41 protein-coding genes (1 of these 41 running past the window's edge) are annotated in these 44,486 nt (G+C 65.3%); 27 read left to right on the top strand and 14 right to left on the bottom strand.

What is annotated here, in order from left to right; genetic code table 11:
- The 3 genes from ACIBI6_RS38750 to ACIBI6_RS38760 form a co-directional block, all read left to right on the top strand.
- Window positions 1–525: the 3' portion of an acetylornithine transaminase gene (locus ACIBI6_RS38750; RefSeq protein WP_396960014.1), read on the top strand. 690 nt of this gene lie to the left of the window's left edge; only the last 525 of its 1,215 coding nucleotides appear in the window; its start codon lies beyond the left edge, outside the window; the stop codon is at window positions 523–525.
- Window positions 522–1,514, top strand: a complete 993-nt coding sequence (gene argF / locus ACIBI6_RS38755; protein ID WP_396960016.1) for an ornithine carbamoyltransferase — start codon at window positions 522–524, stop codon at window positions 1,512–1,514. The genes ACIBI6_RS38750 and argF overlap by 4 nt, the downstream gene beginning before the upstream one ends.
- A gap of 130 nt (window positions 1,515–1,644) precedes the next feature.
- Window positions 1,645–2,157 carry an arginine repressor gene (locus ACIBI6_RS38760; RefSeq protein WP_040689265.1) on the top strand — a complete coding sequence of 171 codons (513 nt, stop codon included), beginning with the start codon at window positions 1,645–1,647 and terminating at the stop codon, window positions 2,155–2,157.
- 155 nt (window positions 2,158–2,312) lie between these two features.
- Here ACIBI6_RS38760 and ACIBI6_RS38765 read toward each other — a convergent pair whose 3' ends face one another.
- Window positions 2,313–2,462: a hypothetical protein gene (locus tag ACIBI6_RS38765; RefSeq protein ID WP_364352182.1), complete on the bottom strand. Its 150-nt coding sequence runs from the start codon at window positions 2,460–2,462 to the stop codon at window positions 2,313–2,315.
- Between the two features lie 253 nt (window positions 2,463–2,715).
- Here ACIBI6_RS38765 and ACIBI6_RS38770 point away from each other — a divergent pair, with 253 nt between their 5' ends.
- The 8 genes from ACIBI6_RS38770 (at window position 2,716) to ACIBI6_RS38805 (ending at window position 10,442) form a co-directional block, all read left to right on the top strand.
- Window positions 2,716–3,918 carry an argininosuccinate synthase gene (locus tag ACIBI6_RS38770; protein WP_364352179.1) on the top strand — a complete coding sequence of 401 codons (1,203 nt, stop codon included), beginning with the start codon at window positions 2,716–2,718 and terminating at the stop codon, window positions 3,916–3,918.
- A gap of 110 nt (window positions 3,919–4,028) precedes the next feature.
- The gene (locus ACIBI6_RS38775; RefSeq protein ID WP_396960019.1) at window positions 4,029–4,916 is read left to right on the top strand and encodes an SAM-dependent methyltransferase; all 888 of its coding nucleotides are present in this window, start codon (window positions 4,029–4,031) and stop codon (window positions 4,914–4,916) included.
- Window positions 4,917–4,930: 14 nt separating this feature from the next.
- Complete coding sequence (gene argH, locus ACIBI6_RS38780; protein WP_396960021.1) at window positions 4,931–6,343, top strand: argininosuccinate lyase; 1,413 nt, start codon at window positions 4,931–4,933, stop codon at window positions 6,341–6,343.
- Window positions 6,344–6,759: 416 nt separating this feature from the next.
- Window positions 6,760–7,155, top strand: a complete 396-nt coding sequence (locus ACIBI6_RS38785; protein WP_396960023.1) for a DMT family transporter — start codon at window positions 6,760–6,762, stop codon at window positions 7,153–7,155.
- Window positions 7,156–7,202: 47 nt separating this feature from the next.
- Entirely contained in the window at window positions 7,203–7,490 is a 288-nt protein-coding gene (locus ACIBI6_RS38790; RefSeq protein ID WP_364352167.1) for a DUF4253 domain-containing protein, read from the top strand.
- Between the two features lie 116 nt (window positions 7,491–7,606).
- Entirely contained in the window at window positions 7,607–8,383 is a 777-nt protein-coding gene (locus ACIBI6_RS38795) for an ATP-binding cassette domain-containing protein (RefSeq protein WP_364352164.1), read from the top strand.
- On the top strand, window positions 8,380–9,414 hold the full coding sequence (locus tag ACIBI6_RS38800; RefSeq protein ID WP_396960026.1) for an ABC transporter permease: 1,035 nt from the start codon (window positions 8,380–8,382) through the stop codon (window positions 9,412–9,414). The genes ACIBI6_RS38795 and ACIBI6_RS38800 overlap by 4 nt, the downstream gene beginning before the upstream one ends.
- A 53-nt stretch (window positions 9,415–9,467) precedes the next feature.
- On the top strand, window positions 9,468–10,442 hold the full coding sequence (locus ACIBI6_RS38805) for an ABC transporter substrate-binding protein (protein WP_364352158.1): 975 nt from the start codon (window positions 9,468–9,470) through the stop codon (window positions 10,440–10,442).
- Between the two features lie 37 nt (window positions 10,443–10,479).
- Here the strand turns inward: ACIBI6_RS38805 and ilvA are convergent, their stop codons facing one another.
- Window positions 10,480–11,700, bottom strand: coding sequence for a threonine ammonia-lyase (ilvA, locus tag ACIBI6_RS38810; RefSeq protein WP_364352155.1), 1,221 nt, complete (start codon window positions 11,698–11,700; stop codon window positions 10,480–10,482).
- Window positions 11,701–11,769: 69 nt separating this feature from the next.
- Window positions 11,770–12,939 (bottom strand): serine hydrolase domain-containing protein, encoded by a 1,170-nt coding sequence (locus ACIBI6_RS38815; protein WP_364352152.1) that lies wholly within the window; start codon window positions 12,937–12,939, stop codon window positions 11,770–11,772.
- 162 nt (window positions 12,940–13,101) lie between these two features.
- Here ACIBI6_RS38815 and ACIBI6_RS38820 point away from each other — a divergent pair, with 162 nt between their 5' ends.
- From ACIBI6_RS38820 to ACIBI6_RS38830, 3 genes are all read left to right on the top strand, one after another.
- Complete coding sequence (locus ACIBI6_RS38820; protein ID WP_364352149.1) at window positions 13,102–13,824, top strand: GntR family transcriptional regulator; 723 nt, start codon at window positions 13,102–13,104, stop codon at window positions 13,822–13,824.
- Window positions 13,825–13,945: 121 nt separating this feature from the next.
- The gene (locus ACIBI6_RS38825) at window positions 13,946–15,430 is read left to right on the top strand and encodes an NCS1 family nucleobase:cation symporter-1 (protein ID WP_364352146.1); all 1,485 of its coding nucleotides are present in this window, start codon (window positions 13,946–13,948) and stop codon (window positions 15,428–15,430) included.
- Entirely contained in the window at window positions 15,430–16,161 is a 732-nt protein-coding gene (locus tag ACIBI6_RS38830) for an aspartate/glutamate racemase family protein (protein ID WP_364352143.1), read from the top strand. Before ACIBI6_RS38825 ends, ACIBI6_RS38830 begins: the two co-directional genes overlap by 1 nt.
- 18 nt (window positions 16,162–16,179) lie before the next feature.
- Here the strand turns inward: ACIBI6_RS38830 and ACIBI6_RS38835 are convergent, their stop codons facing one another.
- The 5 genes from ACIBI6_RS38835 to ACIBI6_RS38855 all read right to left on the bottom strand — a co-directional run bounded on the left by ACIBI6_RS38835 (window position 16,180) and on the right by ACIBI6_RS38855 (window position 21,513).
- Complete coding sequence (locus tag ACIBI6_RS38835) at window positions 16,180–16,524, bottom strand: hypothetical protein (RefSeq protein ID WP_364352140.1); 345 nt, start codon at window positions 16,522–16,524, stop codon at window positions 16,180–16,182.
- A gap of 378 nt (window positions 16,525–16,902) precedes the next feature.
- The gene (idi, locus tag ACIBI6_RS38840) at window positions 16,903–17,481 is read right to left on the bottom strand and encodes an isopentenyl-diphosphate Delta-isomerase (RefSeq protein WP_364352137.1); all 579 of its coding nucleotides are present in this window, start codon (window positions 17,479–17,481) and stop codon (window positions 16,903–16,905) included.
- A gap of 132 nt (window positions 17,482–17,613) precedes the next feature.
- On the bottom strand, window positions 17,614–18,486 hold the full coding sequence (locus tag ACIBI6_RS38845) for a geranyl diphosphate 2-C-methyltransferase (RefSeq protein WP_364352134.1): 873 nt from the start codon (window positions 18,484–18,486) through the stop codon (window positions 17,614–17,616).
- Window positions 18,487–18,537: 51 nt separating this feature from the next.
- A complete protein-coding gene (locus ACIBI6_RS38850) occupies window positions 18,538–20,091 on the bottom strand; it encodes a family 2 encapsulin nanocompartment cargo protein terpene cyclase (protein WP_396960031.1) in 1,554 nt (517 codons plus the stop codon).
- A gap of 15 nt (window positions 20,092–20,106) precedes the next feature.
- Entirely contained in the window at window positions 20,107–21,513 is a 1,407-nt protein-coding gene (locus tag ACIBI6_RS38855; protein ID WP_364352128.1) for a family 2B encapsulin nanocompartment shell protein, read from the bottom strand.
- A 594-nt stretch (window positions 21,514–22,107) separates the two neighbouring features.
- Here ACIBI6_RS38855 and ACIBI6_RS38860 point away from each other — a divergent pair.
- The 3 genes from ACIBI6_RS38860 (at window position 22,108) to ACIBI6_RS38870 (ending at window position 26,245) form a co-directional block, all read left to right on the top strand.
- Window positions 22,108–25,131, top strand: a complete 3,024-nt coding sequence (locus ACIBI6_RS38860; protein ID WP_396960057.1) for an AMP-binding protein — start codon at window positions 22,108–22,110, stop codon at window positions 25,129–25,131.
- A gap of 84 nt (window positions 25,132–25,215) precedes the next feature.
- Entirely contained in the window at window positions 25,216–25,515 is a 300-nt protein-coding gene (locus ACIBI6_RS38865; RefSeq protein ID WP_396960033.1) for a hypothetical protein, read from the top strand.
- 130 nt (window positions 25,516–25,645) lie between these two features.
- Entirely contained in the window at window positions 25,646–26,245 is a 600-nt protein-coding gene (locus ACIBI6_RS38870) for a methionine biosynthesis protein MetW (RefSeq protein ID WP_364352119.1), read from the top strand.
- Between the two features lie 18 nt (window positions 26,246–26,263).
- On the opposite strand, the gene rffA is transcribed toward ACIBI6_RS38870, so the two are convergent.
- Together rffA and ACIBI6_RS38880 are read right to left on the bottom strand one after the other, a co-directional pair.
- Entirely contained in the window at window positions 26,264–27,403 is a 1,140-nt protein-coding gene (gene rffA / locus ACIBI6_RS38875) for a dTDP-4-amino-4,6-dideoxygalactose transaminase (RefSeq protein ID WP_364352116.1), read from the bottom strand.
- Complete coding sequence (locus ACIBI6_RS38880) at window positions 27,393–28,493, bottom strand: glycosyltransferase family 2 protein (RefSeq protein WP_396960036.1); 1,101 nt, start codon at window positions 28,491–28,493, stop codon at window positions 27,393–27,395. Before ACIBI6_RS38880 ends, rffA begins: the two co-directional genes overlap by 11 nt.
- Window positions 28,494–28,751: 258 nt before the next feature.
- On the opposite strand from ACIBI6_RS38880, the gene ACIBI6_RS38885 reads away from it, so the two are divergent.
- The 4 genes from ACIBI6_RS38885 to ACIBI6_RS38900 all read left to right on the top strand — a co-directional run bounded on the left by ACIBI6_RS38885 (window position 28,752) and on the right by ACIBI6_RS38900 (window position 34,033).
- Window positions 28,752–30,959, top strand: a complete 2,208-nt coding sequence (locus ACIBI6_RS38885; RefSeq protein ID WP_396960059.1) for a hypothetical protein — start codon at window positions 28,752–28,754, stop codon at window positions 30,957–30,959.
- Between the two features lie 69 nt (window positions 30,960–31,028).
- Window positions 31,029–33,272 (top strand): hypothetical protein, encoded by a 2,244-nt coding sequence (locus ACIBI6_RS38890; RefSeq protein WP_396960061.1) that lies wholly within the window; start codon window positions 31,029–31,031, stop codon window positions 33,270–33,272.
- On the top strand, window positions 33,269–33,778 hold the full coding sequence (locus ACIBI6_RS38895) for a GtrA family protein (RefSeq protein ID WP_364352110.1): 510 nt from the start codon (window positions 33,269–33,271) through the stop codon (window positions 33,776–33,778). The genes ACIBI6_RS38890 and ACIBI6_RS38895 overlap by 4 nt, the downstream gene beginning before the upstream one ends.
- Before the next feature lie 21 nt (window positions 33,779–33,799).
- The gene (locus ACIBI6_RS38900; RefSeq protein ID WP_040689305.1) at window positions 33,800–34,033 is read left to right on the top strand and encodes a Trm112 family protein; all 234 of its coding nucleotides are present in this window, start codon (window positions 33,800–33,802) and stop codon (window positions 34,031–34,033) included.
- 45 nt (window positions 34,034–34,078) lie between these two features.
- Here the strand turns inward: ACIBI6_RS38900 and ACIBI6_RS38905 are convergent, their stop codons facing one another.
- From ACIBI6_RS38905 to ACIBI6_RS38920, 4 genes are all read right to left on the bottom strand, one after another.
- A complete protein-coding gene (locus ACIBI6_RS38905) occupies window positions 34,079–34,726 on the bottom strand; it encodes a TetR family transcriptional regulator (protein ID WP_396960039.1) in 648 nt (215 codons plus the stop codon).
- Window positions 34,723–35,514, bottom strand: a complete 792-nt coding sequence (locus ACIBI6_RS38910) for an ABC transporter permease (RefSeq protein ID WP_364352106.1) — start codon at window positions 35,512–35,514, stop codon at window positions 34,723–34,725. Before ACIBI6_RS38910 ends, ACIBI6_RS38905 begins: the two co-directional genes overlap by 4 nt.
- A complete protein-coding gene (locus tag ACIBI6_RS38915; RefSeq protein ID WP_364352103.1) occupies window positions 35,511–36,242 on the bottom strand; it encodes an ABC transporter ATP-binding protein in 732 nt (243 codons plus the stop codon). The genes ACIBI6_RS38910 and ACIBI6_RS38915 overlap by 4 nt, the downstream gene beginning before the upstream one ends.
- A 77-nt stretch (window positions 36,243–36,319) precedes the next feature.
- Complete coding sequence (locus ACIBI6_RS38920) at window positions 36,320–37,837, bottom strand: multicopper oxidase domain-containing protein (protein ID WP_364352100.1); 1,518 nt, start codon at window positions 37,835–37,837, stop codon at window positions 36,320–36,322.
- A gap of 180 nt (window positions 37,838–38,017) precedes the next feature.
- Here ACIBI6_RS38920 and ACIBI6_RS38925 point away from each other — a divergent pair, with 180 nt between their 5' ends.
- From ACIBI6_RS38925 to tyrS, 6 genes are all read left to right on the top strand, one after another.
- Complete coding sequence (locus tag ACIBI6_RS38925; RefSeq protein ID WP_364352097.1) at window positions 38,018–39,196, top strand: FAD-dependent oxidoreductase; 1,179 nt, start codon at window positions 38,018–38,020, stop codon at window positions 39,194–39,196.
- Window positions 39,197–39,284: 88 nt separating this feature from the next.
- Window positions 39,285–40,184 (top strand): RNA polymerase sigma-70 factor, encoded by a 900-nt coding sequence (locus tag ACIBI6_RS38930; protein WP_364352094.1) that lies wholly within the window; start codon window positions 39,285–39,287, stop codon window positions 40,182–40,184.
- 31 nt (window positions 40,185–40,215) lie between these two features.
- Window positions 40,216–41,364, top strand: coding sequence for a low temperature requirement protein A (locus ACIBI6_RS38935; RefSeq protein WP_396960043.1), 1,149 nt, complete (start codon window positions 40,216–40,218; stop codon window positions 41,362–41,364).
- Between the two features lie 22 nt (window positions 41,365–41,386).
- Window positions 41,387–41,998, top strand: coding sequence for a DNA-3-methyladenine glycosylase (locus ACIBI6_RS38940; RefSeq protein WP_364352088.1), 612 nt, complete (start codon window positions 41,387–41,389; stop codon window positions 41,996–41,998).
- A gap of 107 nt (window positions 41,999–42,105) precedes the next feature.
- Window positions 42,106–42,543 (top strand): DoxX family protein, encoded by a 438-nt coding sequence (locus ACIBI6_RS38945; RefSeq protein WP_396960045.1) that lies wholly within the window; start codon window positions 42,106–42,108, stop codon window positions 42,541–42,543.
- 223 nt (window positions 42,544–42,766) lie between these two features.
- Window positions 42,767–44,056: a tyrosine--tRNA ligase gene (gene tyrS / locus ACIBI6_RS38950; protein ID WP_396960047.1), complete on the top strand. Its 1,290-nt coding sequence runs from the start codon at window positions 42,767–42,769 to the stop codon at window positions 44,054–44,056.
- The last annotated feature ends 430 nt before the right edge of the window (window positions 44,057–44,486 follow it).

The raw sequence follows: 44,486 nt of genomic DNA on the forward strand, positions 1-44,486 counted from the left end.
GGCCGGTGCGGAAAGTTCTACGCGCATCAGGCATTCGGCATTGTGCCGGATGTGATCACACTGGCCAAGGGGCTCGGCGGTGGGCTGCCGATCGGTGCGGTGCTGGCCACCGGACCGGCCGCCGATCTGCTGACGCCGGGTCTGCACGGCACCACGTTCGGCGGCAACGCGGTCTGTGCCGCAGCGGCTTTGGCGGTTCTGCGGACCATCGATGAGACCGATCTGCTCGCTCATGTCGAATCCGTCGGCAAGCGGCTCAGTGATGGCATCGAACTGCTCGAGCACCCGCTGATCGATCACGTGCGGGGCGCGGGTCTGCTGCTCGGTATCGTGCTGACCGACGATATCTCGGCCGAGGTCGAGAACCGGGCGCGCGAGGCGGGCTATCTGGTGAATGCGCCCAAGCCCAATATCATTCGGCTCGCGCCGCCGCTGGTGCTCACCGAGACCCAGGCCGACAATTTCGTCGGCGATCTGCCCGAGATTCTCGACGGTGCGATCGCGGACGCCAAGGGGGACAAATGAGTACAGCAGCGCGGAGCGATTCCCTGAGTGGCGGCGGCCGGGATACGGGTGGACCGATTCGGCACTTTCTGCGCGACGATGATGTCACGCCTGCCGAGCAGGCCGAAATCCTCGCGCTGGCAGCGGAATTGAAGAAGGACCCGTTCGCGCACCGGCCGCTGGAGGGGCCGCGCGGAGTCGGGGTGATCTTCGAGAAGAACTCCACCCGCACGCGGTTCTCGTTCGAGATGGGTATTGCGCAGCTCGGGGGGCATGCGGTGGTGGTCGACGGTCGCGACACCCAGCTCGGGCGCGAGGAGACGCTCGGCGATACCGGCAGGGTGCTCTCACGCTATGTCGATGCGATCGTGTGGCGCACCTTCGAACAGCTGCGTTTGGACGAAATGGCGGTTACCGCAACGGTTCCGGTCGTCAATGCCTTGTCCAATGAGTTCCACCCTTGTCAGGTGCTCGCCGATCTCCAGACCCTCGTCGAGCGCAAGGGCAGTCTGGTCGGACGCAACCTCACCTACTTCGGCGACGGCGCGAACAATATGGCGCACTCGCTGCTGCTCGGTGGTGTGACTGCGGGCATGAACGTAACCATCGCCGCGCCAACGGGTTTCGAACCATTGCCATGGATCCTGGAAGCCGCGCGCAAGCGGGCGGCCGAGACCGGCGCGACCATCACCCTCACCGGCGACCCGGTTGCCGCCGCGGCGGGTGCCGATGCTCTGGTGACCGATACCTGGACTTCCATGGGTCAGGAGAACGACGGTCTCGATCGCGTCGGCCCATTCCGTCCGTTCCAGCTCAACGACGATCTGCTTGCCAAGGCGCAGCCGGATGCCGTTGTGCTGCACTGCCTTCCGGCGCATCGCGGCGAGGAGATCACCGACGAGGTGCTCGACGGACCGCATAGCGCGGTGTGGGACGAGGCGGAAAATCGGCTGCATGCACAGAAGGCACTGCTGGTGTGGTTGTTGGCCAAGCGAGGTGAGGCGCGGTGAGTGCTTGCGAGCGATCCGGTGCCGCGGCAGCGACAGACTCGAGGGCTCGGGGTGACCACGCGGGGCCCCGCGGCCGATCCAACACGGCCTTCTTCGGGCCCGGTGCGAGACGTTTCGGTGAGGCATGGTCATGACCGTCCAGCCCGACGCGGGTAAGTCCGCTCCCGCTATCGCTCGAACCCGCGCCGGCCGCCAGTCCCGCATTATCGAACTGCTGACGGCCCACGCGGTCCGCAGCCAGACCGAACTCGCCGCGCTGCTCGCCGCCGAAGGCATCGAAACCACTCAGGCCACTCTCTCCCGCGACCTCGATGAACTCGGCGCCGTCAAACTGCGCGCCGCCGACGGCGGTGCGGGTGTCTACGTGGTGCCCGAAGATGGCAGCCCGGTGCGCGGTGTCACGGGTGGAACCGACCGCCTCTCCAAACTCCTCGGCGACCTCCTCGTCTCCACCGATGCCAGCGGCAATATCGCCGTACTGCGCACCCCACCCGGCGCCGCCCACTACTTGGCCAGCGCACTGGACCGCGCTGCCCTCCCCTTCATCGTGGGCACCATCGCTGGCGACGACACCATCGCGGTAATAGCCCGCGAACCCCTCACGGGCGCCGAACTAGCCGCCAAAATCGAGGAACTGGCCTGAGGCGCGAACTCTCGTCGCGCAGAGTCGCCGGTCGCTCGACGTGACCGACACTGCGATTGGTGACGCACATCAGTGGCTACCCCGCATAGGGCACAACATGGTCGAGGCGAGCGCTGGATGGCGATGCTATTGCACGGCGCGAGTCTTCTTGTGCCTCAGCCGAACGGGTATTGGCCGCCGCTGTGGGGGGTGTCCGGAGTGCCGACGCTGATGATGTCTTGGACGAGGTCGAGTAGGGCGCGGCCGAGGTCGAGGACGTCGTTGCCGAGGGTGCTGAATTCTCCTGCTATGAGGTGCAGCAGCATGGGTCCGTCCTTTGCCCGCTCCGATAGTTAACGGATAAAGCGTGACATAGGTGCAAGGGGGTGCCAAGGTGCTACCGGGAAGGTTGAACTCGGACCCGGTTGTGAATGGGCTTGCATCATCGTGCATAATCATTTGCAAGACGGTGAGGGCCGCCTGACGTGCGATTTGGGCGCGTCGGTGGGCGCCGCGCCCAGCCGCCCGCGGATGCGGGCACGACCTGCAGACAAGCACGAAACCGAGGAGCACAAAGACATGTCCGAGCGCGTCGTACTCGCCTACTCCGGTGGGCTCGATACCTCCGTTGCGATCAGCTGGATCGGCAAGGAGACCGGCGCCGAGGTCGTGGCGGTCGCCATCGATCTGGGCCAGGGCGGCGAGGACATGAATGTGGTGCGCCAGCGTGCGCTGGACTGCGGTGCCGTCGAGGCGATCGTGGTCGATGCGCGCGACGAATTCGCCAACGAGTACTGCCTGCCGACCATCCAGGCCAACGCCATGTACATGGGCCAGTACCCGCTGGTCTCGGCGATCAGCCGCCCGCTCATCGTCAAGCACCTGGTCGAGGCCGCCAAGTTCCATGGCGCGAGCACCGTCGCGCACGGCTGCACCGGTAAGGGCAACGATCAGGTCCGCTTCGAGGTCGGCATCGGCGCGCTGGCTCCCGACCTGAATGTGATCGCCCCGGTCCGCGACTACGCCTGGACTCGGGAGAAGGCCATCGCCTTCGCCGAGGAGAACCAGCTCCCGATCAATGTCACCAAGAAGTCGCCGTTCTCGATCGACCAGAACGTGTGGGGTCGCGCGGTGGAGACCGGCTTCCTCGAGGACCTCTGGAATGCGCCGACCAAGGACGTCTACGACTACACCTCGGACCCGACGGTGAACTTCGAGGCGCCCGACGAACTCATCGTCACCTTCGACAAGGGTGTACCGGTCGCCATCGACGGTCGCCAGGTCAGCGTGCTCGAGGCCATCGTCGAGCTGAACCACCGGGCGGGCCGCCAGGGCGTCGGTCGCCTCGATATGGTCGAGGACCGGCTCGTCGGCATCAAGAGCCGCGAGATCTACGAGGCCCCCGGCGCGATCGCGCTGATCACCGCGCACCAGGCCCTGGAAAACGTCACCATCGAGCGCGAACTGGGCCGCTACAAGCGGCAGGTCGAGCAGCGCTGGGGCGAGCTGGCCTACGACGGCCTCTGGTTCTCCCCCCTCAAGCGTGCACTGGATGCCTTCGTCGCCGAAACCCAGCAGCACGTCACCGGCGATATCCGGATGGTGCTGCACGGCGGTTCCGTCGTGGTCAACGGCCGCCGCTCCGAGCAGTCGCTCTACGACTTCAACCTGGCCACCTACGACGAGGGCGACAGCTTCGACCAGTCGCTCGCCAAGGGATTCGTGCAGATCCACGGCCTGTCCTCCAAGGTCGCGGCCCGTCGCGACCTCAACCAGAAGTAGGCGTCGCCTTCGCTCGGCCGAGCGCGCGAGATTCAGCGACGGACTGCGTCCGACTGCGCCTATTAGGCTCGATCGGGTCGGTGCCATCGCGCCGACCCGAAAGGAGCGCCATGCGGACCGACGACGACAGCTGGGATATCGAGTCGAGCGTGGGCGCCACCGCCCTCGGCGTCGCCGCCATGCGCGCGGCCGAATCCCGTCGCCCGGACGCGCTGTTCCACGACTCCTATGCCGAACTGCTGGTGACGGCCGTCGGCTCGGAGTCGTGGACGCGCATCGCCCGCGGTGAGGTCGAGGGCCTCGAGGAGGCCGCGACGCGGGCGATGGGCCCGATCATCGGCTCGTTGATCGCGCGCACCTGCTATTTGGATACTTACTGCCAGGATGCGGCTACTGACGGCATCAGTCAGTTCGTCATCCTGGCAGCGGGCTTGGATGCTAGAGCGTACCGACTCGAATGGCCCAGCGGGACAACGGTATTCGAATTGGATCTGCCAAAGGTATTGGAGTTCAAGGCGGTAGCGCTCGCGGACGTAGAGCCTGTGGCAGAGCGCCGTGAGGTTGCGGTGGATCTGCGTCAGGATTGGCCAACGGCGATGCGGGAGCACGGATTCGACCCTGCCGTGCCGACGGCATGGCTGGTCGAGGGACTGTTGCGCTACCTCCCGGCGGATGCGCAGGACCGGCTGTTCGACAGCATCGTGGCGCTGAGTGCGCCGGGCAGTCGCATCGGGATCTACCGCTCGGGAATGTCGGCACCCGACCCGAATGCCGTGCGAGAGGTGGAATCCGCTGGCATCGACGTCCGGGTCGACGTCGGCACCCTGTGGTATTCCGACGAGGGCCGCAGCGATCCGATCGACTGGTTCACCAGCCATGGCTGGACGGCGACCCGCGCCGATCCGGTCGAGGTACTGCGCAACCGCGGCCGCGAAGTGCCGCAAGACGCCGCCGCGAAAATGACCACCGACATTTTGTTCACCGCCCGACGACCCTGAGGAGACAGCACACGATGACGCAGAGCGGCAGCACCAACGAAGGGGCGCTCTGGGGCGGACGTTTCGCGTCCGGACCGGCCGCGGCGATGGCCGCGCTGAGCAAGTCGACCCATTTCGACTGGGCGCTGGCTCCCTACGACATTCGCGCGTCGAAGGCACACGCGCGCGTGCTGCACAAGGCGGGACTGCTGTCGGAGAGCGACCTCGCCGCCATGCTGGCCGGACTGGATAACCTTGCGGCGGACGTGGATTCGGGTGCGTTTGCCCCCGCCGAGGCCGACGAGGACGTGCACGGTGCGCTGGAGCGCGGGCTGATCGATCGGGTCGGCGCCGAACTCGGCGGCCGACTGCGGGCCGGGCGCTCGCGTAATGACCAGGTGGCCACGCTCTTTCGGATGTGGCTGCGTGATGCGGCGCGCCGGGTCGCCGCCGGGCTTCTCGAGGTGGTCGACGCGCTGGTCGCCCAGGCGGCCGCGCATCCGGATGCGGTGATGCCAGGCAAGACGCATCTGCAGGCCGCGCAGCCGGTGCTGCTCGCGCATCATCTGCTCGCACACGCGCATCCGCTGCTGCGCGACATCGATCGGCTGCGCGACTTCGATAAGCGGGCGGCGGTGTCGCCCTACGGTTCGGGCGCCCTGGCCGGTTCCTCGCTCGGACTCGATCCGGAAGCCATCGCGACCGAACTGGATTTCGATGCGGCGGCGGCGAATTCGATCGACGCCACCTCCGCACGTGATTTCGCGGCCGAGGCGGCGTTCGTGCTCGCCATGATCGGCGTCGATCTGAGCAGGATGGCCGAAGAGGTGATCATCTGGAGCACACCGGAATTCGGTTACATCACCCTCGCCGACGCCTGGTCCACGGGCTCGTCGATCATGCCGCAGAAGAAGAATCCGGACGTCTCCGAACTCACTCGTGGCAAGGCCGGTCGCCTCATCGGCAATCTGACCGGACTACTGGCCACTCTGAAAGCCCAACCGCTCGCCTACAACCGGGATCTGCAGGAGGACAAGGAGCCCCTGTTCGATTCGGTCGCCCAGCTCGAGCTGCTGCTCCCGGCCATCGCGGGCCTGGTCTCGACGCTCACCTTCCACACCGACCGCATGGCCGAACTCGCCCCCGCCGGTTTCACCCTTGCCACCGATATCGCCGAATGGCTTGTCCGGCAGGGTGTTCCGTTCCGTGTCGCGCACGAGGCCGCAGGCGCCTGTGTGCGCGCCGCCGAGGCGCGCGGCGTCGGCCTGGACGAACTGACCGACGAAGAATTCGCCGCCATCGATCCCGCCCTGACCCCCCACGTCCGCGAAGTCCTCACCGTGCAGGGCTCGATCGCCTCCCGCAACGCCCGCGGCGGAACCGCAGGCGTCCAGGTAGCGGCCCAACTCACCGAGATCCGCAACACCGTCGCCACCCTGCGCTCCTAACGCGCGCCTCGCGCAGGCCCTCAGCCTCAACGATCAAGATCAGGTGGAACTGAGGGCGGCATCGCCCGCGAGGCCCCACCATCAGTGCCACCTGATCTTGATCCAGGCCCTGTTGCTGGGGGGCGCACCAGGGATTACATGCGCCCAGCGTCGCGGGGAGTGCCGGAATTGCGTACGGGTCGGGGGAGTCGCGCGCGATGGGCAGGGCCTCCTGTGCGAGAACGTCAGCGGCCCAAGAGGTCTGCCACCTGCGCCAGCGGGCGACCAGGTGCGGAATCGTGTGCGGATGGCGCAATTGGCCGAGGCGGTAGGTCGGCAGTTCCCGTCTGACCAGGCTCCCTTCGGTCGGCGAGTGCCGCGAACCGAAGAACACGTTCACGGCCATTCCCCGCGCCGCCGAACAACCGGCGGCCTGCGTGTCAGTCTGCGGGGGTGATCTTTCGATCCGCCGGTGCAAACCCTTAATATCGCTGGTTTACGCTGCGCCGATGACCCTGCTGTTGCTGGCGCTGGCCATCGCCTCCGAAATCACCGCGACCGTATCGCTCAAAATCTCCGACGGTTTCACCAAATTGGTGCCCGCGATCATCGTTGTCCTCGGCTATAGCGCGGCCTTCTTCTTCCTGTCCCAGGCTTTGAAGCGCGGCATGCCGATCGGTGTCGCCTATGGCATCTGGTCGGCGGTCGGCGTCGCGGCCATCGCCGTCATCGGTGTCCTTTTCCTCGACGAAAGACTTTCGCTGATCCAGGTCGGCGGCATCGCATTGGTGATTCTCGGTGTCTTGGCTCTGGAACTCGGTGGCGCACATTGACATCCACGCGGCGAGATTGCCGGTGGGTGGCTGTTGAATGACGGCTCATGAAGAGAGATTTCGAGGCGCTCAACTACGCCCTCGACGGCGCCGACCACGCGTTGATGCTGCGCCGGTGGGCGGCCTCGGAGCGCAGCTGCGAACTCGTCGCATTGGATTCCGACACACTGTGGCTCGCCGTCGCACACGAGCCGGAGCTGACCGAAGACGCCGCGCTCGCGCAGGCCTTGGAGGGGTATCTGTACTGCCCGGACGCTGCCGAACAGGATCGCGATTCACTCGATGAACTCGCCGAATCCATGCTTCGGCAGCTGTGGCGCTTCTGGTGGGACTGATCGGTCTCGTTGCGCCCTGCGCATTTTGCCGAATTCGTCCCATGGGAGGCCGCGGCGAACGTAGCATCGGCCGATGGATCGGACGCTTGCTCAGCTGAGTAGACGCGGGTAAGGGTATGGCATCGGAACCGGGCGATGTAGTACTCGAGGCCCAGGCGTTGGGGAAACGCTACGGCGGTGTCGAGGCGTTGCGGGGAGCCAACTTTCAGGTCCGCGCCGGTGAGGTCGTCGCATTGATCGGCGATAACGGCGCGGGTAAATCCACACTGGTGAAATGCCTTTCCGGGGCGGAACAACCGGATTCGGGGACCATCCTGCTCGACGGTTCGGAAACGGTGCTCGGTACGCCGACCGCCGCACGCAATCTCGGCATCGAAACCGTATATCAGGACCTCGCCGTCGCACCCGATCTGGACCCGGCCGCCAACCTCTTCCTCGGCCGGGAACTGATTCGCCGCGGGTGGGCGGGCAGACTCGGCATGCTCGACAAGCGGGCGATGCGAAACCAAGCCGTCGAGCACTTCCGACGCCTCGGCGTGACACTGCAGAGCGCTGATGTGCCGATCGGCGCCCTGTCGGGCGGACAGCGCCAGAGTGTCGCTGTGGCGCGCGCGGTGCTGTGGGCGAGCAAGGTCGTCTTCATGGACGAACCGACCGCGGCCCTCGGGGTTGTGCAGCGCGAGCGGGTGCTCGAGGTGATCCGCAATGTGCGCGACCAGGGCATTGCCGTCGTTCTGATCAGCCACAATATGCCCGAGGTGCTAGCGGTGGCCGACCGGATCGAGGTGCTGCGACTCGGCAAGCGGGTGGCCCGGTTCGTCGCCGCCGATGCGACGCTGGAGCAGTTGGTCGGCGCGATGACCGGAGCGCTGTCACATGAGGACGCCGCATGAGGAAAGCAGCGCCGAATGGCGGCCCCGATCTGCCGGAACGCACTGTACTGCAACGACTTCTGGGCGCGAGTACGTTGTGGATCGGTGTGGTGCTCGTTGTACTATACGTCGTTTTCAGCGTCATCCGCCCCGACGCCTTCCCCACCCGCTTCACCCTGCAGACTCTGCTGATCGAAACGTCGGTGCTGCTGGTGCTTTCGGTGGGCATGACCTTCGTGATCATCACCGCTGGCATCGACCTGTCGGTCGGCATGGTGCTGATCTTCGCGGGCGTGCTCGGCGCGAAAACGATGGAATGGCTGAGTCCCGACGAGAACGCGACCGGCGCCGGCTGGGGAATTATCGGTGTCGGTTTCCTGATTTCCATTGCGGGCGGCGGCATCTGGGGCCTGCTCAATGGAATTCTGGTGGCAAAGGCCAAGATTCCACCGCTGATCGTCACACTCGGCTCATTCGGTGCGGCACTCGGTGCGGCACAACTCATCACCGGCGGTGTCGACACCAGAACGGTGCCCGATAAGCTGCGCAACTCGTTGGGTTTCGGGACGTCACTGGGTGGCGTACCGAATCTGGTGCTGGTCGCGGCGGTGGTAACGGTGCTCGCCGCCTTGGTGCTGCACACAACCCGATTCGGCCGCTACACCTATGCGATCGGCTCCAATGAGGAGGCCGCGCGGCGCTCGGGCATCGCGGTCACCCGCCACCTCGTGCTGGTCTATCTGATGACCGGATTACTCGCCGGGCTGGCCGGATTCATGAATCTGGCCTACTTCGGCACGACCACCATCGGCGGACACGGTACCGACAATCTGGATGCCATCGCCGGTGTAGTCATCGGCGGGACAAGCCTTTTCGGCGGGATCGGCACCATCGTCGGCACCGTCATCGGCGTCTTCATTCCGTCGGTGCTGCGCAAGGGCTTCGTCATCGCGGGTGTGCCGGTGTTCTGGCAGCCGATCGCGGTGAGCGCGGTGCTGGTCGGGGCGGTGTGGTTCGACCAACTGCGCCGCCGGGCCCGAGACCGCAAGTAGAGAGGTAAGCAGTTACAACACTGCGCGATAAGAGAATAGGCGGAGGTAGCCAAATGAGGGTGGCGAAGCGGACCGCGGTGGTGATCGGCGCGATGGCGGCGGTCGGCGCACTGGTGGTGGGCTGTGGTGGTTCGGTGAACAATTCCGGCAGCACGGATGCCAAGAAATTGGTGCTGATTCCGGGTGTCGCCGACGAACCGTTCTACATCTCCATGCAGTGCGGCGCGCAGGACGAGGCGAGCAAACTCGGCTACAAACTGCAGACGCAGGCGCCGACCAAATTCGATGCGGGCGCGCAGACTCCGGTGCTGACCGGCGTGGTGGCCAATAAGCCAGGCGGCATCCTGATCGCCCCTACCCATGCGCAGGCAATGGCGAATCCGATCAAACAGGCCAAGGATGCCGGGATCAAAATCATCGAGGTCGATACCGCACTGGACGACACCTCGATCGCGCTGTCGTCGATCGCATCCGATAACAAGAAGGGCGGCGAACTCGCGGCGCAGACGCTCGCCAAGCTCATCGGCGACAAGGGCCCCGTACTGGTGATCAACACCAAGGCCGGAACCTCCACTACCGACGCGCGTGCCCAGGGTTTCGAAGATGCGGTGAAGGCCTATTCGGGCATCACCTCGCTCGGCGTGCAGTACAACAATAATGAAGCGGCTCAGGCGGCTTCGATCGTCACCGCGACACTGGCCGCCCATCCCGACCTCGCCGGGATCTTCGCCACCAACCTGAGTTCGGCCGAAGGCGCGGCCACCGGATTGCGCAATGCCAATAAGCTCGGCCAGGTCAAATTGGTCGGCTTCGACGCGAGTCCGAAACAGGTCGAGGATCTGAAAGCCGGTACCGTGCAGGCACTTATCGCACAGGATCCGGCCGGGATCGGCGCGAAGGGCGTCGACGAGGCCGCGGCCGCGCTGGAGGGCAAGCCAGTGATCCGCAATATCCAGACCGATATGGTGGCTATTACCCAGGCCGATATGGATGCCAACTCGAAGTACTTCTACAAGCGCAAATGCTGACGGAGTCGACGTTGGGTCCGAGCACGCTCGGACCCAACTAATCCTCCACGCGCACCGCGTACCCTGAATTCTCCAGCGCGGCAAGCACATCGGCTCGGTGCGTAGGACCCCGGGTCTCCAACGTCAGCGATACCTCGACCTCGTCGACCGCGAGCCACCCACCGGTCCGCGAGTGCACCACATCCACCACGCTCGCCCCGGTCTTCCCGATCACGGCGAGCAATCCGCTCAACGCGCCGGGAAGATCCGGAATCGTCACGCGTACAGCCAGATACCGCCCGGCCGCACCCAGTCCGTGACCGATGATTCTGGTCAGCATCATCGGATCGATATTGCCACCGGACAGGATCGCGCATACCGACCCCTGCAGCCCGAGTTCGGTGGGCTCGCAACTTATCAGGGCCGCCACCGCGGCGGCACCGGCGGGCTCGACGATCAACTTCGCGCGTTCCAGACACAGCAGCAGCGCCTTGGACAGCGCATCCTCATCTACCGTCACCACTGCGGGCACATGCGCCGCGACATGCGCGAACGGCACCTCACCCGGCAGTCCGACCGCAATACCGTCGGCCATGGTCGACATCCGCGCCACCCGCATCGGCTTACCCGCCGCCAGCGAATCCGGCCATGCCGCGGCCTGGGCCGCCTGCACCCCGACCACCCGCACTCGCGGTGCGACATGATGCAGGGCAATGGCGACCCCAGCGAGGAGCCCACCACCGCCGGTCGGCACGATCACCGTTCCGACCTCGGGCATCTGCTCGATGATCTCCAGTGCCACCGTCGCCTGCCCGGCGACGATATCGGCGTGATCGAACGGATGGATCAGTGTCGCACCGGTCCGTTCGGCGAAATCCAGTGCGGCATCCAGCGAGTCGTCGATGGTCTCACCGACCTGGCGCACCTCGGCGCCATACGCCTTGGTGGCCACCAACTTCGGCAGCGAAGCACCCATCGGCATGAACACGGTCGAGCGAATCCCGAGCGAAGCCGCGGCCCATGCGACGCCCTGCGCGTGATTGCCCGCACTTGCCGCCACCACGCCGCGCGCCCGATCTTGCGCCGGTAGGTTCGCGATCCGGAAATACGCCCCGCGCGGCTTGAAGGAGCCAGTGCGCTGTAGGTTTTCGCACTTCAGCCGCACCTCGGTTCCGGCAAGCTCTGACAACACCCGTGACGCGACGACCGGCGTCCGTCGAATCACCGGCGCCAATGCCGCCGCGGCCGCCTCGATCCGCTCCAGTCCCAGCAACTCCATGCGCCCATGCTGCCAGCCCATGGCACGAATGTGCGACATGGTCAGGAATCATCCGATGATTTCCCGCGCCTATCCGGCCTTCGCGATATTGTGCGCAATGGCGCCGAGCCGCGCCAGTCGCGCATCGCCCAACGGCGTCAACCTCCCACCGAGCCGATTGGTGACGAAGGCCAGCGACATACCGGTAGCCGGATCAGCGAACGCCCCCGAACCACCGAGGCCGAAATGACCGAAGGCGGAGACGGGTTCGGCCTTCGACGGCTTCATCGGCACACCGTGGTAGCCCAGCGCCCACGGAATGCGAAACGCTAGAACGTAATCGGGAGTGAAGACCTGGCGCTGGGTGATCTGTTCGATCGTTTCCGGCCGCAACAACTGGAAGTCCCCGAGTCGCCCATCGGTCGCGAGCGCGCTGTACATCCTCGCCAGCGCACGCGCCGAGAAGACCCCGTTGACGCCCGGAATCACGCAATCATGCAGGCGCGGATCGGAAACCATATCGGCGAACCCGCGTGGTGTGGTTTCGGCGGCCGCCGCGAAACGAGTCCGGCCCATCAGCCGCGCACTGTTGTCCCAATTCATCCCCGCGACGGTGAGCCGCGGAAAGTTGGTGGCAATGCGGCCGCGCTCGGATTCCGGCACCCGGAACCAGAGCTCTTGCGCCGCAAGTGGTTCCGCGATTTCGGTGCGCAGCAGCTCGGTGAAGTCCGAACCGGAGACCCGTCGAATCAGCTCGGCGACCAAATGTCCGAAGGAGATTCCGTGATAGCCGCTGGTCACCGTGTGGCGCGGATCGGGGGCGCAGGCCGCGAGTGCGGCGGTGACCTCGGCATCGTCGAAGAAACGCGCCACCGGCCCTGGCAGCAGATCACGCAACCGATGCAGACCCGCCCGATGCGTGAGCATTTCCCGCACCGTAATGCGGTCCTTACCCGCCGCCCCGAATTCGGGCCAGTAGGTGGCGACCGGCTCGTCGTAGTCGAACAGACCGCGCTCGGCCAGTCGGTGCGCCAGCGTCGAGACCACACCCTTGCCGGTGGAATAGGCCATTGCCACGGTATCGGCGGCCCACGGCACGCCCGGATGCGCGAATCCGGCCCACACGTCCACCACCGGTTCGCCATGCTGATAGACCACGAGCGACCCGCCGCCGTCGCTCGGCCGCCGAAACAGTCTGTCGAACTCGGCGACCAGGCGCACATAGCGACGATCCACCGACTGCGTTGCCGTAAGTGTCATCGGATTACCTCTGTCGTTAGGCCGACCAACAGCATCGCACGACGGCCATGCGGCCCATCGTGCTGCCGAAATTCCAACCGTGAGACCAGTCGGTTCGGTGAACTTTTCCTGACTGTCACATCCGCGACCGAGATCGCAATACGGCTCGCATAGCGTGCCAGCATGCCCCCGAGACGACGATCGGCGCTACTGGCCAGGTTGGTTGTCGACGAACCAGGCCGACCGCAAGTGATCCTCGGCGAACTGCGCCGGGTGATTCTGGATGGCGCCGTGCCGCCGTGCACCGTGATCCCGCTGCGCGAGGTCGCCGAATTATTCGGCGTCAGCCATATCCCAGTGCGCGAGGCGCTCAAGACATTGATCGGGGAGGGACTGGTCACCCATCGGCCGCACGGTGGGTACGCGGTGGCCCAGCTGACCTCCAACGAGCTGCGCGAAATGTATATCGCGCGGGAGACGCTGGAAACCGCCTCACTGGCGGCCGCGGCCCGCAATGCCACCGACGCCGACCGCGCCCGCCTGCTCGAGGTGAATTCGCTACTGGAACAGGCGATTCGAGATGACGACCCGGTCTCGTACCATCGCCAGTCTCGCCATTTCCACGTGGCGCTGACCAAGCCGTCGCGGATGTTCCGGCTGCTGCACATGCTCGAATCCGCGTGGAATGTCACCGAGCCCGTGCAGTCCATGGTGCATATCGGCCCCGGCGATCGGGTGCGCCTGCATACCGATCACGCGCTGATGCTCGATGCATTCATGGCCCGGGACGTGGATCGCCTTCTGCTGGTGGCCGAACGGCATCACCGCAGGTTGGAAACGGTAATCGCGACATTGCCGACCGATACCGGACTGCTCGCGCCGGAAGATATATCGATCGCGCAATAGCCGGGCAATAACTGCGCAATGGCGGGGCAATGCATGGTTCTTACCGTCGTTTCGATCACACCGCCAGCGACTGCTTGCAGGTCGGTCGAAATAGCACAGCCACCCTCGGATGGGAAACACCATGACCGAAACGCTTACCACCGCGGCGCCGCCTGTTCCCGCGTCGCCCGCCTACGACCCACGGCTGACGAATGCGGATCTGGCCCCGCTGCGCGAGCAGACCTGGGGTACCTACAACATCTTCGCGTTCTGGATGTCGGACGTGCACAGTGTCGGCGGCTATGTCACCGCGGGCAGTCTGTTCGCACTCGGACTAGCCAGCTGGCAGGTACTCGTGGCGCTGCTGATCGGCATCACCATCGTCTATTTCTTCTGCAATCTGGTCGCGAAGCCGAGTCAGGTGACCGGGGTGCCCTATCCGGTCATGTGCCGCAGCGCATTCGGGGTGCTCGGCGCGAATATTCCGGCGATCATCCGTGGCCTGATCGCCGTCGCCTGGTACGGCATCCAGACCTTCCTCGCCTCGGCGGCGCTGGATGTCGTACTGGTGAAACTGTTTCCGAGCCTGGCCCGGTATGCGGTCGTCGACGACTATGGGTTCCTCGGTCTCTCGGTGCTCGGATGGGGCAGTTATCTATTGCTATGGGTGGTGCAGGCCTGCGTGTTCTGGCGCGGCATGGAATCGATTCGCAAGTTCATCGACTTCTGCGGTCCCGCTGTATATGTCGTGATGTTCCTGCTCTGCGGTTACCTGATCGCCAAGGCCGGTTGGAGCGCCATCGACCTGAAGCTCGGTGAGGTGAAGTACACCGGCTGGGCCTCGGTCCCCGTCATGCTCGGCGCGATCGCGCTGGTGGTCTCCTATTTCTCCGGTCCGATGCTGAACTTCGGCGACTTCTCCCGCTACGGAAAGAGTTTCGCGGCGGTGCGGCGCGGCAATCTGCTCGGGCTGCCGGTCAACTTCCTGCTGTTCTCGCTGCTGGTGGTGATAACCGCATCGCTGACGGTCCCGGTCTACGGTCAGCTGATCACCGATCCCGTTGCGACGGTGGCCCGTATCGACAGCACCTTCGCGATCGTCCTGGGCGCGTTGACCTTCACCATCGCCACCATCGGCATCAATATCGTCGCCAACTTCATCTCACCGGCCTTCGACTTCTCGCACGTCAGCCCGCAGCGAATCAGCTGGCGCGCGGGCGGCATGATCGCCGCGGTCGGCTCGATCCTGATCACGCCGTGGAACCTGTACAACAATCCGGAGGTCATCCACTACACCCTGGAAGTGCTGGGCGCATTCATCGGCCCGCTGTTCGGTGTCCTCATCGCCGACTACTACCTGGTGCGCAAACAGCAGGTCGTCGTCGACGACTTGTTCACCTTGTCGCGGACCGGAACCTACTGGTACAGCAGGGGTTACAACCCGGCAGCGATCATCGCCACCGCCGTCGGCGCGATCGTCGCGGTGATCCCGGTGCTCGCCAAGGATGTCACCGGCATGTACACCGCCGCGCAGTACAGCTGGTTCATCGGCTGCGGCCTCGGCTTTCTCGTCTACTACCTGCTGGCCACCCGAACCCGGTTGGCAGTGAAGGGAGTCAGTGCCTGATGCGCATCCGGGTCGTCAACCCGAATACCACCAGGGCGATGACCGACACGATCGAGCAGTGTGCCAAGGCCGTAACGGGCCGGGGCACGCTGCTCGATGCGGTAACCGCCGACATGGGGCCCGCCTCGATCGAGAGTCATTATGACGAAGCCCTCAGCGTCCCAGGCATTCTCGACGCCATCCGGCGCGGCGAACACGAAAGTATCGACGGCTATGTGATCGCGTGCTTCGGCGATCCCGGCTTGGATGCGGCCCGAGAACTGGCACGCGGCCCGGTAATCGGCATCGCGGAGGCAGCCATGTACACCGCAAGTCACCTCGGTGGCGGCTTCAGCATCGTCACGACGCTGAGCCGCACCATCGGCCGCGCGGATGAACTGGTGTATCGCTATGGCATGCGGCGCTTTTGCCGCGGGATCCGCGCCTGCGAGATCCCGGTGCTCGCCCTGGACGATCCGGATGCGCGCAAAATCATCACGCAGGCCTGCAGCGATGCGGTCGACGCCGATGGCTCTGATGCGATCGTGCTCGGTTGCGCGGGCATGGCCGACCTCTGTAACCACATTCGCGACGAGATCGGCGTACCGGTGATCGACGGCGTTGCCGCGGCCACCCTCACCGTGCAGTCGCTGATCACCCTCGGCCTGCGCAAATCGGGTAGGGGAGAGTTCGCCACGCCACAACCGAAGCCGTACAGCGGTCTGCTGCGTTCCTTCGGCTCGAAACTCTGAGCCGTCAGGCGGCGGCGGTCAGGCGGCGGCGGTCAGGGTTTCCATAGCCGCATCGGGATCGTCGACATCGACTACGAGACGGGTGAACCCCGGACCGGCGAGGTCGATGAGAATGGCTTGGCCGTCGAACCTGGTGTCCCAGAACTCTTTTCGCCCTCTGCCGCGATAGGTCCCCGCAGCGATCACACCGGGAAAGAAGGTGCCGGGTGCGCGGACCCACGGCGGGCGCAGATCGACCGGGGCGGGGGTCACCCCTTTGATATCGGCTAGATCGAAGGTCACGTGCTCGCGCAGCGCCAGTAGTCGGTGCCCGCCGAGCACATGAACCGTCACCTTATCGTCTGTGACTTCGACTTCGACCATCGTGCACCTCGCTGAATTCAAGACCTCGTATGTGATCCAGGATCCGAGTCGCTCCTGTTCGCACCCTGTGTCGTTCCTGTGATTTCTCGAAGGCTTTGTTCGGTGTTACAAGTGCCGTGTATCCGCAGAAATACTTGCTGAAACGTAGATATGCGCATCAGAACATGTCAGGTGACACTCGAAAGTCAGCCAAGACATATGTCTCACCAAAAACCAGCAAGGAGAGGGACGCGCTCGCGCCGACTTGCCGGCCCACTCCAGGCCACCCGCGGACTCGGCCGAGGCAGCTACGCGCGGATCACCACCGACTAAGAAATGACGCCGGAGATGATCGGTGACTGCCTCGGCCTCGGCCTACGTACCGGCATCGGCTGACCTTCAGATGACCCGAAAAGCTTCTTCCGCGATATCGAGCACACCGAGCAACCACGGGGTGTAGCTCCCCGGATCGTCGGCGATCGCATCCCGCAGCGCCTCCGGCTGGATCCACGCATAGTCGGCGACCTCCGCCGGATCCGGCCGTGGCGCCGCGGACCGTAGGAACTCGGCATTCAGCCGTCCGATGAGCACATGATCCCATTCGTGCTCCACTCGACCGGTCGCGGAATCCTGCGCGTGATACCGGAAGATGCCGACCTCTGTCAGCGCGGTGGCCAACCCCAACTCCTCGGCCAACCGGACCGCCGCGGCCGCCGCTACCGGCTCGCCCGGCGCGGGATGACCGCAGGCGGTGTTCGCCCACAGCAGCGGGAACCGAGTCTTGACCGCAGCGCGCTGCTGCAACAGCACCCGACCTGCATCGTCGTACAGCAGCACCGAGAACGCGCGGTGCAGCAGCCCAGGCGCGGTATGCGCCTGCGCCACCGGGCACGCACCGACCGCGCGCCCGGCCTTGTCCACGAGCTCGACGGGCAGGGCCTCACGGTCGGTGATCGGTTTGGCCAGCGTTTCGGTCACAGCTCCACCTCGCTAGCGCTCGCCTCCGCTGTGACCGATGGTGTTGCGCCCATGATTCGCTGGCTCATGCCTCCACCTCGCTGGCGTTCGCCTCCGCTGTGACCGATGGTGCTGCGCCCATGATCCGCTCGCTCATCGCCCCACCTTATCGGCGGCAATCAGCAGGTATTGGAAGCTGCCCTCCTTGTAGGCGGTCAGGAACGGCTTCTCCACCCCGGTCGCCAGCTCGGATTCGGTGCGCAGCTCCCAGTAGGGAATCGTGGCGGCGGTCAGATCGATCACATTGACCGGCACCAGATTGTTGTCGGCCAAAGCCCGGAAATACTCGCTGCGCGGATGAATCATGCAGCCGTAATGGGCGTCGATCCAGCTGACCGAGGCCGAGCGTCCGCCGTTGACATCATTGGAGCAGCCGGTGATGCAGACGTAGCGACCGCCGGGTTCGAGCAGCCTGGAGAACTCCTCGAACAGCTCGCCGAGCGCGACATACATGGTGGTCTCGTTGGTCCAGATGCCGCGCATGGCTCCGGTGTCGAAACCGGTATCGAGCATATTCCGGAAATGGAAGCGCACCTTGTCCGCGACACCGCGATGGGCGGCCTGATCATTGGCGAAGCCGACCTGATATTCGGAAATGGTGACGCCGTCGACCTGACAACCGAAGCGCTGATTGGCCATAAAACTCGTACCACCGCGGCCTGATCCGCCGTCCATCAACCGATCGCCGGGCCGGATATCACCGAGGTGGTCCAGCAGCAGCGAGGCCTGTGCGGTCTCGAGGCGGTGTAATTCCTTGACGAGCCGTTCTTCGCGAGAATCCGCCGGCCCGGCCAACGCCGCCTGATCGGGTTCGCCGATACCGTAGTGGTGGTGGAACAGCCCGTCGACCTCACCGAGTCTGGTATTGACCCGGTCGTCATTCGGGTTGTTGTTCCAGTACTCGGCAACGGCCTTCTGGTAGCTGGTGCGCAGGACGGACCCCGTGTCGGGATTGAGCATGGTCATGCCTGATCCTCCTCTCGTGTTGCGGTACTACTGATTTCGTTGCGGTACTGGCTAATTCGACTCGTTGTAGCGCTTGCTCGCGGCATGCCAGGCGCGGTTGCCGCCCATCCATGCCCAGAGCCCGCCGAGGAATCGGCGCAATTCGGCCGATCCGGCCGCGGCCAGTGGACCGGCCTCCTGTTCGAATCGGTGCACCAGTTCGTCGTGCACGATGGCGGTGCGCAGCACCGCCTCGCGCCGGGAGCAGCGCTCCTCGGCGGCCAAGACCGTCGGCAGGTTGAATTCCCGACCGTCGGAACGGTCTTCGCGCGCCATCGAATACAGATCGTTCACCATCTGACTGGCGAGTGCGGCAGTGGTGACGACCCGGCGCACCCGCGGATCGGTGTACTCGGCGGCTTGGAGTTCATAGCCGCCGACCACATCGATCGGCGCCATACACGGCAGAAAACTGTGCGGCCGCCGATTGGTGAGGTACTCCCACACCGGTGGCATCCGGTGTGCGGCCCGCCAGCCCGCCTCCGCGCCGAGCGCGATGAACCATCCGGCGATCTCGGTACGCAATCGAGCAAGCTGTGCCGGGGTCGCATACCGGGACAGATGCTCGAAGGACGTACGAAACGCGCGCAGGATCGGATCGGCCTGCGACGCTCGTTCCAACTGTTGCTGGTAGCGCGCCGGAAGATGGACGGGATCCATTGCGGCGGCGGCCAATTCGAGGCGGGGGCCGAGTTCGGCCTCGGCGCTGGACGGCGTGCCGTCGGGTGCGGTCTCATCGGCTCCTTCCTCGCGGTAGTAATCGTCGACCGACCATTCGGAGACCGCGCATTTCGCGGCCGCGAGCAGCCGGTTGGGATCGTTGCTATCCGGATGGGCGAGCATGATCAATCGGCCGAAGTCGGCATCGCGCAGTTCGTCCAGGCGCCCTGCGTAAAGGCCGATATCGCGCGCCCAGTCGATGAGCCCGTCGTTGACCAGTTCGGCCAACGCCGGATCATCGCGCAACGGCGGTGGACAGTACAGGGGTGGAATCGGTGCCGCGGTGCCGTGCAGGTAGGCCGATGCGGTACCTAATCCGGTGGGGCCGAATGGAATTCGTCTCCGAGGAGGTTCCGATTCGATTGCTGCCGGCGCAGCCCCCTGCGCCACGCCGACAGCGATCGATGTGGCGTTGAACGCCACCGGTGGCGGCTGGAGACCAGCCGCCCGGATAGTAGGTGTGCGTGCGGGGTCGGGTACCTCAGTAGTAGGTAGTCCCGCTTGGGTGGTGGTGGACGTCGGAAGTAGGACTGCAGCCGCGCCCAGGCCGCTGGGTCCGCGCAGGCTCCGCGGAACAACCGTCTCAGGTTGGGTAGGTAGGTCCAGTTCTGGCGAATCAGTCTCCACCACCTGGGTTTCGGATGATTCGGGTATTGCTGTGCATTCGGGTAATTCCGTACTTTCCGGTATCTCGGCGTTTTCAGGTGGAGTCGTGGTTTCCGGTTCCGAAACCTCCAGCGGGAGTATCGGGGGAGTAGGGGTATCGAGGTTGGACAGCAGTGCCGCGACAGCGGCGGCCACCTCGTGGGTGGCGGGTGGTGCCGAGGCGCGCGAGAGCACCGACATCGGTCATCACCCCGGTCAGTCCGCCTGCCGGGCGACCAGGACGTTGTCGAGCACGCCCAGCGCGTCCGGCACCAGCACGGCCGCCGAGTAGTAGCAGCTGACCAGGTAGGAGATGATCGACTGGTCGTCGATGCCCTTGAAGCGGACGTTCAGGCTCGGCTCGTATTCGTCCGGAATTCCGGTCTGGTGCAGGCCGATGACGCCCTGATCCTTCTCGCCGGTGCGCATGGCAAGAATCGAGGTGGTTTGGGTATCGCTGACCGGGATCTTGCTGCACGGGTAGATCGGGACGCCACGCCAGGCGAACACGCGGTGCCCGTCCACCTCGACCGGATCCGGATACAAACCGCGCTTACTACATTCACGACCGAAGGCGGCGATCGCCTTCGGATGTGCCAGAAACAGTTTCGTACTGCGCCGCATACTCAACAGCTCATCCATATCGTCCGGCGTCGGTGCGCCGGACTCGCTGTAGATGCGCTGTTTCAGGTCGCAATTGTGCAGCAACCCGAAATCGGGATTGTTGACCAGGTCGCTCTCGCGTCGCTCGTAGAGCGCCTCGATGGTCAGCCGCAGCTGCTGTTCGACCTGGTTCATCGGATCGTTGAACAGGTCGGCGACGCGCGTGTGCACCCGCAGCACGCTCTGGGCCAGGCTGAGCTCGTATTCGCGCGGGGCGGCGTCGAGGTCGACGAAGGTGCCTGTCAGCAACGGCTCACCGAAGTGGCCCGAGGAGATCTCGATATTCGCCTCGCCCTTGGTATTTTGCGGGCGCGCCGGTGCGTCGGCGATACGGGACAATTGCTCGCGCAGCGCCGGGGTGTTCTCGAGCATTTCCTCGAGCCTTTGCCGGGGCAGCACCAGCATTGTGGTCTGAGTGATGGTTTTGACGGTCACCGGCCAAATTCCGGACCCGTCGATGAGGGTTTCATCGCCGAAGAAATCGCCGCCGCCCAGCATGCCGAGCTTGGTTTGCTCGCCGAATTCACCGGTGCCGATCTTGCTGAGCTTGCCGTGCACGATCAGCATGACCTGATTCATCGGATTGCCGAATTCGGCGACCACCGTACCGGGTTCGAGGTCACGCTGCTCGAAACGCTGGGCCAGTGCCCGCAGCGCGTCTTCGTCGTCGAAGTCTCGCAATTGCGGAAGTTCGGTGAGTTCCATCGGGATCACTCTGGCTTGCGAGCCGTCGATGACGAACTCGACCTCACCGTTGCCCACGGTGTGGGTCAACCGTCGGTTCACACGATAAATACCACCGTTGACCTGCGTCCACGGCAACGCACGGGTGAGCCAGCGCGAGGTGATGCCCTGCATCTGCGGCTCGGATTTTGTGGTGTGCGCGAGCTGGTGGGCGGCACCGGTGCTGAGGCTCTTGTGCCCGTTGGTTTCTGTTTGGACTGGCATTTCGATGGTCATGCGTTGTCCTCACCTGAGATGGTCACCGAGACGGTCGATTGTGCTGTATTTGTTGTCGATCGCATTTCGAAATCGGCGGTGGTGCACAACAATTCGACAGGCGGCAGGCCTGCTGGGTATGGCGGCATGGTTGCCGAGAGAAGTGGCGGGACCGAGGCATGCAGACGGTAACCGACTCTCCCGTGCGAATTGGCTTACGCGACATTGCGTTCCGAACGGCTTCGATCCTAAACCGCGAAAGATGCTGTGCGCACGCGAATCTCGAAGAAGAAGCCACGAGAATGCTGGTCTGTTTTTCGGATGGTTACGACATGACCTCGATACGGATAACTGCCGATAACGACCCTGGATGGATCGGCGCGGACCGAGCAAGCTGCGCGGTCGGTATCTTTTGCGCACCGCCGCCGCGAACATCCCGCATCATCGGCCCAGACCTGGCATGGAACCTGTCACAGCCGCCCCATAATGGATACACGGTGTGGGAAGCTCGTCTGAGCACATCGGGGTGTGTGATGCGGGTCACTTTGCAGGGTAGGGCCAGGAGCGATCGTGAAGTTGAATGTGGAAAGTGTGGTCGGGTCGGTGCAGCGGTTGATGGCAACGGCCCAGAACGGCCTCGAGGTCATCCGCTTCGGCGGGTTGAGCACCGATGTCGAGTCGTCGCCGTTCGAGATCGTCGAACGGCGCAGAATGTATCGACTGCGCCATTACTTCCCCGACGATCCGACGCCGAGCCGCGGCCTGAGCGACGGACCCGCAGGCGACAGCGTGCGTAACCACGGAGGGCCCCGGGACGGCCGCCATGGACACCGCCCGGTCGCGGTCCTGGTGCCGCCGCTGATGGTCAATGCCGATATCTGGGATGTCAACGCCGAGGACGGCGCGGTCGGCATTCTGCATCGCGGCGGAATCGACTGCTGGGTGATCGATTTCGGTTCGCCCGCAAGTGAGGAGGGCGGCTGGGAACGGGATCTGGCCGATCACGTCCTCGCGGTCAACAGCGCCATCGATACAGTCTGCGAAGCGACCGGCGCCGATGTGCACCTGATGGGGTACTCGCAGGGCGGCATGTTCGCCTATCAGGCCACCGCCTACCGGTCCGGTAAGGGTGTGGAGAGCATCGTGACCTTCGGCAGCCCCGTGGATGTGGTCGCGGGTATGCCGTTCGGACTGCCGTACGGCATGGTCTCCGATGTCGCGGAGTTCCTGGCCGACCATGTGGTGACCCGGCTGCCGATCACCGATTCGATGGTCCGGCTCGGCTTCCAGATGCTCGATCCGGTGAAGACCGCCAAATCGCGCATCGACTTCCTGCGCCAGCTGCACGACCGGGAGGCGTTACTGCCCAAGGAACGTCAGCGTCGGTTCCTCAATAATGACGGTTGGGTCGGCTACGCCGGTCCGGCGGCGGCGGATCTGCTCAAGCAGTTCGTCGCGCACAACCGAATGATGCTCGGCGGCTTCGTGATCCGGGGCCACCCGATTTCACTGGCCGAACTGAAGTGCCCGATCCTGGCGTTCGTCGGCGAGGTCGACGATATCGGCCAACCCGCCGCGGTGCGCGGTATTGTCCGGGCCGCGCCCAACGCGGAGGTATACGAAGCCAGTTTGGTGGCAGGACATTTCGGCCTCGTCGCGGGCAGCATGGCGACCAGGCACACCTGGCCGCTCGTGCGTCAGTGGATCGATTGGATGGACGGCGATCAGCCGCTGCCGCCGGAGATCGCGCCGATGACCGAACATGTGGCGACCAACCGACCGAATTCGGCGGCCACACGAGTCGTGCACACCGCGGCCACCCTGGCCGAGGCGGGCGCGGGCGTCGGCAAGGTGCTGGAGGGCTTGGCCAGCAATACCGTGCGCGGGTCGATCGAACTCGCCGGTGAAGCCGCACGCGCACTGCCGCGACTGACCCGGCTCGGCATGATCCAGCCGCATACCCGCATCTCGTTGGGGCGACTGGTCGCCGAGCAGGCGCGGCGGGCGCCGCTGCGCGATCTGTTCCTCTTCGACGATCGCGTGCACACCAACGCCGCAGTGAACGTGCGCATCGATAATGTCGTGCGCGGGCTCATCTCCGTCGGCATCCGCCCGGCCATGCGCGTCGGTGTGGTGATGGAGACCAGGCCGAGCGCGCTGGCCACCGTCGCCGCGCTGTCCCGTATCGGTGCGGTGTCCGTATTACTCGCCCCCGGTAGCGAGTTGGAGCGGGCCATCGAACTCACCGGCATCAAAGCCCTGGTCTCGGATCCGGAGAATCTGCGAGCGGCGGCGGCTACCGGTACGCGGGTCCTGGTGCTCGGCGGCGGCGCCGCGCGCGCTCTCGATATTCCGTTGAGCGAAGACGTGATCGACCTGGAACAGATCGATCCGACGCAGGTGGAGCTGCCGGCCTGGTATCGCCCGGATCCGGGTCTGGCGCGGGAATTGGCGTTCGTGCTCGTCACCGGCACCGGTGACCGGCTGGAGACCAAATACATCACCAACCACCGTTGGGCGCTGTCGGCCTTCGGCACCGCGACCTCGGCCGATCTGGATCGCAAGGACACCGTCTACTGCCTTGCGCCGCTGCATCATTCGTCCGGTCTGCTGGTGAGCCTCGGCGGCGCGATCGCGGGCGGCAGCCGGATCGCGTTGGCCAGGTCGCTGGATCCGACCAGTTTCGGCGAGGAGGTGCATCGCTACGGCGTCACGGTGGTCACCTACACCTGGACCATGCTGCGCGACATTCTCGACGCCGAAGTCTTCTCGTCCGGACTGCGTTCACCCACCGCGTCGGCTCCGCCGACTGCCACCCCAGCTTGGCACCCTATCCGCCTGTTCATCGGCTCGGGCATGCCCGCGGGCTTGTGGCGACGCACGACCGAGCAGTTCGCGCCTGCTCGGGTGCTCGAGTTCTACGCCTCCATCGAGGGCGACGTGGTGCTGGCCAATGTGGCCGGTGTGAAGGCGGGCTGCAAGGGCCGTCCCGTGCCCGGCACCGCCAAGGTGGAGTTGGTCGCCTACGACCCGGTCACCGAACAGATTCAGACCGACGGGTCGGGCTTCGCGCGTCGGTGCGCGGATAACGAGGTCGGTCTGCTGATCGGCAAGGCGACCGATGGCGTAGACCTCTCCGACGGCGGGTTCCGCGGGGTATTCACCGCGGGCGATGCGTGGATGCCGACGGAAAACCTCTTCCGCCGCGACAGCGACGGCGACTACTGGCTGGTCGATCGCACGGACACGGTGATTCACACCGAACGCGGTCCGGTCTTCACCCAGCCCATCGTCGACGTGCTCAACGACATCACCGCGGTCGATATGGAGGTCGCGTACGAACTGCCCGCCGGCGAGCATGCGGTGGCGGCGGCGGCGGTCAGCGTCCGCAACGGTTTCCGGCTGGAACCCAAGGACGTGACCGAGGCGGTGCGCGCACTCGATCCGGACCAGCGGCCCGACATCGTGTACGTCGTCGACGAGATCCCGCGCAGTTCCTCCTACCGCCCGTCGACGCGGGCCGTGCAGGCGGCGGGCCGCCCGCGGCCGGGACCTGATACCTGGTGGTACAACCGGGAATCCGACGCGTACGAAATCCTCACTGAGGACGAGGCCGCAAACATCTTCGGCACCGAGTGAGCCCGTCCCCCGTCGTTCCGGCTTTCGGCCGGAACGGCGGGGTAGCGTGGACGCCAGGTCCGCGGCGACAACGGAGGTTTCGAGATGTCGTGGAAGGTCAAGCTGGGCGTCGGCATATTGGCACTGCTGGGTGCGCTGATGGTGATCGGGTTCGTGAAGAGTCTGGTGCTGTCCCTGGTGCCACTGGCGATCCTGCTGTTAGCCGGTTACGGCGTGTTCCGGCTCTACGTCGGCAGTCGCGGCAAAGCCAAAGCCACCGGGACCGAAGCGCCACAGCTGCCGGCCACCCCGCCACCCGCGCTCCCGCCCCGTCCCACGAAGGATGCGGCGACCAGACTGCGCGAAATCCGCGAGGAAGCGGCCCCTCAGCAGCGGCAGCCGTAGGCTTGTACGCTTGACGCGCCGGATCGTGTTGGCGAGTCGGTTGATTCATTACCAAGAGGGCGGTTCCTCGCGGGCTGCCCGGCGCATCCGGGTGGCGTAGTTGCCACGTCGACAACTGTTCAGGGGTGCAGTGAGACCGAGCCTTATCTACCGCAGCGGAACCATCTACGAGCTGTTGATGCGGGGGCTGTATGGGCGGCACTACCCCGCTCGGTATCGCGCGATAGCCGAACTCGTGCCCGATGGCGCCAGCGTGGTCGACCTGTGCTGTGGGCCCGCGACGCTGTACACCCGCTACCTGCGCGACCGGTCCATCGAATACGCCGGACTCGACCTCAACGGCCGATTCATCGCCAGGCTGGCCCGGGCGGGTGGACGCGGCGTGGTGTGGAACTTGCGTTCCGATACCCCACTGCCCGAGGCCGATTACGTCATCATGCAGTCGAGCCTGTATCACTTTCTGCCCGAACCTGCTCCGGTCATCGATCGGATGCTGGCGGCGGCGGGAAAGCAGGTGATCATCGCGGAGCCGATTCGCAACTTGGCCACAAGCGACAATCGGGTGCTCGCCGCGATCGGCCAGCGGTTCACCGATGCGGGCGACGGCGCACAGGCGCGCCGGTTCAGCGAGGCGACTCTGGACGCGTTCTTCCGCGGTTACGAGGCGCGCGTGGTACAGCGGTCGCTGATCGCCGGTGGCAGGGAGAAGCTGTTCGTGCTCACCGCGTGAGGCGGGCCCGGCGCTCGCCTAAACGGTGTATGCGGTGACGGCGTCGATGACCCTGGCGATCTGATCGTCGGTGAGGTCGGGCCAAAGTGGCAGGCGAACAACGGTTCCCGAGAATTCGGCGCTGCGCAGACAGGGCTTCGGGGTGCGGCCCAGTTTGAGTCCGGCCGGGCTGGAATCCAGCGGAACATAGTGGAACGGCGCCGAAATACCGCGTGCGGCCAGATGTGCGATCAGATCGTCGCGCTGCCGCTCGGTAGGTGTGCGCAGGTAGTACAGATGCGCGGTATGTGTTCGGTCCTCGGGCACCGCCATGAGCCGGACATCGTTGCGGCGGGCCCAGTCCGGCAGTGCGGCGGCGTACGCGTCCCAAACCCGGTGCCGTCCGGTCTGGATCGTCTCGAATTCGTCCAGCTGCGCGTCCAGCACCGCCGCGTTGAGCTCGCTGGGCAGATAGCTGGAGCCGATATCCTGCCAGGAGTACTTGTCCACCGCGCCGCGCAGGAAACGAGCGCGGTCGGTGCCCTTCTCGCGGATGATCTCGGCGCGCGACATGAGGATCTCGTCGGTGAGCAGTAGTGCACCGCCCTCGCCGCAGTGCACGTTCTTGGTGTCGTGGAAGCTGAGCGTACCGAGGGTGCCGAGGGTGCCCAGTGGGCGATCGCGCCACCGGCCGCCGAGGCCGTGCGCATTGTCCTCCACAATGGCGATGCCGTGCGCGTCGGCGAGTGCGAGCAGCCCGGCCATATCGGCGGCCACCCCGCCGTAGTGGATGACCACAACGGCCTTGGTTCGCTCGGTGATCACCGCGGCGACCGACTCGGGATCCAAATTGCCTGTTTCCGGGTCGATATCGGCGAAGACACAGGTGGCGCCGCGCAGTGCCATGGCCGTCGCGGTCGACGTGAACGCGAAACTCGGCACGATCACCTCGTCGTCGGGGCCGAGCTCGAGCAGCAGACCCGCCATCTCCAGTGCGGAGGTGCACGAGGTGGTCAGCAGCGCATGCGGCGCCTCGGTGATGGTCTTCAGCTTCGCGGTGGCCGAGGCGGTGAACCGCCCGTCGCCGTGACTGTGGTCGGAGGCGAGAACGGCCTCCAGATTGGCCAGTTCGCGGCGGGCCCGGAACGGGCGGCTGAAGATGACTCGGTCAGTGCTCAACCTGGTCGTTCTCCCTGCTGGCGGCGGTTGTGGTCATTTCTCGGTTATCCGCCGGGCGCGGCGTCGGCGAACCGACGGTCAGGTACAACGGCTTGCCGACGAGGATATGCAAAGCCACACCGAGGTATTCGGCGATGAGTCCCAGCGAGAACAAGATCGTTCCCGAACATAGCAGCAGCACGACGATCATCGAGGCCCAGCCCTCGGGCGCCCAATTATCGGCGGTGAGCGCCTCGTATACGACGAAGGCGGCCATCACGCCACCGGCCAGCGCGAGGGTTACCCCGAGCAGGCTGACCAGCCGCAGGCCCCGGGTTCCGCTGCACAGAACCATTTTCCAGAACAGCGAGAACAGACGGCGATAGTTGTAGCCGGAGTCCTCACGGCCCTCGGCGCGCAAGGTCACCGGCACCTGGGCGACGGTGCCGACCACCCAGGTCAGCGCGACGTCGAGGTAGGCGCCGTTGGAGGCGACCTCGGCGAGTTGGCGGCCGATATCGCCGCGGATCAGCCGGTAGCTTTCGAATCGGGTGGAGTCCGGGAAGGCGAAGATCGTCGCGAGCACCACCTTCGCGCCGCGCGAGGTGATATTGCGCAGGAATCCGTGCGGGCGGGTGTTGGTCGGCTTCGAATAGACCAGATCGGCGCGCTCGGTCAGGGCCGCGTCCAGGAATCCGCCGATGAAGGCGGGATCGTGCTGGCCGTCCTCGTCCATGGTGACGATCCAGTCGCCCCGGGCGGCCGACATTCCGGCGATGGTTGCGGCGTCCTGCCCGAAGTTGCGGCTGAGCCAGACGACGCGGACCTCCGGATACGTCTGCTCGAGTTCCTGCAGCACCACATCGGAGCGGTCGGGACCGTGGTCGTGTACCAGGATGATCTCGCCGACCGTGAAGGCGACGCCGCCGGGAGTGTCGGTGGGATCGGTCAGCCGGTGCAGTTCTTCGACAAGTCCACCGATGGTTTCTTCGCCCCGATAGATCGGCACCACGACCGATACCGCGTGCGGCTGGTCGGCGCCCGGCCGAGCGGGGCGTCCGTTGGTCGCACCCGCGGGCGAGCCGTTGGGGTGGGCGGTGGGAATCGGCATCAGCTGGATCGACTTTCGATGACGGTGCGTGCCGGTAATCTCCGCTGGACAGCAGAGCCCGAGCCGCCGTGAACTTTAACACGGTACGCATACGGCATTCCGGAGCAGCTCATCGCACCATCATGGTGGTGTCGGCGGTTCGATGCCAAGCTCGACTGTGCGCTGTAGGGTTTGGAACTCGTGACGGTTGGTGCAGTGACGGAGGCGAAAAACGCAGGACCCGACGCCCGCGACAGGGAGCCCGATTCACGTCGGGAGGTGTACCGATGGGGTGCCGTCTGCACACTCGGTGTCATCGCTGGATACCTGGCGGTACTGCTGGCCAACGCACGGCACTTCTACACCGACGACACCGAATCCCAGTACACCGGACTCTGGGTGGGATTGGGACGCGCGCTGCGTGACGGCACCTTCCCGGTGCTGGTGCCCGAGCGCTGGATGTCGGGCAACAACACGATGGATGATGCCGGCCTGTTCAACCCGCCGCAGCTGCTGATCGATCTGATCGCGCCGTCGGTCGACAACATGGCGGTGTACGCGACCGTCGTCAAACTGATCTTCGCGATCATCGCTGCGCTCGGTGTCTACCGGATCTGCCTGGTATACGGTGCGCGGCCGGTGTGGTCCGCGGTCGCGGGTGTCGCGTTCCCGCTGTCGGGTTTCTTCCTGTTCTTCGACGAGGCCAGTTGGATGACTGCGCTCACCGGCACCGCATGGCTGGTCCATGCCTGGGCGTCGTCGGTGCGCTACACCCGCGGTCTCGGCGGGCCGATTCCGGTCTTCATCTACCTCTACCTGGCCATCTCCACGCAGTACATCTTCCCGGCCGTCGAGGCGGCGCTGATGCTGCTCGCCGTCGCGGTGGGCGAGCTCGTCTACCAACGCAAATGGCAGCCGGTGGCGCGGTTGACCGTCGCCGCGACGGGTGCCGGTCTGGCCGGATTGCTGACCTTTCTGCCGAGCATGCTCTCGGCGAAGGTGACCTGGCGCGGCACCATGGAGATCAACAACGACCAGTTCTTGACGGTGCCGTGGTCGGAATCGCTGAATGCCAGTCTGCCGAGCACATTGCCCGCGTTCACCTCCTGGTGGGGCTATATCCAGCCGATGCCGGTCACCTATATCGCCTGGTTCCTGATTCCAGCGTTGGCCTTCATCGACTGGCGGCGCGCCCGCGAATCCTGGCGCGAGCTCAGCGGGGTCGCACTGTTCGCGATCATCATGCTGATGTGGAGTGCCGGACCGGGTTCGATCGGTCCGCTGCGCTGGCCGGTGCGGGTGCTGCCGATGCTCGCGCTCGGCCTGCTCGTGGTGGTCTGTGTGTTACTCGGGCGCTACGCCACCGTCCGTGATCTGAAGAGTCGCGGCGTCGCTGCCGCTCTGCTGATCGGTCTGCTGTGGGTGCGGTCCTTTTCTGCGGATCCACACAATGTGGTCCGGCACGTACTGGCGGCCGCCGCGATCGGCGCGCTCGCCGCCGGAGCGGTATGGCTGGGGCGTAACCGGAGTCTGGCCACCGCGGGTGTGCTGATCATCGTCGCGATGTTCCCGATCGCGTTCTATCAGGTCAATGCCGCTCAGCCGACACCGATGACATGGCATCTGCCGACCAACAGGTCCGAGGCGCAGGCCGCGTTCCCGGACTTTCCCGGTACCACGATCCAACTCGGCGAGCGCGGGTTACTGCAGCGCGACGATATGAGCCTCGACGGCGCCTACGGATCTCTGGTCTTCGGCAACTACGCCAAATCGCTCGAGCTGACCTATGTCAATGGGTACACCCCGACCGGTCACTTCTATTTCGGCGAACTGCTGTGCATGCGGTGGGACAGCAGCGTCTGCCCGGACGCCTATCGGCGGATGTTCGCCCCGGAGCCGACCACCGGCCGTCCCCTTGTCGATCTGATGAAGCTGGACCGGGTGGTGTTGCAGCGCGCCCTGTTCCCCGATGCGCGCAATCAGCCGGCACCGGAGGGCTGGAAGTGGGTCGACTATCCCGGCCACGAGCGCTACATCTCGGTGCTGGAACGCGTGGACGGTCTGATCTCGACGGTGAACGGTCGCGTCGCGGATGCGAAAAATGTGACAGCGACATCGATTTCGGAGACCGATACCACCAGCCGGGTACGGGTGTCCTCGGCCAGCGGCGGCAAGGTGGTATTCGCGCGCCTCGGCTGGCCGGGTTACCGGGTGACCCTGGACGGTAAGCAGATCCCGATCACCACCGTGGCGAAGTCCTTTGTCGCCGTCGACATACCCGCCGGCACGCAGAACGCCGAACTGGTGCTGACCTGGCGGCCGCCGGGCTGGAAGATCGGAATCGGCACCACAGCGCTCGGCATCGCCGCCATCGGGGTGCTGCAGTGGCTGTGGGTGCGATCGCGGCGTCGGGCCCCGGAGCCGCCGGCGGCGGATCATCCGAGCCCCGGCGAGCCGGATCGTGAATTGGCGGACGTGGTCTCGTAGCGGTCGATCCGTGCATCCCGATCGGAGGTGTCCCTCGACGAGTGCGCCCTGTAGGGTCTGGAACTCGTGGTGGAAAGCAGCGCCCCCGCCCGGCGGGACGTGTACAAGTGGGGATTCATAACCGCGCTCGGTGTGATCGCCGGATATGTTGCCGTCCTGCTGGCCAATGCCAGGCATTTCTACACGGATGACAGTGAGTCGCAGTACGGCCCGCTGTGGGTGATGCTCGGCCGGTCCCTGCGCGACGGACAGTTCCCGGTGCTGGTCCCCGAGCACTGGATGGCAGGCAACTACGCCATTGAGGAGGCGGGCCTGCTGAATCCGCCGCAACTGCTGATCGATCTGATCGCGCCCTCGGTCGACAATATCGCGCTCTACACCACCGTGATCAAGCTGATCTTCGCGGTCGTCCTGGGAACCGGTGTGTACCGCATCTGCCTGGAGTACGGGGCGCGGCTGCCGTGGGCCGCCGTCGCGGGTGTGTCGATTCCGTTCACCGGTTGGCTGCTGTTCTTCGACGAGGCCAGTTGGTACACCGCCTTCACCGGTACCGCGTGGCTGGTTAATGCATGGGCATCCAGCGTGCGCTACGCACGGGGACGTGGCGGGCCGATCCCGACCTTCGTTTTCCTGTATCTGGCCATCTCGGTGCAATACATTTTCCCCGCGGTCGAGGCCGGGCTGATGATCGGCGCGGTGGCCGTGGGGGAGGTTGTTTACCAACGCAAATGGCAGCCGTCGCTGCGACTGCTCGCGGTCGCGGGCTGTGCTGCGGTGGCAGGGCTGGCCACCTATCTGCCGAGCATGCTGTCGGCGAAGGTGACGTGGCGCGGCACGGCTCAGATCAATAACGACCAGTTCCTGACCGTGCCATGGTCGGAATCGCTCAATGCCAGCCTGCCCAGCTCGTTGCCCGCGTACAACTCCTGGTGGGGTTATGTGCAGCCGATGCCGGTGGTCTATATCGCCTGGTTCCTGATTCCGGCGCTGGCCTTCGTCGACTGGCGCAAGGCGCGCGCTTCGTGGCGGGAGTTCAGCGCGATCGCGCTCGTCGCGTTGATGGCGCTGATGTGGACGGCGGGGCCGGGCACCATCGGCCCGCTGCGCTGGCCCGCGCGAGTGTTGCCGATGCTGGCCCTCGGACTGTTGGTGCTGGTGTGCGTGCTGCTCGGCCGCTTCGCCACCTTCGAGAATTGGCGTGGCCGCGGTATCGCAGCGGGCGTGCTGATCGGGCTGCTGTGGGTGCGGTCGTTCTCGGCGGCGCCGCGCGAGGTCATCTGGCATGTGGTGGCGGCGGTCGGAATCGCCGTGCTCGGCGCGGCCGTCGTGTGGCTCGGGATGAAGAAGAGCATGGCGGCGGCCTGCGCGTTGACCATCGTTTCGGTGTTCCCGATCGCGTTCCTGCAGGTGCGTGCGGCACAGCCGACGCCGATGAGCTGGAATCTGCCCGAGCAGCGGTCGCAGATGAAGGCCGCGTTTCCCGAATTTCGGGGCACCACCTTGCAATTGGCCGATCGCGGGCTGATCCGGCCGGAGGATCGTTCGCTGCGGGGCGCGTACGGATCGCTGGTCTTCGGTAACTACGCCAAGGATCTGGAGAAGACCTACGTCAGCGGTTATACGCCCAACGGGCACTTCTGGTTCGGTGAAATGCTGTGCATGCGCTGGGACACCAGCGTCTGCCCCGATGCCTTCCGGCGGGCCTTCGCGACGGAGCCCACTACCGGTATGACGATCGTCGACCTGATGAAGGTGGATCGGGTAGTGCTGCAGAAGGCGCTGTACCCGGACGCGCGCAATCAACCCGCACCATCTGGCTGGCATTGGGTCGACTACCCGGACCATGAGCAGTACATCGCGGTGCTCGAGCGAGTGGGTGGGCTGCTGTCCACGCAGAACGGCCGGGTGTCGACGGTCTCGGGCGGCACCGCGACGTCGGTGTCGGAATCGGAGCTGACCAGCCGGGTTCGCGTGAGTTCGGATACTGGTGGTCGCGTGGTCTTCGCCCGGCTGGGCTGGCCGGGCTATCAGGTGAAGCTGAACGGCCGGGCGATCCCCTTTGACGTGGTCGCGAAAACCTTCGTCGCCGTGGATATTCCGGCCGGTACCAAGAACGGCGACCTGGAGCTGACCTGGCGGCCGCCGGGGTGGAAGATCGGCGGGGTCGCGATACTGCTCGGGCTGTTCGGAATCGGCGCATTGCAGTGGATGTTCGTGCGCGGTCGCGAGCGCGACGAGGACGACGCGCAGCGGACCGAACCGCCGGTGACCGCGTCTGTTTCGGAACCCGATCTGGCGGGAGTATCTCGTTGACAGCTGACCAGCAGGCCGAATTCACGGCGGATCATGCGGGCGCGACCGGTGCCGAGGATCCGGGTCTGCTGCTGCGGCTGGTGCGTCGGCAGGAGATCGCCTTCGCGATGGTCGGTGCGTTCAATACCGCGCTGGGGATGGTGCTGACGCTGCTGTGGCTGTCGGTGCTCGGCGAGCGGGTGCCGCCCGCGGTCGCGGTCGTCGCCGCCTATGCCGTCAGCATCGTTATCGCGTTCGTACTGCATCGCACGTTGGTCTTCCGGGTGCGCGGACATATGCTGCGCGATTTCGTTCGCTTCGTGGCGGTCAATTCCGGTGGGCTGCTGATGAATATCGCACTGCTGTCGCTGGCCGTTTCGGTGCTGCATCTGCCGAGTAGGCCGGCCGCGGTGGTGGTGATGGGTCTGGTCGCCATCGCGAGCTTCTTCGGGCATCGCTACATCTCGTTCCGCCGGGCGCCCATGCCCGAGCCGCCGTCGGGCGGTTCGGGTGCGGAACGGTTCTAGGCGCCGGGTAAGTTATCGATCATGCCGGAGGAAACCGCCTTGGACGCCACACTGTTGAGCCTGCTCGCCTGCCCGCAGGACAAGGGTCCGCTGCTGTTGGTCCGCGACGACAAGGGCGCGACCGCCCTCTACAACCCGCGCCTGCGCCGCGCTTACCCGATCGAGAACGGCATTCCGGTGCTGCTGATCGATGAGGCCCGCGATGTCACCGACGCCGAGCACGCCGCCTTCACCAGCCAGCACGCCGACGCCTGAGCAGTTATCCGCTCGGTGGCGCACGATAGCGTGCGCCACCGCGAATCACGGTGCGGGAGTATCAATTTCACCGGTGAGATAGCGCTGCAGCGTGGGGGCGACGGCCGCGACCAGTTCGGGACCCGGCATCGAGGCCAGCGGTTCTATCTCCAGGATCTTGCGCGCGACCAGCACGCCGATCATCTGCGTTCCCACCAGCGCGACCCGGGCGCGACCGTCATCCTCGGGCTTCGCGATCCGCATCCGTACCCGTTCCAGGACGACATCCAGGACAAATGTCCTGGCCAGCGCGGTATCACCGCCCGCGAGAATGCTGCGCACCGCCGCGACGATCCCGGGACCAGCGGGGGAGTCCCATACCGCGAGCACCGAACCGAGAATGGTTTCGCCGAGCCGATCCAGCGGCGCGGCCTCGATCAGACGCAGCGTGGCCTCAGGATCGATCGGCAACTCGACCACCGCGGCGAACAGTTGCTGTTTGGTCCCGAAATAGTGGTGGACCAGCGCGGGATCCACCCCGGCGTCGGCGGCGACGGCGCGAATCGAGGTCTTGTCGAAACCGATTTCGGCGAAGCGGGCGCGGGCGGCAGCGAGGATGTCCTCGCGGGCGCCGGAGCGACCCGGCCGGCGACCGGAGCGAGTGCCCCGGTCGCCGTTGGCCGTCGGGTCCGGTGCGGTCTCCTCGGCCGTCACGTGGTCCGCCGTCGTAGCGTGGCCGCGCCCAGGCACAGCGCGACAATGGCGAATCCGGCGACGACAGCCAGATCACGCAGCATCTGACCCGTGACATCCGAATGTGTCGAAACCTGTTGCAGCGCATCGACCGCATAGCTCAACGGCAGCACATTGCTGATCGCCTCCAACCAGCCGGGCAACTGTCCGCGCGGAACAAGCAAGCCGCACAGGAAGATCTGCGGTGCGACCACCACCGGCATGAACTGCACGGCCTGGAATTCGGTGCGTGCGAAGGCGCTTGCCAATAGCCCGAGTGCGACGCCGCAGATCGCGTCGACCATGGCGATCACCACCACCCAGACCGGACTGCCCGCCGAATCCAGGCCGAGCAGCCCGAAGGAGACCAGACAGGCCACCGCCGCCTGTGCCGCCGCGGCCAGCGAGAAGGCGGTGCCGTAGCCGGCGAGCAGATCGAGCTTCGACAGCGGTGTGGTCAGCAACCGCTCCAAGGTGCCGGAGGTGCGTTCGCGCTGCATGGCGATCGCCGTGATCAGAAACATCACGATGAACGGCAGGATGCCGAGCATGCTGATGCCGACGCGGTCGAAGATCGGCACCGGGTTCAACGGGTTGGTCGGGGCGTCCTTGTAGATGAAGTAGAGCAGCGCCATCAGGACCGCGGGAACCACGAGAATCATTGCGACAGTGCGGTGGTCGTTGCGCAGCTGACGCAGGATGCGTCCGGTCGTCGCGACATAGGGACGCAGCGTCGGTGTCCGGTGGCGCGGTATGAGGGTGGTAGTCATGCCGCACGTCCCATCGTGATCAGAGTGAGGAAGGCTTGTTCGAGGTTCTGCTCACCGGTCTCGGTGCGCAGTTCGTCCGGGCTGAGCTCGGCGAGCAGATCGCCCTCGCGCATCAACAGCAGTTTGTCGCAGTGCTCGGCCTCGTCCATCACGTGGCTGGAGACCAGCAGTGTCGTTCCGTTGGCGGCCAACTCGTGGAACTGTTTCCACAGGTCGACGCGCAGTACCGGATCCAGGCCGACCGTCGGTTCGTCCAGGATCAACACCTCCGGCTGCGCGACCAAGGCGCAGGCCAGTGATGCGCGGGTCTCCTGGCCGCCGGAGAGCTCGTCGCCGCGCTGATGGGCGTTGTCGAGCAGACCGACCGCGGCTATGGCTGTGTCGATGTCGTCGCGATCACGGCCGTAGAGCGCGCCGTAGTAGGCGACGTTTTCGCGCACGCTGATATCGCGGTAGATGCTCGGTGCCTGGGTCACATAACCGATCCGATGCCGCAGTTCCGCTGCGCCCGCCGGTAGTCCGAGCGCGGATATCTCGCCGGACGCCACGATCTGGGTTCCGACGACGCTGCGCATGAGCGTGGTCTTGCCGCATCCCGACGGTCCGAGCAGTCCGGTGATGGAACCGCGCGGGATGGTCAGCGAGATGTTGTGTAGGACTTCGCGGCCGCCGCGGCGCACGGTGAGGTTGCGAACCTCGACGGCGTGGGATGAGTGCAGGTCCGTCATGGGACGCCTCAATTCATCGAGTGTTGAATTCACTGTGTGATGAATTTAGCGCGCTCTGGTTCGCTGGGCAAGACCCGTTAGTGGTGATGTGTTGGTGTTCCGGCCGACTGGCCGGGCTCGACCACGACAAACTGGCCCATCATGCCCTGGTCCTCATGCCAGAGCAGGTGGCAGTGATACATGTACGGCGAGTTCGGATCGGCGGGTCCGTCGAACCGCATGGCGAGTTTCGCGGTGGTATTCGGCGGCAGGAAGATGGTGTCCTTCGGGCCGGTCAGCGCTTCGGGCGGCGGTGCGGCGTTCAATTCGAGGACGCGGAACTGCACATCGTGAATGTGGAAGTTGTGCGGCATGCCGTCGTTGTTGTGCACCACCCAGGTTTCGGCGGTGCCGCGAGTGACCGTCAGATCGATCCGATCCATTGCCATCGGACTGCCGTTGATACCACTCAGATTCAGTTCGAAGTTTCGCTCGCGCACGGAATCCGAGCCATCCGGTGTGGATGGATGTGTCAGTACCGCAGGCAATTCCGGCGATTGCCGCAATGTCGAGGCCGCACGCAATTCGAGGATGTCGAAGCTGTCGTCACCGCCTGAGAATCGCTGCGTCCAGAAGTTCAGTCCCGCATCGAGTTTCGTGCTGCGCAGCACCGTCCGTTCGCCGGGCCGCACGCGAACCACGATCTCGGCGCGTTCGCCCGGCGACAACCGCACCCGATCGAGCGCGACCGGATGTTCCACCAGTCCGCCGTCGGTGCCGACCAGCGAGAAGTGGCGTTCGTCGGCGAAGCCGAAGGTGTAGATCCGCGCCGTCGAAGCATTGAGCAACCGCAACCGCACGAGCTCATCGCCGACACTCCGATAGGGCGTGAGAGTTCCGTTCACCATGGTCCGGTCGCCGAGGAACCCGACGTCGCGGAACATGCCGTGTGACGAATCGAGCTGATTGCCACGGAATTTCACGTCCTGGACGATCACCGGCAGATCATCGACGCCGTAGTTCTTCGGCAGCGAAAGCCCTTCGGACACTTCGTCATCGAGTAGGAATAGCCCCGCGAGACCACGCCGGACGTGCTCTTCGGTCGCACCGTGCGGATGCGGGTGGTACCAGAGCGTGGCGGCGGGCTGGTCCACTGTCCAGTGCGGTGTCCACGTGTCACCGGCCTGCACCATCTGGTGTGGCCCGCCATCCATTGCCGCGGGCAGATGCATCCCGTGCCAGTGCACCGTCGACTGCTCCGAAAGATTGTTCCGAACTGCGACTTCTACCTTCTCCCCGCGCCGCGCCCGCAGCGTTGGTCCGAGATAGTCTCCGTTGAACCCCCATGTCCCGGTCGACTGACCCGCACGGAATTCCCTTTGCCCCGAACGCATTTCGAGTTCGAAGACCCGCGTACCGTCCGCTCGCACCCGAGACTGCGCCAGCGGCGGAATCGCGAGTTCGTTATTGAATTCGGTACTGCCGACAGTAGATATGGACGCACTGCTGTACACCCACGTCACGCAGCCGCCAACCGATAGCAGCAAAATCGTCGTGACCGCCACGCCGATCGAGAGAAACCGCCGCAACCACCGCGGCCGGGAAACCGAAGACATGCCGCAGACGGTAAGGATCACCGGCCCCTGACCACATCCGGGAGCGTCCCCATTTCACCCCTGATCCGGTGGGTGTCCCACGTCACATCGCGTGGCTGTCACGTCCGGCGGTGCTGCTTTGTCCGATGGTCGTCACCAACCAACAACCTGCCCCGGTGACACCGACCACGGGAGCAAGCCATGACCACCACCACGCATCGGATCGTCGTACTCGGCGCGGGCTACACCGGCATGCTGGCCGCCATTCGGCTGGCCAGGCGTACCCGCAAGCTCGATGTCAAGATCACCCTCGTCAACCCGGCCGCCCGCTTCACCGAGCGGCTGCGCATGCACCAGATCGCCGCGGGGCAGGAGTTGGCCGATAATCGGATCCCGCAAATCCTGGCGGGTACGGGCATCGAATTCGTCCAGGGCTGGGCAACTTCCATCGATCCCGAGGCCCAGCGGGTCTACCTCGATGGCACCGGCACGCTGCACTACGACGAGCTGGTCTACGCACTCGGCAGCAGCACCGACACCAGCATCGTGCCCGGCGCCGACGATCACGCCTGGACCCTGAACGATCCGCGCACCGCCCACCGATTCTCTGAACACCTCGCGGTGGTTGCGGCCAATGGTGGCACTGTCGCGGTGTGTGGCGGCGGTCTGACCGGTATCGAGGCGGCAGCCGAAATCGCTGAAAGCTTCCCGGGCCTGCGCGTCACGCTGATCAGCAGGACCGAACCGGGCGCGATGATGGGCGATAAGGCCCGTGCCTATCTGAACAAGGCACTCGATCGGCTCGGCGTGGCTCGTCAGGTCGGCCAGTCGGTCACCAAGGTGCTGCCGGACGCGGTCGAACTCGCCAGTGGCGAACTGGTTTCGGCCGATCTGACCCTGTGGACCACCGGCGTCCGTGTCTCGCCACTGGCCGCACAGTCGGGCATCGAAACCGATGCGCGCGGGCTCATCGTGGTCGATCCGACCCTGCGGTCGGTTTCGCACCCGAACATCCATGCCATCGGCGATGCCGCCGCAGTGCGCCAGGCCTGGGGACAGATCCACGGCACCTGCCAGTCCGGTATGCCGACCGCGGCGTACGCCGCCGACACCATCGCGCGGCAGCTGAAGGGCAAGAAGGTCAAGCCGTTCCGGTTCGGCTACTTCCACCAGCCCGTCAGCTTGGGGCGCACGGATGCTGTCATCCAGTTCACCAAGGTCGACGACACCCCCGGCCGGTTCTACCTGACCGGACGCGCCGCCGTGCTGTACAAGGAGAGCGTGAGCAGCAGCCCGTTGCCGAGCTTCAAGCTCAGCAAGAAGATGACGGTCTCGGTCCAGCTGTCCAAGGGCGGCAAGGCCACGCGTCGGACCGTATGAACCGGATGAGCCGTCCGCCAGCCCAGGCGGGCGGTTTCCGCGTTCGTCCCGAAAGCTGGATTGCCAAATCCGGACTTGCAATAGGAGCATGGGCCAAATGGTCGACGCTACGCCCGCGCGGGATCCATTCATCGAACACCGGCGGCTGCTCTTTTCCACCGCCTACCGGATGCTCGGCACCGTCACCGATGCCGAGGACATCCTCCAGGACACCTGGCTGAAGTGGAATGAAACCGATCAGTCGGCGGTCCAGCACCCCAAGTCCTATCTGGTGCGCACAGTCACCAACCTGTCGTTGAACCGGCTCACCTCCGCCAAGGCCAAACGCGAAACCTACGTCGGCCCTTGGCTTCCCGAACCCCTGCTGACCTCACCGAATATCGCCGAGGAGACCGAGTTGGCCGACACCGTCTCCACCGCGATGCTGGTGGTCCTGGAGACCTTGAATCCGGTGGAGCGCGCGGTCTTCCTGCTGCGCGAGGTCTTCGGCTACAGCCACGCCGAAATCGCCGACACCCTCGACAAGCCCGAGGCCACCGTCCGGCAGATCGCACATCGGGCCCGCTCACATGTGCAGTCCCGCCGCCCGCGCTTCGATACCGATAAGGCCGAGCGCACCCACATCACCGAACAATTCATGGCCGCCTGCGCCGGTGGCGATCTCAATGCCCTGATGGATCTGCTCGCCCCCGATGTCACCTCATGGTCTGATGGCGGCGGCGTGGTCACCGCGGCCCGGCGTCCGCTGTACGGACCCGATCATGTGGCCCGCTGGGTCCTCGGCGTACTCGCCAAGCCGTCGGTCGCGGGCATCGTCCTCGAGCCAGCGCATATCAACGGGGAACTCGGTGCGCTGGCGCGCATCGAGGGCAATCCGGTGGCGGCGTTCACCTACGACATCATCGACGGCCACATCCACAACCTGCGCTTCCAGGTGAACCCGAGCAAACTCGGGGGGCTCTACATGGGGACCGACGTCCTCGGGTGACCATTGCGGGGCGTTGCTTTACGATCCTGCCGTGACCAGCCAGACCACGGAAACAAACGTGGACGGAGGTCAGGTTCGGGTTTCCACCCTGGAGCTGTTCTTCGATCTCGTTTTCGTCTTCACCATCACCCAGCTGACCCACGTCTTCACCCACCATCCCGGCTGGGAGGCACTGGCTCAGGTGGTGGTGCTGTTCGGGGTTATCTGGTGGATGTACAGCGGCTACGTCTGGCTCACCAACGAGGTGGCGCCGAGCAGTTCGCAGCGCCGCACGCTGCTGTTGATCGGTATGTTCGGCTTCTTCGTGCTGGCGCTGGCGATCCCGGACGCGTTCCACGGCACGGGTCTAGCTTTCGGTCTCGGATACGTCCTGGTCAACACCGTGCACACGGCACTGTTCTGGGTCAGCGGCGGCACCTCGGCCAGCCAAGCGATCAAACGCCTCGCGCCACTGAACGCGCTCGCGGCAGGGCTCGTGCTCGCGGGCGGATTCGTGCACGGCTGGTGGCAATACCTGTGCTGGGGTTCGGCACTCGCGGTGCAGATACTGAGCCCGTACCTGGTCGACACCCGCGATTTCGTGGTGCGGGCCAGCCACTTCTGTGAGCGCAACGGGCTGGTGATCATCGTCGCCATCGGTGAATCGGTGGTCGCGATCGGTCTGGGACTGGCAGGGGAGAAGCTGACGGTGCCGCTGACCGCCACCGTCGCACTCGGCCTCTGCCTGGTCTATGTGCTGTGGTGGGCCTATTTCGGGATCGACGACGAGCGCGGCGAGCACGCGCTTGCCGCGGTTCCCGCGCGGGAACGCTCGCGTCCCGCGTTGCTCGCCTACGGCTATGCGCTCTACCCACTGCTGATCGGCATTACGGTCGCGGCCGCGGGCATCAATATGACCATCGCGCACGGCAACGAACGCGCTTCCATCGCCGCGGCGTCCGCGCTCTCCGGCGGCGTCGCGCTGTACTTCTTCGGACAATTCTGTTTCCGGCTCGCATTGGGTCTGCCGCGCCCGTGGTCGCGACTGCTCGCCGCCGCTGCGGTGGCCGTCACCATCCCGATCGGTGTCGTATGGGTCGCCTGGGCACAGCTGGCAGTGCTGGTCGCTGTCGGCTATGCCGCGGTGATCATCGACGACCTCGTCACGCTGCGCTCGGGCCAGCACAGTCGCTACGTCTGACTTTCGGGAACAATTGAGAGTCGTGCGAAATGAAGAACTCGCGGTCGAACCGCCCGCCGCGGCCCGCCGACTGCTCGGCTCGACGCTGTGGTCCGGACCGGTCGGCGTGCGCATCGTCGAGGTAGAGGCATATGGCGGCGATCCGGCCGGACCGTGGCCGGATCCGGCATCGCATTCCGGACGCGGGCGGACCAAGCGCAATGCGGTGATGTTCGGGCCCGCAGGAGTGCTGTACGTCTACCTCAGCTACGGCATGCACATGTGCGTGAACGTGACCAGCGGTCCGGACGGCACGGCGAGCGCGGTACTCATCAGGTCCGGCGAAGTGATCGCCGGGTTGGAGACGGCAAGGGATCGACGGCCACCAGCCCGCACCGACGCCGATTTGGCAAGGGGCCCAGGAAATCTCGGCAGCGCGCTTGGAATCACGCTGAGCGACTATGGAACTCCGCTCTTCGACCCTGCCTCGCCGATCCGGTTGGAACTCAACGGCGCGATCGACCCCGCCGAGATTTCCAACGGCCCGCGCGTCGGGGTCAGCAGCGCGGCGGATGTACCGTGGCGATTCTGGCTCGCATCACCGGCGGTCTCGGTCTACCGGCGCAGCCCGCGCGCTCCGATGGAAGCGGTATAACGCCAGGTCACAAGAATTTTCGGGATCAGCGATGAGTTTTCGGCGCGGTGTCCGTCCTATCTGTTGAACGCGCTGCACCCGCCGCGACCGAACCGAAGGATAGACAGATGACCGCCATCGCCTCCGCCGCCCCCATCACCGCCGCCGCCGTTGCCCGCCGCCCCAGCAAGAAGATGAATATCGCGCTCTGGACCGTGCAGATCCTGCTCGGGCTGTTCTTCATCATCGCCTCCGCCGCCCCGAAGCTGCTGGGTGCGCATGCTGCGGTCGAATCCTTCGACACGATCGGTTGGGGCCAGTGGTTCCGCTACTTCACCGGCCTGGTCGAACTCGCCGGCGGCATCGGCCTGCTGGTGCCCCGCCTGACCGGCCCCGCAGCCGTCGGCCTGACCATCACCATGGTCTGCGCCGCCCTGACCCAGGTGTTCCTGCTCGGCGCGGCCGCTCTGGCGCCCTTCCCGCTGGTGCTCGGCGTGGTGTTCGTCTGGATCGCCTGGCAGCGTCGCGACAGCATCATCGCGGTGCGGGAGCTGCTGGCTCGCTGAACATCCGAATAACGCACACGATCGGCAGACCTGCGGTCTGTCGATCGTTGTCGCGTTTACCGAAAATGGTTCGCCCTGCGTGGCGGCGCACGGCGACACTGAGGGCCATACCGGTCGCGGGGACCGGTGCGGAAAGATGGGACAGCGTGAGCGAACGAAGTGAGCGAACCATGTGCCAGCGCGCCTCGCGCACGCCGGAGCCGAGCGCCAGCGAGGCGCAGGCGTGAGCGGCGACATCATCGACGAACTGACCTGGCGCGGACTGATCGCGCAGTCCACCGACCTGGAAGCCCTGCGCGCGGCGATAGCCGCCGGGCCGCTGACCCTGTATGCCGGTTTCGATCCCACCGCGGCCAGCCTGCACGCCGGACATCTGGTTCCGCTGCTTGCGCTGAAGCGGTTCCAGCGTGCGGGTCATCGCCCGATTGTGCTGGCCGGCGGTGCCACCGGCCTCATCGGCGACCCGCGCGACGTGGGCGAGCGCACCATGAATTCGACCGATACCGTCGCGGAATGGGCGGGCCGGATCCGCTCGCAACTCGAGCGCTTCGTCGACCTCGACGACTCGCCCACCGGCGCGATCATCGCCAACAATATGGACTGGACCGGTCAGCTATCGACCGTCGACTTCCTACGCGATATCGGCAAGCACTTCTCGGTCAACGTCATGCTGGCCCGCGACACCATCAAGCGGCGCTTGGACGGTGAGGGCATCTCCTACACCGAATTCAGCTACATGCTGTTGCAGGCCAACGACTACCTCCAGCTGCGCCGCAACTACGGCTGCACACTGCAGGTCGGTGGTTCGGACCAGTGGGGCAACATCATCGCCGGCGTGGAGCTGAACCGTCGCGTCGATGCTGCGTCGGTACACGCGCTGACCGTGCCGCTCGTTACCTCGGCCGACGGCAAGAAATTCGGCAAGTCGACCGGCGGCGGCAGCCTGTGGCTCGATCCGGAGATGACCAGCCCGTACGCCTGGTACCAGTACTTCGTGAATACCGCCGATGCCGATGTCGTGCGGTACCTGCGCTGGTTCACCTTCCTGTCCCGCGAGGAGTTGGCCGAGCTGGAGTCGGCCACGACCGAGCGTCCGCATGCTCGGGAAGCGCAGCGCAAGCTGGCCGAGGAAATGACGAATCTGGTGCACGGCGAGGCGAATACCCGCGCCGTGCAGTTGGCGAGTCAGGCCCTGTTCGGCCGCGCGGATCTGCGTGAACTCGATGAGCCGACGCTGTCGGCAGCCCTGCGCGAAGCCGCGGTCGACGGCACGGTCGCGCAGGTCGGGACCGGTGAACCGAGCACGATCGTCGATCTGCTGGTTGCCTCCGGACTGTCGGAGAGCCGCGGCGCCGCGCGTCGGGCGGTGAACGAGGGTGGAGCGTCGGTGAACAACGAGCGGATCTCGGATCTGGAATGGACGCCCGCCGATGCTGACTACCTGCACGGACGGTGGTTGGTGCTGCGCCGCGGCAAGCGGAACTTCGCGGGCGTACTGCGGGCAGGCGCATAAAGATCACGTGGCTCGGGTCACATTCGGGTGGCCCGGACCAGGTTTCGGGGGTGTCGGATGGCCTCTGACCTGCGGAATGACATGCGTGTAGTGCGGATTTGACTCGACGTTCTCCGCCGCGTAACTTTATCCAAGTCAGAGCGACACGGACACCGACCCGGAGCCCAAAGCGCAGCGGAAACGTTGAGCACAGCGGCCTGGGAAACGAGGTAGGACGAGGAGCGCCTGGCGACCAGCGTTGCCGGATCGAACGAGCAGACTTGACTCTGCGCGGGCGGTTGGCTAGGCTAGGAAAGTTGCCTCAACAAGCCTCCCGAGAGAATCTGGGGTGGAGTTGTGTGCGTGTGTTCTTTGAGAACTCAATAGTGTGTCGATGAATGTCAGTGCCAAATGTTTTATTTGGTTCCGGCTCCTCATACCCCCGTGTGGG

Source organism: Nocardia sp. NPDC050412 (genome assembly GCF_044458825.1).
Lineage (GTDB): Bacteria > Actinomycetota > Actinomycetes > Mycobacteriales > Mycobacteriaceae > Nocardia.

Bases quoted from the DNA above. Each gene is read 5' to 3' on its own strand.
- ACIBI6_RS38815 (WP_364352152.1), bottom strand. From the start codon at position 12,939: ATGACACTTACGGCAACGCAGTCGGTGGATCGTCGCTATGTGCGCCTG.
- ACIBI6_RS38830 (WP_364352143.1), top strand. From the start codon at position 15,430: ATGCGCATCCGGGTCGTCAACCCGAATACCACCAGGGCGATGACCGAC.
- ACIBI6_RS38825 (WP_364352146.1), top strand. From the start codon at position 13,946: ATGACCGAAACGCTTACCACCGCGGCGCCGCCTGTTCCCGCGTCGCCC.
- ACIBI6_RS38855 (WP_364352128.1), bottom strand. From the start codon at position 21,513: ATGACCATCGAAATGCCAGTCCAAACAGAAACCAACGGGCACAAGAGC.
- ACIBI6_RS38930 (WP_364352094.1), top strand. From the start codon at position 39,285: ATGGGCCAAATGGTCGACGCTACGCCCGCGCGGGATCCATTCATCGAA.
- ACIBI6_RS38805 (WP_364352158.1), top strand. From the start codon at position 9,468: ATGAGGGTGGCGAAGCGGACCGCGGTGGTGATCGGCGCGATGGCGGCG.
- ACIBI6_RS38800 (WP_396960026.1), top strand. From the start codon at position 8,380: ATGAGGAAAGCAGCGCCGAATGGCGGCCCCGATCTGCCGGAACGCACT.
- ACIBI6_RS38770 (WP_364352179.1), top strand. From the start codon at position 2,716: ATGTCCGAGCGCGTCGTACTCGCCTACTCCGGTGGGCTCGATACCTCC.
- ACIBI6_RS38790 (WP_364352167.1), top strand. From the start codon at position 7,203: ATGAAGAGAGATTTCGAGGCGCTCAACTACGCCCTCGACGGCGCCGAC.
- ACIBI6_RS38880 (WP_396960036.1), bottom strand. From the start codon at position 28,493: ATGCCGATTCCCACCGCCCACCCCAACGGCTCGCCCGCGGGTGCGACC.
- ACIBI6_RS38850 (WP_396960031.1), bottom strand. From the start codon at position 20,091: ATGTCGGTGCTCTCGCGCGCCTCGGCACCACCCGCCACCCACGAGGTG.
- argH (WP_396960021.1), top strand. From the start codon at position 4,931: ATGACGCAGAGCGGCAGCACCAACGAAGGGGCGCTCTGGGGCGGACGT.
- ACIBI6_RS38910 (WP_364352106.1), bottom strand. From the start codon at position 35,514: ATGACTACCACCCTCATACCGCGCCACCGGACACCGACGCTGCGTCCC.
- ACIBI6_RS38820 (WP_364352149.1), top strand. From the start codon at position 13,102: ATGCCCCCGAGACGACGATCGGCGCTACTGGCCAGGTTGGTTGTCGAC.
- ACIBI6_RS38760 (WP_040689265.1), top strand. From the start codon at position 1,645: ATGACCGTCCAGCCCGACGCGGGTAAGTCCGCTCCCGCTATCGCTCGA.
- ACIBI6_RS38925 (WP_364352097.1), top strand. From the start codon at position 38,018: ATGACCACCACCACGCATCGGATCGTCGTACTCGGCGCGGGCTACACC.
- ACIBI6_RS38915 (WP_364352103.1), bottom strand. From the start codon at position 36,242: ATGACGGACCTGCACTCATCCCACGCCGTCGAGGTTCGCAACCTCACC.
- ACIBI6_RS38865 (WP_396960033.1), top strand. From the start codon at position 25,216: ATGTCGTGGAAGGTCAAGCTGGGCGTCGGCATATTGGCACTGCTGGGT.
- ACIBI6_RS38920 (WP_364352100.1), bottom strand. From the start codon at position 37,837: ATGTCTTCGGTTTCCCGGCCGCGGTGGTTGCGGCGGTTTCTCTCGATC.
- ilvA (WP_364352155.1), bottom strand. From the start codon at position 11,700: ATGGAGTTGCTGGGACTGGAGCGGATCGAGGCGGCCGCGGCGGCATTG.
- ACIBI6_RS38835 (WP_364352140.1), bottom strand. From the start codon at position 16,524: ATGGTCGAAGTCGAAGTCACAGACGATAAGGTGACGGTTCATGTGCTC.
- ACIBI6_RS38860 (WP_396960057.1), top strand. From the start codon at position 22,108: ATGGCAACGGCCCAGAACGGCCTCGAGGTCATCCGCTTCGGCGGGTTG.
- ACIBI6_RS38945 (WP_396960045.1), top strand. From the start codon at position 42,106: ATGACCGCCATCGCCTCCGCCGCCCCCATCACCGCCGCCGCCGTTGCC.
- ACIBI6_RS38900 (WP_040689305.1), top strand. From the start codon at position 33,800: ATGCCGGAGGAAACCGCCTTGGACGCCACACTGTTGAGCCTGCTCGCC.
- ACIBI6_RS38775 (WP_396960019.1), top strand. From the start codon at position 4,029: ATGCGGACCGACGACGACAGCTGGGATATCGAGTCGAGCGTGGGCGCC.
- argF (WP_396960016.1), top strand. From the start codon at position 522: ATGAGTACAGCAGCGCGGAGCGATTCCCTGAGTGGCGGCGGCCGGGAT.
- ACIBI6_RS38795 (WP_364352164.1), top strand. From the start codon at position 7,607: ATGGCATCGGAACCGGGCGATGTAGTACTCGAGGCCCAGGCGTTGGGG.
- ACIBI6_RS38765 (WP_364352182.1), bottom strand. From the start codon at position 2,462: ATGCTGCTGCACCTCATAGCAGGAGAATTCAGCACCCTCGGCAACGAC.
- ACIBI6_RS38845 (WP_364352134.1), bottom strand. From the start codon at position 18,486: ATGACCATGCTCAATCCCGACACGGGGTCCGTCCTGCGCACCAGCTAC.